Source organism: Paracoccus aminovorans (assembly GCF_900005615.1).
Classification (GTDB): Bacteria; Pseudomonadota; Alphaproteobacteria; order Rhodobacterales; family Rhodobacteraceae; genus Paracoccus; species Paracoccus aminovorans.
The window spans coordinates 2,552,672-2,607,320 of record NZ_LN832559.1 but is presented as its reverse complement, the minus strand read 5'-3'; the positions used below and the strand labels follow the sequence as shown (position 1 = coordinate 2,607,320).

At 67.7% G+C, this 54,649-nt stretch carries 57 protein-coding genes and 1 tRNA gene (1 of these 58 only partly in view); 37 read left to right on the top strand and 21 right to left on the bottom strand.

The window, feature by feature from the left end:
* On the bottom strand, positions 1–54 hold the 5' portion of the coding sequence (locus JCM7685_RS12985; protein ID WP_074969503.1) for a TrkH family potassium uptake protein. 1,395 nt of this gene lie to the left of the window's left edge; only the first 54 of its 1,449 coding nucleotides appear in the window; the start codon lies at positions 52–54; its stop codon lies off the left edge, out of view.
* 86 nt (positions 55–140) lie between these two features.
* Here JCM7685_RS12985 and JCM7685_RS12980 point away from each other — a divergent pair.
* The 9 genes from JCM7685_RS12980 (at position 141) to glmM (ending at position 9,864) form a co-directional block, all read left to right on the top strand.
* A tRNA-Gly gene (locus tag JCM7685_RS12980) sits at positions 141–214 on the top strand.
* A 152-nt stretch (positions 215–366) separates the two neighbouring features.
* Complete coding sequence (locus JCM7685_RS12975) at positions 367–1,425, top strand: IS110 family RNA-guided transposase (protein WP_074968591.1); 1,059 nt, start codon at positions 367–369, stop codon at positions 1,423–1,425.
* Between the two features lie 539 nt (positions 1,426–1,964).
* The gene (locus JCM7685_RS20805; RefSeq protein WP_170848940.1) at positions 1,965–2,354 is read left to right on the top strand and encodes a transposase; all 390 of its coding nucleotides are present in this window, start codon (positions 1,965–1,967) and stop codon (positions 2,352–2,354) included.
* A gap of 22 nt (positions 2,355–2,376) precedes the next feature.
* Positions 2,377–3,000 (top strand): DDE-type integrase/transposase/recombinase, encoded by a 624-nt coding sequence (locus tag JCM7685_RS12960; RefSeq protein ID WP_083412787.1) that lies wholly within the window; start codon positions 2,377–2,379, stop codon positions 2,998–3,000.
* A 325-nt stretch (positions 3,001–3,325) separates the two neighbouring features.
* On the top strand, positions 3,326–5,887 hold the full coding sequence (locus JCM7685_RS12955) for a putative PEP-binding protein (RefSeq protein WP_100526086.1): 2,562 nt from the start codon (positions 3,326–3,328) through the stop codon (positions 5,885–5,887).
* 252 nt (positions 5,888–6,139) lie between these two features.
* Positions 6,140–6,640 carry a cell wall hydrolase gene (locus JCM7685_RS12950; RefSeq protein WP_231964637.1) on the top strand — a complete coding sequence of 167 codons (501 nt, stop codon included), beginning with the start codon at positions 6,140–6,142 and terminating at the stop codon, positions 6,638–6,640.
* 84 nt (positions 6,641–6,724) lie between these two features.
* Positions 6,725–7,507 (top strand): dihydroneopterin aldolase, encoded by a 783-nt coding sequence (locus JCM7685_RS12945; protein ID WP_074968594.1) that lies wholly within the window; start codon positions 6,725–6,727, stop codon positions 7,505–7,507.
* Positions 7,508–7,552: 45 nt separating this feature from the next.
* Positions 7,553–8,521, top strand: coding sequence for a dihydropteroate synthase (gene folP, locus JCM7685_RS12940; protein WP_074968596.1), 969 nt, complete (start codon positions 7,553–7,555; stop codon positions 8,519–8,521).
* Positions 8,521–9,864 (top strand): phosphoglucosamine mutase, encoded by a 1,344-nt coding sequence (glmM, locus tag JCM7685_RS12935; RefSeq protein WP_074968598.1) that lies wholly within the window; start codon positions 8,521–8,523, stop codon positions 9,862–9,864. Before folP ends, glmM begins: the two co-directional genes overlap by 1 nt.
* A gap of 73 nt (positions 9,865–9,937) precedes the next feature.
* On the opposite strand, the gene JCM7685_RS12930 is transcribed toward glmM, so the two are convergent.
* Positions 9,938–11,059 (bottom strand): FAD-dependent oxidoreductase, encoded by a 1,122-nt coding sequence (locus JCM7685_RS12930; RefSeq protein WP_074968600.1) that lies wholly within the window; start codon positions 11,057–11,059, stop codon positions 9,938–9,940.
* Positions 11,060–11,102: 43 nt separating this feature from the next.
* Entirely contained in the window at positions 11,103–11,525 is a 423-nt protein-coding gene (gene dksA, locus JCM7685_RS12925; RefSeq protein ID WP_074968602.1) for an RNA polymerase-binding protein DksA, read from the bottom strand.
* Between the two features lie 162 nt (positions 11,526–11,687).
* Between dksA and JCM7685_RS12920 the strand changes: the two genes are divergently transcribed.
* Positions 11,688–12,527, top strand: coding sequence for an AAA family ATPase (locus JCM7685_RS12920; RefSeq protein ID WP_074968604.1), 840 nt, complete (start codon positions 11,688–11,690; stop codon positions 12,525–12,527).
* Positions 12,528–12,537: 10 nt separating this feature from the next.
* On the top strand, positions 12,538–12,981 hold the full coding sequence (locus tag JCM7685_RS12915) for a GNAT family N-acetyltransferase (protein WP_074968606.1): 444 nt from the start codon (positions 12,538–12,540) through the stop codon (positions 12,979–12,981).
* 16 nt (positions 12,982–12,997) lie between these two features.
* Here JCM7685_RS12915 and JCM7685_RS12910 read toward each other — a convergent pair whose 3' ends face one another.
* Entirely contained in the window at positions 12,998–13,993 is a 996-nt protein-coding gene (locus JCM7685_RS12910) for a LysR substrate-binding domain-containing protein (protein ID WP_231964636.1), read from the bottom strand.
* Here JCM7685_RS12910 and JCM7685_RS12905 point away from each other — a divergent pair.
* Positions 13,971–14,258: a DUF1127 domain-containing protein gene (locus tag JCM7685_RS12905; RefSeq protein WP_074968610.1), complete on the top strand. Its 288-nt coding sequence runs from the start codon at positions 13,971–13,973 to the stop codon at positions 14,256–14,258. The two genes, JCM7685_RS12910 and JCM7685_RS12905, sit on opposite strands and share 23 nt — an antisense overlap.
* Positions 14,259–14,379: 121 nt before the next feature.
* Here JCM7685_RS12905 and JCM7685_RS12900 read toward each other — a convergent pair whose 3' ends face one another.
* From JCM7685_RS12900 to mdh, 12 genes are all read right to left on the bottom strand, one after another.
* The gene (locus tag JCM7685_RS12900; protein WP_074968612.1) at positions 14,380–14,874 is read right to left on the bottom strand and encodes a lytic transglycosylase domain-containing protein; all 495 of its coding nucleotides are present in this window, start codon (positions 14,872–14,874) and stop codon (positions 14,380–14,382) included.
* 145 nt (positions 14,875–15,019) lie between these two features.
* On the bottom strand, positions 15,020–16,414 hold the full coding sequence (gene lpdA / locus JCM7685_RS12895; RefSeq protein WP_074968614.1) for a dihydrolipoyl dehydrogenase: 1,395 nt from the start codon (positions 16,412–16,414) through the stop codon (positions 15,020–15,022).
* A 42-nt stretch (positions 16,415–16,456) separates the two neighbouring features.
* Positions 16,457–16,849: an MAPEG family protein gene (locus tag JCM7685_RS12890; protein WP_062561928.1), complete on the bottom strand. Its 393-nt coding sequence runs from the start codon at positions 16,847–16,849 to the stop codon at positions 16,457–16,459.
* The gene (locus JCM7685_RS12885) at positions 16,849–17,106 is read right to left on the bottom strand and encodes a hypothetical protein (protein ID WP_074968615.1); all 258 of its coding nucleotides are present in this window, start codon (positions 17,104–17,106) and stop codon (positions 16,849–16,851) included. The genes JCM7685_RS12890 and JCM7685_RS12885 overlap by 1 nt, the downstream gene beginning before the upstream one ends.
* A 125-nt stretch (positions 17,107–17,231) precedes the next feature.
* Positions 17,232–17,687, bottom strand: coding sequence for a hypothetical protein (locus JCM7685_RS12880; protein WP_074968617.1), 456 nt, complete (start codon positions 17,685–17,687; stop codon positions 17,232–17,234).
* A gap of 79 nt (positions 17,688–17,766) precedes the next feature.
* On the bottom strand, positions 17,767–19,311 hold the full coding sequence (odhB, locus tag JCM7685_RS12875; RefSeq protein WP_074968619.1) for a 2-oxoglutarate dehydrogenase complex dihydrolipoyllysine-residue succinyltransferase: 1,545 nt from the start codon (positions 19,309–19,311) through the stop codon (positions 17,767–17,769).
* Position 19,312: 1 nt separating this feature from the next.
* The gene (locus tag JCM7685_RS12870) at positions 19,313–22,279 is read right to left on the bottom strand and encodes a 2-oxoglutarate dehydrogenase E1 component (protein WP_074968621.1); all 2,967 of its coding nucleotides are present in this window, start codon (positions 22,277–22,279) and stop codon (positions 19,313–19,315) included.
* Positions 22,280–22,299: 20 nt separating this feature from the next.
* Complete coding sequence (locus JCM7685_RS12865) at positions 22,300–23,490, bottom strand: glycosyltransferase family 2 protein (protein WP_083412788.1); 1,191 nt, start codon at positions 23,488–23,490, stop codon at positions 22,300–22,302.
* Between the two features lie 187 nt (positions 23,491–23,677).
* Positions 23,678–24,562, bottom strand: a complete 885-nt coding sequence (sucD, locus tag JCM7685_RS12860) for a succinate--CoA ligase subunit alpha (RefSeq protein WP_074968625.1) — start codon at positions 24,560–24,562, stop codon at positions 23,678–23,680.
* Complete coding sequence (locus JCM7685_RS19620; RefSeq protein WP_139218097.1) at positions 24,562–24,921, bottom strand: hypothetical protein; 360 nt, start codon at positions 24,919–24,921, stop codon at positions 24,562–24,564. Before JCM7685_RS19620 ends, sucD begins: the two co-directional genes overlap by 1 nt.
* Positions 24,922–24,926: 5 nt before the next feature.
* Entirely contained in the window at positions 24,927–26,120 is a 1,194-nt protein-coding gene (gene sucC, locus JCM7685_RS12855; protein WP_074968628.1) for an ADP-forming succinate--CoA ligase subunit beta, read from the bottom strand.
* A gap of 300 nt (positions 26,121–26,420) precedes the next feature.
* Entirely contained in the window at positions 26,421–27,383 is a 963-nt protein-coding gene (gene mdh, locus JCM7685_RS12850; RefSeq protein WP_074968630.1) for a malate dehydrogenase, read from the bottom strand.
* A gap of 384 nt (positions 27,384–27,767) precedes the next feature.
* Between mdh and JCM7685_RS12845 the strand changes: the two genes are divergently transcribed.
* Genes JCM7685_RS12845 through JCM7685_RS12830 form a run of 4 tightly spaced genes read left to right on the top strand, consistent with a single transcriptional unit; the run spans position 27,768 to position 30,445 of the window.
* The gene (locus tag JCM7685_RS12845; protein ID WP_074968632.1) at positions 27,768–28,619 is read left to right on the top strand and encodes an HpcH/HpaI aldolase/citrate lyase family protein; all 852 of its coding nucleotides are present in this window, start codon (positions 27,768–27,770) and stop codon (positions 28,617–28,619) included.
* Between the two features lie 41 nt (positions 28,620–28,660).
* Positions 28,661–29,203, top strand: a complete 543-nt coding sequence (locus JCM7685_RS12840) for an NnrU family protein (RefSeq protein WP_074968634.1) — start codon at positions 28,661–28,663, stop codon at positions 29,201–29,203.
* A 4-nt stretch (positions 29,204–29,207) separates the two neighbouring features.
* Positions 29,208–29,414 (top strand): DUF1737 domain-containing protein, encoded by a 207-nt coding sequence (locus JCM7685_RS12835; protein ID WP_074968636.1) that lies wholly within the window; start codon positions 29,208–29,210, stop codon positions 29,412–29,414.
* Entirely contained in the window at positions 29,411–30,445 is a 1,035-nt protein-coding gene (locus tag JCM7685_RS12830; RefSeq protein ID WP_074968638.1) for a MaoC family dehydratase, read from the top strand. Before JCM7685_RS12835 ends, JCM7685_RS12830 begins: the two co-directional genes overlap by 4 nt.
* Before the next feature lie 42 nt (positions 30,446–30,487).
* On the opposite strand, the gene JCM7685_RS12825 is transcribed toward JCM7685_RS12830, so the two are convergent.
* Positions 30,488–30,697, bottom strand: coding sequence for a DUF2798 domain-containing protein (locus JCM7685_RS12825; protein ID WP_231964635.1), 210 nt, complete (start codon positions 30,695–30,697; stop codon positions 30,488–30,490).
* Positions 30,698–31,130: 433 nt separating this feature from the next.
* On the opposite strand from JCM7685_RS12825, the gene sdhC reads away from it, so the two are divergent.
* The 8 genes from sdhC to JCM7685_RS12790 all read left to right on the top strand — a co-directional run bounded on the left by sdhC (position 31,131) and on the right by JCM7685_RS12790 (position 36,434).
* A complete protein-coding gene (gene sdhC, locus JCM7685_RS12820) occupies positions 31,131–31,523 on the top strand; it encodes a succinate dehydrogenase, cytochrome b556 subunit (RefSeq protein WP_074968642.1) in 393 nt (130 codons plus the stop codon).
* Positions 31,524–31,534: 11 nt separating this feature from the next.
* On the top strand, positions 31,535–31,924 hold the full coding sequence (sdhD, locus tag JCM7685_RS12815) for a succinate dehydrogenase, hydrophobic membrane anchor protein (protein ID WP_074968644.1): 390 nt from the start codon (positions 31,535–31,537) through the stop codon (positions 31,922–31,924).
* Positions 31,925–31,933: 9 nt separating this feature from the next.
* Positions 31,934–33,736, top strand: a complete 1,803-nt coding sequence (gene sdhA, locus JCM7685_RS12810) for a succinate dehydrogenase flavoprotein subunit (protein WP_074968646.1) — start codon at positions 31,934–31,936, stop codon at positions 33,734–33,736.
* Complete coding sequence (locus tag JCM7685_RS12805; RefSeq protein WP_074968648.1) at positions 33,736–34,089, top strand: hypothetical protein; 354 nt, start codon at positions 33,736–33,738, stop codon at positions 34,087–34,089. Before sdhA ends, JCM7685_RS12805 begins: the two co-directional genes overlap by 1 nt.
* Complete coding sequence (locus tag JCM7685_RS12800) at positions 34,089–34,397, top strand: hypothetical protein (protein ID WP_074968693.1); 309 nt, start codon at positions 34,089–34,091, stop codon at positions 34,395–34,397. The genes JCM7685_RS12805 and JCM7685_RS12800 overlap by 1 nt, the downstream gene beginning before the upstream one ends.
* Positions 34,398–34,469: 72 nt before the next feature.
* Positions 34,470–35,252 carry a succinate dehydrogenase iron-sulfur subunit gene (locus JCM7685_RS12795; protein WP_074968650.1) on the top strand — a complete coding sequence of 261 codons (783 nt, stop codon included), beginning with the start codon at positions 34,470–34,472 and terminating at the stop codon, positions 35,250–35,252.
* A 128-nt stretch (positions 35,253–35,380) separates the two neighbouring features.
* Entirely contained in the window at positions 35,381–35,539 is a 159-nt protein-coding gene (locus JCM7685_RS19905) for a hypothetical protein (protein ID WP_170848941.1), read from the top strand.
* Positions 35,540–35,672: 133 nt separating this feature from the next.
* Complete coding sequence (locus JCM7685_RS12790) at positions 35,673–36,434, top strand: urea carboxylase-associated family protein (RefSeq protein WP_074968652.1); 762 nt, start codon at positions 35,673–35,675, stop codon at positions 36,432–36,434.
* Positions 36,435–36,450: 16 nt separating this feature from the next.
* Here the strand turns inward: JCM7685_RS12790 and JCM7685_RS12785 are convergent, their stop codons facing one another.
* Positions 36,451–37,155 carry a metal-dependent hydrolase gene (locus JCM7685_RS12785; RefSeq protein ID WP_074968654.1) on the bottom strand — a complete coding sequence of 235 codons (705 nt, stop codon included), beginning with the start codon at positions 37,153–37,155 and terminating at the stop codon, positions 36,451–36,453.
* A gap of 130 nt (positions 37,156–37,285) precedes the next feature.
* Between JCM7685_RS12785 and gatC the strand changes: the two genes are divergently transcribed.
* From gatC to JCM7685_RS12765, 4 genes are read left to right on the top strand one after another with little or no spacing between them, the layout of a single operon-like run.
* Entirely contained in the window at positions 37,286–37,573 is a 288-nt protein-coding gene (gene gatC / locus JCM7685_RS12780) for an Asp-tRNA(Asn)/Glu-tRNA(Gln) amidotransferase subunit GatC (RefSeq protein ID WP_074968656.1), read from the top strand.
* Positions 37,570–39,051, top strand: a complete 1,482-nt coding sequence (gatA, locus tag JCM7685_RS12775) for an Asp-tRNA(Asn)/Glu-tRNA(Gln) amidotransferase subunit GatA (protein WP_074968658.1) — start codon at positions 37,570–37,572, stop codon at positions 39,049–39,051. Before gatC ends, gatA begins: the two co-directional genes overlap by 4 nt.
* Positions 39,052–39,074: 23 nt before the next feature.
* A complete protein-coding gene (locus JCM7685_RS12770; RefSeq protein ID WP_074968660.1) occupies positions 39,075–39,635 on the top strand; it encodes a hypothetical protein in 561 nt (186 codons plus the stop codon).
* Positions 39,632–40,345 carry an N-acetylmuramoyl-L-alanine amidase gene (locus JCM7685_RS12765; protein ID WP_083412791.1) on the top strand — a complete coding sequence of 238 codons (714 nt, stop codon included), beginning with the start codon at positions 39,632–39,634 and terminating at the stop codon, positions 40,343–40,345. The genes JCM7685_RS12770 and JCM7685_RS12765 overlap by 4 nt, the downstream gene beginning before the upstream one ends.
* Before the next feature lie 134 nt (positions 40,346–40,479).
* Here JCM7685_RS12765 and rlmJ read toward each other — a convergent pair whose 3' ends face one another.
* Both rlmJ and JCM7685_RS12755 read right to left on the bottom strand, forming a co-directional pair.
* Positions 40,480–41,247, bottom strand: coding sequence for a 23S rRNA (adenine(2030)-N(6))-methyltransferase RlmJ (gene rlmJ / locus JCM7685_RS12760; RefSeq protein WP_074968662.1), 768 nt, complete (start codon positions 41,245–41,247; stop codon positions 40,480–40,482).
* A gap of 540 nt (positions 41,248–41,787) precedes the next feature.
* Complete coding sequence (locus JCM7685_RS12755) at positions 41,788–42,015, bottom strand: DUF1127 domain-containing protein (RefSeq protein WP_074968664.1); 228 nt, start codon at positions 42,013–42,015, stop codon at positions 41,788–41,790.
* A 352-nt stretch (positions 42,016–42,367) separates the two neighbouring features.
* Between JCM7685_RS12755 and JCM7685_RS12750 the strand changes: the two genes are divergently transcribed.
* The 9 genes from JCM7685_RS12750 to murD all read left to right on the top strand — a co-directional run bounded on the left by JCM7685_RS12750 (position 42,368) and on the right by murD (position 53,227).
* Positions 42,368–43,477 (top strand): Mrp/NBP35 family ATP-binding protein, encoded by a 1,110-nt coding sequence (locus tag JCM7685_RS12750; RefSeq protein ID WP_074968666.1) that lies wholly within the window; start codon positions 42,368–42,370, stop codon positions 43,475–43,477.
* 642 nt (positions 43,478–44,119) lie between these two features.
* Entirely contained in the window at positions 44,120–44,638 is a 519-nt protein-coding gene (mraZ, locus tag JCM7685_RS12745; RefSeq protein WP_074968668.1) for a division/cell wall cluster transcriptional repressor MraZ, read from the top strand.
* Positions 44,639–45,607, top strand: a complete 969-nt coding sequence (rsmH, locus tag JCM7685_RS12740) for a 16S rRNA (cytosine(1402)-N(4))-methyltransferase RsmH (RefSeq protein WP_074968670.1) — start codon at positions 44,639–44,641, stop codon at positions 45,605–45,607.
* Complete coding sequence (gene ftsL, locus JCM7685_RS12735; protein WP_074968672.1) at positions 45,607–45,984, top strand: cell division protein FtsL; 378 nt, start codon at positions 45,607–45,609, stop codon at positions 45,982–45,984. Before rsmH ends, ftsL begins: the two co-directional genes overlap by 1 nt.
* Positions 45,981–47,786 carry a peptidoglycan D,D-transpeptidase FtsI family protein gene (locus tag JCM7685_RS12730; RefSeq protein WP_074968674.1) on the top strand — a complete coding sequence of 602 codons (1,806 nt, stop codon included), beginning with the start codon at positions 45,981–45,983 and terminating at the stop codon, positions 47,784–47,786. The genes ftsL and JCM7685_RS12730 overlap by 4 nt, the downstream gene beginning before the upstream one ends.
* The gene (locus JCM7685_RS12725) at positions 47,786–49,285 is read left to right on the top strand and encodes a UDP-N-acetylmuramoyl-L-alanyl-D-glutamate--2,6-diaminopimelate ligase (protein ID WP_408634312.1); all 1,500 of its coding nucleotides are present in this window, start codon (positions 47,786–47,788) and stop codon (positions 49,283–49,285) included. The genes JCM7685_RS12730 and JCM7685_RS12725 overlap by 1 nt, the downstream gene beginning before the upstream one ends.
* Positions 49,282–50,667, top strand: a complete 1,386-nt coding sequence (locus JCM7685_RS12720) for a UDP-N-acetylmuramoyl-tripeptide--D-alanyl-D-alanine ligase (protein WP_074968676.1) — start codon at positions 49,282–49,284, stop codon at positions 50,665–50,667. Before JCM7685_RS12725 ends, JCM7685_RS12720 begins: the two co-directional genes overlap by 4 nt.
* Positions 50,667–51,749, top strand: coding sequence for a phospho-N-acetylmuramoyl-pentapeptide-transferase (gene mraY / locus JCM7685_RS12715; protein WP_074968677.1), 1,083 nt, complete (start codon positions 50,667–50,669; stop codon positions 51,747–51,749). The genes JCM7685_RS12720 and mraY overlap by 1 nt, the downstream gene beginning before the upstream one ends.
* A gap of 77 nt (positions 51,750–51,826) precedes the next feature.
* On the top strand, positions 51,827–53,227 hold the full coding sequence (gene murD, locus JCM7685_RS12710; RefSeq protein WP_074968679.1) for a UDP-N-acetylmuramoyl-L-alanine--D-glutamate ligase: 1,401 nt from the start codon (positions 51,827–51,829) through the stop codon (positions 53,225–53,227).
* A gap of 131 nt (positions 53,228–53,358) precedes the next feature.
* On the opposite strand, the gene JCM7685_RS12705 is transcribed toward murD, so the two are convergent.
* Positions 53,359–54,504 (bottom strand): OmpP1/FadL family transporter, encoded by a 1,146-nt coding sequence (locus JCM7685_RS12705; RefSeq protein ID WP_074968681.1) that lies wholly within the window; start codon positions 54,502–54,504, stop codon positions 53,359–53,361.
* Positions 54,505–54,649 lie beyond the last annotated feature (145 nt).

Sequence of the window (54,649 nt, the reverse complement as noted above, 5' to 3'; positions counted from 1 at the left end):
CAGCGTGACGACGAGCTTGCCGACGATATTGGCCACGGGACGGACATCGATCATGCCGCCCTGCTTGCCGCGACGCATGGCAAGCGTCAAGCGCGCGCCGCTTGCGCGACCGCCCGTCCCCGCCTATAGAGATTGCCGACGCGGGTGTAGCTCAATGGTAGAGCAGCAGCCTTCCAAGCTGAATACGTGGGTTCGATTCCCATCACCCGCTCCATCCATTGCCGTTTCCCGCCTTGAGATCATAAAGTTATCTGGGGTAACTGTTTCTGTTCTCGTCGCGTGTGGAGAAAGCGCCTCTTGCCATACCGTGAACGGTGATCTGACCGGCTTTTGCCGGGCCACCACCAACCGGAATGGAGAGAGACGATGGACTATTTTGCAGGACTGGATGTTTCCCTTGAGATGACGAGCATCTGCATCGTGGATGCTGATGGGGCCGTGATGAAGGAGGCGAAGGTTGCTTCCGAACCGGGCGACCTCGTTGCGTTCTTCGAGCAGTGCGGCATGGTGATGAAGCGGATCGGCCTTGAAGCCGGCGCTCCGTCGCAATGGCTTTACGGCGGCATGGCCGAAGCCAGTCTGCCGGTCGTGTGCATCGAGACGCGGCACGCCAAGGCGGCGCTGTCGGCCATGCCGAACAAGACCGACCGCAACGATGCGCGCGGGATCGCCAACATCATGCGCACCGGCTGGTTCCGCGCCGTGCATGTGAAGACGCAGACCGCACAGGAGCTGCGCTTCCTGCTGGTTGCTAGACAGACGCTGGTGCGCAAGCTGATGGATATCGAGCTGGCGATCAGAGGCATGCTGCGAAGCTTCGGTATGAAGATGGGCGTGGTATCCAAGCGCAACTTCGAAGCGCGCGTTCTGGAACTCGCCGGGGGCCGTGCGATGCTGATGCGGGCGCTCAATCCGATGCTGACCGCGAGGCGCGCCCTGGCCATCGAATATGCCAACCTGCAAAAGGTGGCGATGGACTTCGCCCGTGACGACGACGTGTGCCGCCGGCTGATGACCGTTCCCGGCGTCGGCCCGATCGTGGCGCTGACCTATCGTGCGACCATCGACGTGCCGTCGCGGTTCCGACGCTCCAAATCGGTCGGGGCGCATCTGGGGCTGACGCCGCGCGCCTACCAGTCTGGCGAGGTCGACTGGAACGGGCGCGTCTCCAAGAGCGGCGACGCGATGGCGCGGGCCGCCCTCTACGAGGCCGCACACATCTTGCTGACCCGCGTGAAACGCTGGTCGTCGTTGAAGGCGTGGGGCATGCGGCTGGTGAAGAACCGCGGGCACAAGCGGGCTGTTACCGCGCTTGCGCGCCGGATGTCCGTGCTGATGCATCGTATCTGGGTCGAGGGAACTGTCTTCATCTGGAAGACGGGCGATAGCCAAGTCGTGGCCCCCGCCGCAGTTGGCGGAGCATGAGATTGCCAGTCGGTCATCCGCATCGTGGGAGGCTGACATAGGCTGAGAGATCCGCTGCGGCGGAGAGATGTCCCCCGAGGGGACGAGGGTTCGGGTGAGACCGTTCAGACTCTTGTCCGCATCGCGTTCTGCGATTGTGACGACGCGGGTTAGCTTGGCCGCCCGACCTTCCGATCCCTGCTTGTGGCGATCCTGATATCGACCACGGAAAGAAGCGTGAGCCGCTCGGGGTGATGTCGATGATCCGCTCATGGCGTGTCCTCCGGCTTGATGCCTGGAATCCACGGAAGACGGACAGATCGGGATGGCTCTTTCGCTGCTTGTTGCGAACGCGCACGATCATTGGCAAGATGATCGCGGATGGCACTGGGCGCGTGCTTCACACCCACAGAAACAGTTAAAGAAGCATCTATCGTGTCCCGCGAAATAAGCGACGATGGGACAATTTACCAATCCGTTTGACCCACTCCCTTGAAATCGGCGAGTGACGGAAGCTGCGATCTGACGTTTGCTGTTCTCCAGGAACGAGGCGATCAGGAGTGCGGAAACGCAGCAACCATGACGCGGTGTGCAAAGCCCGCTTGGCGCTGGAGGCCGTGAAGGGCGAGCGCACGGTGTCTGAGCTGGCGGCCGAATACGGCGTACCCCCGACGATGGTCCGCCAGTGGAAGAAATCGCTGCTGGACGGCGCTGCGGATATCTTCGGGCGAGGCATCAGAAAGCCGGCGGAGGTAGACGAGGAAACGATCTGGTCGCGGCATGCCAAGATCGGGGAACTGGCCGTCGCCGACGATCTTTTTGTCCGGAAAGCTCAAGCCGCGGATCGGCAAGTGAGGCGCGGGATAATCGAGCGAAATCATCCCGCGCCATCGATCAGGGCGCCGCCTCTCTGTCTCGCGCTCGTCGTTCTACCACGAGCCTGCGGGTGAGACGGAGCAGAACCTCGGGCTGATGCGGCGCAGCAGTTCCCGGACACCCTTTCATGGCGTTCAGCAGGGGACCTGGCATCCGCGGAACGAGCGGCATGGGTCGAACCAGAAGCGCATCCGGCGGCTGATGCGGCGCATGCGCTTGATGCCGATCTATCAGCCCAACATCAGCAAGCCGGGGCACAAGACCTATCCCTATCTGCTGGGTGGGCTGCGCGTGGATCGCCCCGGTCAGCTCTGCTGTGCCGACATCACCTGCCTGCCGATGCGGCGCGGCTTTCTTTATCTGGTGGCGATCATGCACCGGTTCACCTGCAAGGCACTGGCGTGGCGGATCTTGCTGGAGGCCGACGTCTGCGTCGAGGCGCTGAACGAGGCCGGGCACCGCTTCGGTGCGCCCGGGATCATGAACGCGGATCAGGGCGCGCAGTTCACGTCCTTCGTATGGACTGAGCGCCTGAAGCGGGTCGGCACCCGGATATCCGCCCGCGTCCAGGAGCACCAGGACGCTCTGCGTAAATGCAAAGCTCGGACCTGGAGCCCAAGCGATCCCCGGCAATCTTGTCTCGCGCGCTGTGCGGTCCTGCGGGGCGGCCACTCTGTTCTCGGATCTATGAGGCGCGCCCGGCGGTGTGACGGTCGGTAGCGATGCTCCCTTCTGGATTGGGTTTGTGGGTCGGATCACTGCGCCCGCATTCATCGCCGCCGGAAGGCGCTGAACGACTGATTCCCTAAAAACGTGATCAGCACCAATTCGCCCAGAAATAGCTGGACGAAACACCGATTCTCACCCGTTCCGGTCAGCACCCTGCGGCGGGCTTCCCCATGCCTGCCCGGGCCCGCGCATTCATCTTTATCCCGAATGCCCCGGGGGAACGCGACCCTGGCCGCACCGGGGCGCAGTCCCGACCCGCGCCGCGCGTTCTTCGCACTTGCAGCAAGGCCGGACGCGTGCCTAATGTGTCGCCACCATGACCGCGCTGACCGAACCGGATGCCATCGTCGAAATCACCCCCTCGGCGGGGATACAGACCGCGCGCCACGGCTGGCGCGCGAAATGCCTGCAACGCCTGGTCCGCATGGGGTTGCCGGTCCCGGACAGCTTTGCGATCTCGGCCGATGCGGTCCGCGCCATCGCCGCCGGCCAGACGCCCGACCGCACCCGGCTCGCCCAGATCATCGAGCGTGCCGACGGGCTGGTCAGCGTACGGCCCTCGGCGATCAACCCGGCCTGGGGCGGGCCGGGCACGGTTCTGAACGTCGGCATCAACGACGCCTGCCATGCCCGGCTGACCCGGACCCGCGGCAAGGCGGCGGCCGATGCGCTCTATCTGGGCTTCGTGCAATCCTATGCCGTGCATGTCGCCCGGCTGGACCCGGACATGTTCTCGGACGGGGACGAGGGGCTGGAAGCCGCCCTGCGCGCCTATCGCGACGAGACCGACGAGGAATTCCCCCAGGACCCGGCCCGGCAGCTGGCCGAGGTGCTGCGCAGCATGGCGCGGGCCTGGGACGGGCCGACGGCGCGGCTGCTGCGCCAGGCCAAGGGCGCGCCGCCGGTCGCGCCGCTGGGGCTGGTGGTGCAGGACATGGCACTGGCCATCGGCCCGGGCGTCACCGGCTCGGGCACCATCCAGTTCATCGACAGCGTGACCGGCATGCCGCGCATCACCGGCCGCTTCCGGGGCCAGAGCCAGGGCCGCTCGAAGGGCGAGGGGGCCGAGACGCTCTACCTGACCCGCGACCCGCGTGGCCCCTCGCTGGAAGAGGCCGCGCCCGAGGTCTTTGCCGACCTGGTCCGCTTCGGCGTCGCCGCCCGCGAACGGCTGCGCGAAGAGATGCAGATCGAATTCGTGGTCTCGGACAGCCGGCTGTCGATCATCGACGCGGTGCGGACGCCGCGCAATTCCCGCGCCAGCGTGCGCATCGCCGTGGCGCTGGCCCGCGACGGCATCGTCCCGCCCGAAGAGGCGGTGATGCGGGTCGAGCCGCGGGCGCTTTCGGATCTCTTGCACCATCAGGTCGATCCGCGCGCGCCGCGCGACATCATCGCCCGCGGCATCAACGCCAGCCCCGGCGCCGCCACCGGCCGCATCGTCTTCACCGCCGCCGCCGCCCAGGCGGCCGAAGCGCGGGGCGAGCCGGCGGTGCTGGTCCGGCGCGAGACCGTGCCCGAGGACATCCGCGGCATGCATGCCTCGGTCGCCGTGGTGACCGAGCGCGGCGGCATGACCAGCCACGCCGCCGTCATCGCCCGCGGCATCGGCCTGCCCTGCATCGTCGGCGCCAACGGCATCTCGATCGACGCGCGGGCGCGGACCATGCAGGTCGGTTCCCGCATCTTCCGCGAGGGCGAGGAGGTGACCGTGGACGGCACCTCGGGCGAGGTGCTGGCCGGCGCCGCGGAAATGCTGGAGCCGGCGCTGGACGACAGCTTCAGCCAGCTTCTGGAATGGGCCGACCAGCATTGCCGCATCAAGATCCGCGCCAATGCCGACACGCCCGAGGACGCCCGCACCGCCCGCATGTTCAATGCGCAGGGCATCGGCCTGTGCCGCACCGAGCACATGTTCTTCGACGACGAGCGCCTGCCGGCCATGCGCGAGATGATCTTCGCCGGCCAGCCCGAGGATCGCCGCCTGTCGCTGGAACGCCTGCTGCCGATGCAGCGCAGCGATTTCGCGGCGCTGTTCGAGATCATGGCCGGCCTGCCCGTCACCATCCGCCTGTTCGACCCGCCGCTGCACGAATTCCTGCCCCACGACCGCGAGGGCATGCGCGAACTGGCCGAATCGCTGGACCTGCCGCTGTCGGACGTGACCCGGCGCGTCGAGGCGCTGTCCGAGTTCAACCCGATGCTGGGCATGCGCGGCGTGCGGCTGGGCATCACCGTGCCCGAGATTTATGACATGCAGGCCCGGGCCATCTTCGAGGCCACCATCCTGGCCAGCCGCAACGGCGCCCCGGTGGTGCCCGAGATCATGATCCCGCTGGTCAGCGCCCGGCGCGAGGTCGAGTTGGTCAAGACCCGCATCGACGCCGTCGCCGCCGCCGTCAGGAACGAGACCCGCAAGGATTTCGCCTATCGCCTGGGCGTGATGGTCGAAACCCCGCGCGCCGCGCTGCGGGCCGGAGACATCGCCGAACATGCCGCCTTCCTGTCCTTCGGCACCAACGACCTGACGCAGATGACCTATGGCCTGTCGCGCGACGACGCCGGCCGCTTCATGGGCATCTATGTCAGCCAGGGCGTCTATGCCGAGGACCCGTTCCACATCCTCGACCAGGACGGCGTGGGCGAGCTGGTGGCCATCGGCGCCGAGCGCGCGCGCAGCCACAAGCCGGGCATCACCATCTCGGTTTGCGGCGAACATGGCGGCAATCCCGAATCGATCGCCTTCTGCTTGCGCGCCGGGGTGAATTACGTGTCGTGCTCGCCCTTCCGGGTGCCGGTGGCGCGTCTCGCTGCGGCGCAGGAATCGATTCTGATGGCGCGCGAAGAGGCGGAATCCGCGGCCGCCGACGGGTCCTAAGACCGGCCGCTTTTGGCCGGAATTCGCCCGTTAACCTTTTTGGCGTCGGCGGGTTTCCGCCAAAATCATGTAAAATCAATCGAATCCCGGTCCTCACGCGCAAGTGGGCTTTCCCGGCCCCGGCGGTTTCGGGCCTTTACCGGTCAGCCAAGGGCCCCGGCGGGTCCGACCCCATCCAGCTGACCGGGCCCGGCCCGGACCGAAAACAGGACCAACATGTCGTTCAAAATGTCATGGCTGGCGCGCGTTTCCGTGTGTGTTGCCGTTGCCCTTTCGTCCCTGACCGCCGTTCCGGCGCTGGCCGATGCCCAGCATCAGGCCGCTTATGAGACCAAGACCGTCCGCACCGCGACCGGCACCCATCAGATCAGCACCCGCGACCTGCAATGCCTGTCCGAGGCCCTGTATTTCGAGGCCCGCGGCGAGGGTTCGGCCGGCCAGCAGGCCGTCGCCGAGGTGATCCTGAACCGCGTCGATCATCCGCGTTTCCCCAAGACCGTCTGCGGCGTGGTGAACCAGCGCGGCCAGTTCACCTATAACAAGGGCGCCCGCATCCGCGAAAAGGGCACCTATGCCCGGGTGCAGAAGATCGCCATGGCGGCGCTGGCCGGTGCGCCCCGCACCCTGACCAACGGCGCGACCTATTTCCACGCCCGCGGCGTGCGGCCCTCGTGGACCAAGCGCTTCGAGCGCACGATCCGAATCGGCAGCCATACCTTCTATCGCTCCGACCGGCGGATGGCCTCGAACTGAGCCGGCGCGGCTGACGCAAAGCTTCCGCGAATTCTGCGGCCCCGTCCCTTGCGGCGAGGCCGTTTTGCCTGCATGAACGGCGCCATGGACCAGCCAGACCGCATCCACCTGCGCGATTATATCGTCTCGGCCGAGATCGGCGCCTTCCAGACCGAGCGCGGCCAGCGCCAGCGGCTGCGCTTCAACGTGGACGTGGACCTTGCCACCCATGTCGTCGGCGTGAACGACGAGGTGGACCGCATCCTGTCCTATGACATCCTGACCGGCGCGGTGGCGGCGGGGCTGGCGGATCGCCGCTACGACCTGCTGGAGACGCTGGCGGAAAAGATCGCGGCGCAGATCCTGGCGCATCCGCGCGCGGCCCAGGTCCGCGTCGCGGTGGAAAAGCTGGACCGGATCCCGGGCGCATTGGGCGTGACGCTGGTGCGCCGCCAGGCCCGCGTCGCGGCCGAGACGATCCAGGCGCCGATCCGCGTCGTCTTTCACGGCGCCGAACTGTCGCTGCCCGAGGGCGGCGTGGCGCTGGTGCCCGACGATCCCGGCCTGCCGCTGCCGCAGGGCGGCAATGCGCGCGAAATCGCGCTGCTGGCGCTGGACCAGGCCGCCTGGGCGCTGGCCGGACGGCTGGGATTGACCGTGGCCGACAGCCGCACCGAGCTCGACTGGGCCGCGACCGAGGGCCGGGCCGTGGTCTGGGCGCCGGCGCGGATGCTGCGCGACGTGGCCGGCCTTGCCGCCGAGCCGCAGGCGGCGGCGATCTGGCTGGCCGAGCGGCTGGGCGCCAGCCACCTGGACTGGGCGCTGCCCGAGGGTGTCGAGCCGCCGGCGCTGCCGGCGAATTTCCGCATCCCCTCGGCGCGTCTGTGACGTCCTCCGCTTGATCTTGCCGCCCGCCGGTTTAGGAATTCGGGCATGAGCGACTATTTCCGACCGATCCCCTGCGAAACCGGGCGCTGGCAACTGGCCGGCGGCTGGCTGCGCTTTTCCCAATGCGAACTGCTGCGCCGCGGCGAGGCGCCGCGCGTGCTGGACAGCGCCCCGCCCGAGGTGCTGGCGGCGCTGACCGCGCCGCGGGCCGATCTGCTGGGCCTGTCCATGAACCGCCCGCGGCTGATGGGCATCGTCAATGCCACGCCCGACAGTTTCTCGGACGGCGGCCGCTACGACGGGGCCGAGCAGGCGCGGCTGCTGGCCGGGCAGGGGGCCGAGATCCTGGACATCGGCGGCGAATCGACCCGGCCCGGCGCGCGCGAGATCCCGGTTGCCGAAGAGATCGCCCGCGTGGTGCCGGCGATCCGCGCGGCGCAAGGGCTGGCCGCGGTCTCGGTCGATACGCGCAAGGCGGCGGTGGCGCGGGCGGCCCTCGCGGCCGGCGCCGGCCTGGTCAACGACGTCTCGGGCTTCGACTTCGATCCGGGCATGGCGGCGCTGGTGGCGGAAAGCGGGGTGCCGGTCTGCCTGATGCATGCGCAGGGCATTCCCGAAACCATGCAGGACAATCCGAGCTATGGCGACGTGCTGCTGGACGTCTACGATGCCCTGGCCCTGCGCATCGCCCGGGCCGAGGCCGCGGGCATTCCCCGCGACAGGATCGTGATCGACCCGGGCATTGGTTTCGGCAAGACCCAGGTGCATAATCTGGCCATCCTGCGGCGGATTTCCGTCTATCACGGGCTGGGCTGCGCCATCCTGCTGGGCATCTCGCGCAAGCGCTTCATCGGCACCATCGGCGGGGCCGAGGCGGCGGCGGACCGCGGACCCGGCACGCTGGCGGTGACTTTGGCCGGGATCGCGCAGGGCATACAAATCCACCGCGTCCATGACGTGGCACAAACAAGGCAGGGCCTCGCCCTATGGCGGGCCGTGACCGAGGGGGAATGATGAGCAGGAAACTTTTCGGCACCGACGGAGTGCGGGGCCGCGCCAATACCCATCCGATGACGGCCGAGATGGCGCTGCGCCTGGGCGCCGCCGCCGGCCGCTATTTCCGCCGCCAGGGCGAGGATCACCACCGCGTCGTCATCGGCAAGGACACCCGGCTGTCGGGCTATATGCTGGAGAACGCGCTGACCGCCGGGCTGACCTCGACCGGCATGAACGTGCTGCTGCTGGGTCCGGTGCCGACGCCGGCGGTGGGGTTCCTCACGCGCTCGATGCGGGCGGATGTGGGCATCATGATCTCGGCCAGCCATAACCCGGCGCATGACAACGGCATCAAGTTCTTCGGCCCCGACGGCTTCAAGCTTTCCGACGAGGCCGAGGCCGAGATCGAGAGCATCGTCGCCGGAGAGATCCAGCCCGCGCAGCCGCAGAACATCGGCCGCGCCAAGCGCATCGACGACGGGCGCGGGCGCTATGTTGAATATGCCAAGACCACCTTCCCGGCCGGCCAGCGGCTGGAGGGGCTGAAGGTCGTGGTCGATTGCGCGAACGGCGCCGCCTATCGTGCCGCGCCGGACGTGCTGTGGGAACTGGGCGCCGAGGTGATCCCGCTGGGGGTCAGCCCCAACGGCCACAACATCAACGACGGCGTCGGCTCGACCCATCCCGACACCTGCGCCCGGGCGGTGCTGGAGCATGGCGCCGACATCGGCATCAGCCTGGACGGCGACGCCGACCGGGTGATGATCATCGACGAAAAGGGCCAGGTGGCGGACGGCGACCAGATCATGGCGCTGCTGGCCGGCCGCTGGGCCGAGCAGGGCCGCCTGCGCGGCGGCGCCCTGGTCGCGACGGTGATGTCGAACCTGGGGCTGGAGCGCTTCCTGCAAGGGCGCGGCTTGCGGCTGGAGCGCACCGCCGTCGGCGACCGCTACGTGGTCGAGCGCATGCGCGGCCAGGGGTTCAACCTGGGCGGCGAGCAGTCGGGCCATATCGTGATGACCGACTACGCCACCACCGGCGACGGGCTGATCGCCGGCTTGCAGTTCCTGGCGGCGATGGCGGACAGCGGCCGGCAGGCGTCGGACCTGGTGGCGCAGTTCGAGCCGGTGCCGCAGATGCTGAAGAACGTGCGTTATGCGCAGGGTGCCGATCCGCTGTCGGTCGATGCGGTCAAGGCCGAGATCGCCCGCGCCGAGGCCCGGCTGGACGGGCAGGGCCGGGTTCTGATCCGCAAGTCGGGCACCGAACCGCTGATCCGGGTCATGGCCGAGGCCGAGGACGAGGCGGTGCTGCGCGAGGTGGTGGACGGCATCGTCGCGGCGGTGGAGCGGGCGGCCTGAGCCGCCGCGCCCTTGTCGGGGCCGTCGCCAGAGCGGCGGCCTTGGCGTTGGGTATTTGGAAAACGGAAAGTCGTCAGAGCGCTGTGGGGTCGTGGTCGTAGAGCCAGGCGAAACGCTCGATCAGCCGGGTCGGCGCCAGCCTGTTGACCGCGCGCAGTCCGGCATGGGCCACCGCCCGGGTCGGGCCGCGCAGGTGGTAGTTGCGGGCATTGGCATTGGCCGCCTCGATGATGCGCTGGCAGCGGGGCTTGCGCAGGGCCTCGAAGCGGGCCAGGGCCGCGGCCTGGTCCGGATCGGCGGCGAGGCAGGCGGCAAGGGTCCAGGCATCCTCGATCGCCATGACCGCGCCTTGCGCGAGGAAGGGCAGGGTCGGATGCGCGGCGTCGCCGATCAGCGCCCGCGTGCCGTCCTGCCAATGCGCGGCGACCGGGTGGCGGAAGAGGCCCCATTGACCGACCTCATCGACCTGCGCCAGCCATCCGGGCACCGGGCCGCCGAAGCGGGCGAAGGCGGCGCGGAGTTCCGCAGGATCGCCGGGGATCGACCAGCCTTCGTCGTGCCAGTCGGGACGTTCCAGGACCGCGACGATATTGCGCTGGCCGTTGCCCAGGGGGTAGCTGACCAGATGCCGGCCCGGGCCCATGAACACCTGGGCGGCGGGCGTCGGGTCGGGCTCGGCCGGGATCAGCGCGCGCCATGCGGTCTGGCCGGTGAAGAAGGGCGTCTCGATCCCGTTCAGCAGCGGGCGCAGCCGGCTTTTGACCCCGTCGGCGCCGATCAGCAGCGGCACCTCGGGCAGGTCGGTCACCTCATGGCCCAGTTCGATGCGGACGCCGGCCTCGCGCGCGGCCTGTTCCAGCAGCGCCACCAGCCGCGCGCGGTGCACCAGCCGGAAACGGTCCTTGGGCCGATAGCGCGCGAGATCCAGCCGGGCCACCGGGCGGCCCATGGAATCGGCGAGCTCGACCCGTTCAGAGGCGACCGAGATCGCCCGGAAGCGCGGCCAGAGCCCCAGCGCCTCCAGCACCCGCACCGCGTTGGGCGAGATCTGCAGGCCGGCGCCGACCTCGCGCAGCTGGCCCGCGCGTTCCAGCACGGTGACGGCAAAGCCGCGCTGCGCCAGCGCGCAGGCGGCAGTCAGGCCGGCGATGCCGGCGCCGACGATGGTGATGGGGGCCTGGCTGGGAACGGACATGGCGACCCGCTTTGCGAAGGCGGCCCCCGTCGGGGGCCGTGGATCAGTCGTCGCGATGCACGCGCTCGCGCCGCTCGTGCCGTTCCTGCGCTTCCAGCGTCATGGTGGCGATCGGGCGGGCGTCGAGGCGCTTGAGGCTGATCGGTTCCCCGGTCATCTCGCAATAGCCGTATTCGCCGGTCTCGATGCGGCGCAGCGCGCTGTCGATCTTGCTGACCAGCTTGCGCTGGCGGTCGCGGGTGCGCAGTTCCAGCGAACGGTCAGTTTCCTCGGAGGCGCGGTCGGCCAGGTCCGGGACGTTGCGGGCGCTGTCCTGCAGGCCCTCCAGCGTCTCGGCGGATTGGTCCAAAAGCTCCTGCTTCCAGGCGATCAGCTTGCGGCGGAAATATTCGAGCTGCCGCTCATTCATGAATGGTTCGTCTTCGGCGGGCCGATAATCTTCGGGCAGAAAGGTCTGGGCTTTCATCGTTCCTCCGGGAGCCGGGCGACTGGATGCCCGATCCTTGGCGCCCGCATAAAGTATGGCAGAGCGATTGTCACTAGCCCTTTCGGTCAGGTTGTGCCGCGGCTTGCGAAGGGGCGGGGCGCTGGCTAGTTTCGCCGGGACCCAAGGCCAAAGGACAGGCGGATGCAGTTTTCCTCGACCGAGACCTATGTGGCGCCGCCGGACCTGGCGATGGCGGTGAACGCGGCGATCACGCTGGAGCGGCCGCTGCTGGTCAAGGGCGAGCCGGGCACAGGCAAGACCGAACTGGCCCGGCAGGTCGCCGCCAGCCTGGGCCTGCCGATGCTGGAATGGAACGTGAAATCCACCACGCGGGCGCAGCAGGGGCTTTACGAATACGACGCCGTCTCGCGCCTGCGCGACAGCCAGCTGGGCGAGGCGCGCGTCCACGACATCGCCAATTACATCCGCAAGGGCAAGCTGTGGCAGGCCTTCGAGGCGACCGGCAAGGTCGTTCTGCTGATCGACGAGATCGACAAGGCCGACATCGAGTTCCCGAACGACCTGCTGCAGGAACTCGACCGCATGGAGTTCCATGTCTACGAGACCGGCGAGACGGTGGTGGCCCGGCATCGGCCGGTGGTCATCATCACCTCGAACAATGAAAAGGAGCTGCCGGACGCGTTCCTGCGGCGCTGCTTCTTCCACTACATCCGCTTTCCCGACGCCGAGACGCTGAAGAAGATCGTCGCGGTGCATCATCCGGGGCTGAAGCCGCGGCTGCTGGACGAGGCCTTGCGCCAGTTCTTCGACCTGCGCGAGGTTCAGGGGCTGAAGAAGAAGCCCTCGACCAGCGAGCTTCTGGATTGGCTGAAGCTGATCCTGGCCGAGGACCTGTCGCCCGAGGATCTGGCCCGCCCGGCGGGCGAGATGCTGCCCAGGCTGCATGGCGCGCTCTTGAAGAACGAACAGGACGTGGCGTTGTTCGAGCGGCTGGCCTTCATGGCCCGTCGCCAGCGCTGAAGGGGCGGCGATGATCCGCGAGCTGCGCCCCGAGGACCGGCTGGAATGGCAGCGGCTCTACCAGGGCTACCAGGCGTTCTACGGCTTTCACGACCGTCCGGCCGGGTTCTATGACAAGGCTTTTGCGCGGTTGTTGTCGGGCCAGGCAGGGGATTTCCACGGGCTTGTCCATGCCGATGGCGCGCGGCTGCTGGGGCTGGTGCATTACGTCTTTCACCCGAACCTGTGGCGGGACGAGGGCGTGTGCTATCTGCAGGATCTGTTCACCGACCCGCAGGCGCGCGGCCGGGGCGTGGCGCGGGCGCTGATCGAGGCGGTCTATGCGGCGGCGGATGCCCGGGGCGTGCCCTTCGTCTATTGGCTGACGGCCGAGGACAATTATCCGGGGCGGATGCTTTACGACCGGGTTGCGCAACGCTCGCCCTTCATCCGGTATCAGCGGCGGCTGGGATAGGGGGCTTTGCGCCCGGTCATTCGTGCCGGCCAAAGCTCTCGCGCACATGATCCGCGAAAGCCTGCGCCGCCGAGCCGATATCGGGGTTTTTCTGAAGCCTCAGCTGATAGGAACCGATCGCGCCGAAGCCGTCCTTTTCCGTCAGCCGCCGATGCTGTTCGTCCACCAGGCTGACCGGCAAAGGCGCGATCGCCAGATCGGCCATGACCGCCGCCAGCTGGCCGGCGGCGGCCTCCGACGTATAGGCGATCCTGTAGCGGCGACCGGCCTTGTCGAGCGCGGCCAGGGCCGCCGCCCGCCAGGGGCATCCATGCGAGGACAGGGCGAGCGGCACGGGGGTCCTGCAGAACGCCATGCCGTCGCGGGCACCGACCCAGACGAGTGGCTCCGAATGAATGACCTCTCCCGGCGCCGGCGCGGATTGGGCCGAGACGGTCAGGATCATGTCGATCTCTGCCGCCTCGAACCGCCGGGCCAGGTTCACGCTGGTCGACAGAAAGACCTCGACCTCGACAAGGGGATGGGTCGCGGCGAAGCGTGACAGGATCGCGGGAAGATAGCGCACGCCGAAATCGTCGGGGGCGCCGAACCGGACCCGGCCTTCAAGCTGCGGCACCCGAAAGCGGGACAGAGCCTCGTCATTGATGCGCAGGATGTCCTTGGCATGCACGAGAAATGCCTCGCCGTCCGCGGTCAGCGTCACATGGCGCGGATGCCGGACGAACAGGGCGCGGCCCAGCTGATCCTCAAGCCGCCTGATCTGCATGCTGACCGCCGAGGGGGTTCGGAACACCCGTTTCGCCGCGACCGTGAAGTTCCCGGTCTCGGAGATGGTCACGAATGTCTTCAGAAGGTCGGTCTCAAGAAGGTTGTTCTGCTGTGGTTGCATGGGCGCATCGCGATCAATTTTCCTGAATGATACACTAAGAACTATGCGCTGTATTGAAGAATATCGCCATGCCAGCCTGACCTGAACAAAGGAGGTTAGGATGGCCAAGGAAATCTGCACCATGAACCCGCCCTTGCGCAGTCCGTGGATCGGGACTGCCTTGCGCGCCGCGATGGCACGGCTGCGGGGTCGGTTTGAAACCAATCGTCGGGACAGGGAGAGGCGCGATGCGTTCCTGAACCTGCTCCGCCTGGACGACCAGATTCTGGACGATATCGGCGTGACCCGGGCAGAGGTGGCACGCGCTGCCCGCCTGCCGCTTCGATTGAACGCGTCAGATGCGCTGGCAGCCAAGGCCCATGCACGACGCAGGGGAGGGATCGGCTAGCGCAGGCCGGACTCGGGCCTTGGCAGGTTGCAGGGGTCGATTGCGTTCCGAAGCGCGGATCGCAACCCGCAACGAAAAAGCCCGCCTTGCGGCGGGCCCAGTCGGTCGGGTCGGGCTGCCTTCAGCGCAGGCCGGTTTCTTCCAGCAGGCCCTTCTTCTTGGCCTCGTAGTAATAGCCGCGCGAATACCATTTCACGGCATTGTCGTAATTGCCGCCGGCGACCATATAGGCGCCGCGCAGGTATTTGACGCCGTATTTCAGGTTGGTCTCGGCATCCAGCAGGCCCGAGGCGCCGCCCTGGTAGCCCATGCCGCGCGCGGTGGCCGGCAGCATCTGCATCAGCCCGTAATAGGGGCCGTTACGGGCGCCGGGGCGGTGGCGCGATTCGCGGATGATGACGCGATGCACCAGATCGACGGGAACCTGATACTCGGCGGCGTATTTGTTGATCAGGCGGCGCAGTTCCGGCGTTTCGTTGGCGTGCAGGCCGACGGTCTCGGCGGCGGTGGCGCGCGGCTCGACCAGATAGCGGCGGTCGGGATCGACCCGGTTGTCGCCGCAGGCACTGACGGCCAGAACGCCGCTCAGGGCCAAAAGCCCGATCAAGGATTTCATCACTGCCCTCGTCTTGTGGTTGACCAAAGGATTAGCCACAGGCACGAGAGTCGGGGAATTCAAAAGAGCGGGCCGCCCGGCTTGGGGCGGCCCATCGGCGGATTCTCGCCGCAGTGCGGCGGCGGTTTCGGTGGCGATCCGCCGATCAGGCGTGAATCGCGCCGTCGCCGCAGGCCAGCGCCGCTTCGCGCACCGCTTCCGAGCAGGTCGGATGCGCGTGGCAGGTCAGGGCGATGTCCTGGGCCGAGGCGCCGAATTCCATCGCCACGCAGACCTCGTGGATCATCTCGCCGGCGTTCGGGCCGATGATGTGGCAGCCCAGCACCCGGTCGGTATCGGCATCGGCGATCAGCTTGACGAAGCCGTCGGCCTGGAACAGCGCCTTGGCGCGGGCATTGCCCATGAAGGGGAACTTGCCGACCTTGATCTTGCGGCCGGTTTCCCTGGCGGCTTCCTCGGTCAGGCCGACGCTGGCGACCTCGGGCGTGGTGTAGATCACGCCAGGGATCACGTCGTAGTTCACATGGCCGTGCTTGCCGGCGATGACCTCGGCGACCGCCATGCCCTCGTCCTCGGCCTTGTGGGCCAGCATCGGGCCGGGCACCGCGTCGCCGATGGCGTAGATGCCGGGGACATTGGTCTGCCAGTTCTTGTCCACCTGGACGAAGCCGCGATCGGTCAGCGCCACGCCCACCGCGTCGAGGCCGAGGCCCGCGACATAGGGCCGGCGGCCGGTGGCGACCAGAACGCATTCGGCCTTGATCTCGTGCTTGCTGTCGTCCTTGCGCAGCGTGTATTCGACCTCGGCCAGGCCGTTTTCGACCTCGACCTCGGATACGGCGGCACCAAGGACGAATTTCAGCCCCTGCTTGGCCAGGATCTTCTGGAACTGCTTCTGCACCTCGCCGTCCATGCCGGGGGTGATGACGTCCAGGAATTCGACCACCGTCACCTCGGCGCCAAGCCGCGCATAGACCGAGCCGAGCTCCAGCCCGATCACGCCGGCGCCGATCACCACCATCGACTTCGGGATCTTCGGCAGCGCCAGCGCGCCGGTGGAATCGACCACCACGCCGGCGGCATTGTCGACCTCGACCTCCTTCAGGCTGGCGGGTTCCGAGCCGGTGGCGATGACGATGTTCTTCGTCTCATGCGTGGTGTCGCCGACCTTGACCTTGCCGGGCGCCTCGATGCTGGCCCAGCCCTTCAGCCAGTCGATCTTGTTCTTCTTGAACAGGAACTCGATGCCCTTGGTGTTGCCGCCGACCGTCTCGGCCTTGTAGCCCTGCATCTTGTCCCAATCGACCTCGACATGGGCGTTCACCAGGCCCATCCTGGCGAAGTTCTCATGCGTCTCGTGCAGCATGTGGCTGGCGTGCAGCAGCGCCTTGGACGGGATGCAGCCGACGTTCAGGCAGGTTCCGCCCAGCGTCTCGCGCCCCTCGACGCAGGCGACCTTCAGGCCCAGCTGGGCGGCGCGGATCGCGCAGACATAGCCGCCGGGGCCGGCGCCGATCACGATCAGGTCATAGGTGGACATTCGGGTCTCCTTGTTCCCGGCGCCGCTTCGCGCCGGTGCGGTTCATGTGAACAGGCTGGTGACGATCATCACCATGGTGGCGATAAATCCGACCGCCCAGATCAGCGAGCGCCAGGGCGACCAGCCGAAGGCATAGGCGGGGACGTAAAACATGCGCGCCAGCAGATAGAGCCAGGCGCAAAGCGTGGTCAGGGCATTGCCGGCGTCCGAGAGCATCACCAGCAGCACGGCGATGGTGAAGAGGATCAGCCCCTGGAAATGGTTGTCGACCGCGCGGCGCAGCCGCCCGGTCAGGACCGAGAATTCGGGCTGCGTGTCGCGGGGGCTGGCGTTCCAGCGCGCGCCCACATCGCGGTTCATCGAGGCGGCGGCCACCCCGATCTGCGCCGCCTGCAGCAGCGCAGCCAGGGCCAGCGCGGTGGTCTCGGCCGCCATCAGGCGGTCTCGACATAGTGGAATTCGGTGCTCGTGACGCCGGCCTGGCTGTTGAATACGCCCGCGGCGCCCTCCAGATAGGCCTTGGCCGCCTTGGCATCGCCGACATTGTACAATGCCCAGGCGCTGGTGTCGCTTTCGCGCCAGAGCTGCAGCAGCGACAGGCCGTTATTGCCGCGATCTTCGGCGTCGTTGTCGAAGGCGGTCTTGAAGGCGGCGTAATGGGCGACGGTGTAATGGGCAATCATCTGGGACATTCGAACTCTCCTGCGGCGGGGTGGTCTGGCTGGGATTGGGCCGCCCGATGCCGTGCATGGTTTGTCTTTCCAGCCTTCGGATCAACCTGTGAAGTTCGTTTCGGTTGCGGTGCCGCTGTTCGGCTTCAGCGCCCCATCATTTCCTGGACCGCGTTCAGACGCAGCGCGGCGGCGGCGAAGGCCGCCTGACCGCTGGCGACCGGGGTGGCGGTCATGTCGCGGACCTCGCAGCGGGTCTGCGGCACGGCGACGGTGTTCAGCTTGCGCAGCTCGAACGAGCGCAGGTAGCCGAAGCCGATCGGCACATAGACCTGACCCGCGGCGCGGGGTGCGGCGGCGATCAGCCGGTCGGCGCGCTGATCCGGAGTGCCGCCCTGATCGTCCGCCACGCAGGCGATCTTGTAGGTGAAGCGATAGACGGCGGGCGGCACGTTCTCGGTGGTGGAGCGCGTGCCTTTCATCAGGACGTCGCGGCTGCGCTCCAGCATAACCAGATTCGTCGCCTCCAGCTGCGGGGCCGGTTCGGGTCCGCAGGCGGCAAGCGGCAGGATCAGGGCAAGGGCGGCAAGAGCTTTGGTCATCGCTGGTCTTTCGTCACGTCCGGGGCCGGCAATCGTGCCGGGAGGCGGGCGCGCGGCGCAAAACCGCGCGCCCCTTGGATCACAGGTCCATCAGCAGGCGGCGCGGATCCTCCAGCGCCTCCTTGACGCGGACCAGGAAGGTCACGGCGCCCTTGCCGTCGACGATGCGGTGGTCGTAGCTCAGCGCCAGATACATCATCGGGCGGATGACGATCTGGCCGTCCACGACCACCGGGCGATCCTGGATCTTGTGCATGCCCAGGATGCCGGACTGCGGTGGGTTCAGGATCGGCGAGGACATCAGCGAGCCATAGACGCCGCCGTTCGAGATGGTGAAGGTGCCGCCCTGCATCTCGGCCATGGTCAGCTTGCCGTCGCGGCCCTTGGCGCCCAGCTCGGCGATTTCCTTCTCGATCTGGGCGAAGCTCTTGCGGTCGGCGTCGCGCAGCACCGGCACCACCAGCCCGTTCGGCGTGCCGACGGCGACGCCCATGTGGACGAAATGCTTGTAGACCACGTCGCCGCCGTCGATCTCGGCATTGACCTCGGGCACCTCCTTCAGCGCGTGGCAGCAGGCCTTCACGAAGAAGGACATGAAGCCCAGCTTGACCTTGTGCTTCTTCTCGAAGGCGTCCTTGTAGGTGTTGCGCAGGTCCATGATGCCCTTCATGTCCACCTCGTTATAGGTGGTCAGCATCGCGGCGGTGTTCTGCGCATCCTTCAGCCGGCGGGCGATGGTGGCGCGCAGGCGGGTCATCTTGACCCGCTCCTCGCGCGCCGCATCCTCGGCCGAGCTGGGCGCGCGGGGCGCCTGGGCCGGGGCGGGGGCGGCACTCGCGACCGGCGCGGCGCCGGCCTTGGCCACGTCCTCTTTCATCACCCGGCCGTCGCGGCCGCTGCCGGCGACCGCATCGCGCGAGATGCCGGCCTCGGCCATGGCCTTCTTGGCCGAGGGCGCGTCCTCGATGTCGCGGGGCTTCGGCGTCTCGGGGCCGGCGCCGGGCGATTCCACGGCTGCCGCCTTCTTCGCCTCGGGCTCGGCCTTGGCGGGGGCGGCGGCGCCGGACGCGCCCTCGGCGATCACCGCCAGGCGGGCGCTGGCCTCGACCGTCGCACCCTCGGGCGCCAGGATTTCGGCCAGCACGCCCGCGGCCGGGGCCGGGACCTCGACCGAGACCTTGTCGGTTTCCAGCTCGCACAGCATCTCGTCCTGCTTGACGCTGTCGCCGACCTTCTTGAACCAGGTCGCCACCGTGGCTTCGGTCACGCTTTCGCCCAGGGTGGGCACCATCACGTCGACGGATTTTCCGCTCATCTTCTTCTGTCCTTCCTGAGCTTTCGTGCCCGCATCGGTCTTGGGCAACATTTCCTCGGGGCCCGCATCGCCCTTTTCCATGATCTGCGCCAGCAAGGCGTTGGGCGCCACCACCGCGCCTTCGGGCGCGACGATTTCGGCCAGCTTGCCGGCCACGGGCGAGGGCACCTCGACCGTCACCTTGTCGGTTTCCAGCTCGCACAGCATTTCATCGACGGCGACGCGGTCGCCCGGTTTCTTGAACCAGGTCGCCACCGTCGCCTCGGATACCGATTCCCCCAAGGTGGGGACGCGAAGTTCCACAGCCATCTCAGCCACCGACCGTGATGGCTTCGTTCACCAGCGCTTCCTGCTCGGCCTTGTGGCGCGAGGCGAGGCCGGTGGCCGGCGAGGCCGAGGCGGCGCGGCCGACGTAGCGCGCGCGCCCGTGCCTGGCGCCGATGCGCGACAGCACCCATTCGATGTTCGGCTCGACGAAGGTCCAGCCGCCCATGTTCTTGGGCTCTTCCTGGCACCAAACCACCTCGGCGTCCTTGAACCGCTCCAGTTCCTTCGACATCGCCTGGGCCGGGAAGGGATAGAACTGTTCCAGCCGCAGGATATAGACATCGTCGGCACCGGCGGCATCGCGGGCCTGCAAGAGGTCGTAATAGACCTTGCCCGAGCAGACCACGACGCGGCGGATCTCGTTGTCGGGCTTCAGCGCCAGCTGGGCGTCGCCGCTTTGGGCATCATCCCACAGCACCCGGTGGAAGCTGGATCCGGTGGTGAAATCCGCGGCCTTCGACACCGCCAGCGGGTGGCGCAGCAGCGATTTCGGCGTCATCAGGATCAGCGGCTTGCGGAACGGACGCTTCAGCTGCCGACGCAGGATGTGGAAATAGTTCGCCGGCGTGGTGCAGTTCGCCACGATCCAGTTGTCCTCGGCGCACATCTGCAGCCAGCGCTCCAGCCGGGCCGAGCTGTGTTCCGGCCCCTGGCCTTCGTAACCGTGCGGCATCAGCACCACCAAGCCCGACATGCGCAGCCATTTCTTTTCGCCCGAGTTGATGAACTGGTCGAACATGATCTGCGCGCCGTTGGCGAAATCGCCGAACTGCGCCTCCCACAGGGTCAGCGTGTTCGGCTCGGCCAGCGAATAGCCGTATTCGAAGCCCAGCACCGCATATTCCGACAGCATCGAGTCGGTGACCTCATAGCGTGCCTGTCCGCCGCGGATGTGGTTCAGCGGATAGTAACGCTCTTCCGTGGCCTGGTCGATGAAGGCCGAGTGGCGCTGCGAGAAGGTGCCGCGCGTCGAATCCTGACCCGACAGCCGCACCGGATGGCCTTCGATCAGCAGCGAGCCATAGGCCAGCGCCTCGCCCGTCGCCCAGTCGAAGCCCTTGCCGGTCTCGAACATCTGCTTCTTGGCGTCCAGAAGCCGGCCCACCGTCTTGTGCAGGTCGAACCCGTCCGGCACCCGGGTCAGCGCGTTGCCGATCTCGGCCAGGGTCTCGGGCGCGATGCCGGTCTGGCCGGGGGCGTATTCCTCGGCCTCGGCGGCCAGGCCCGACCACTTGCCGTCCAGCCAGTCGGCCTTGTTCGGCTTGAAGTTCTTGCCGATCTCGAACTCTTCGTTCAGATGCGCCTGGAAGGCGGCCTTCATCTCCTCGATCTCGCCCTCGGGAACCAGGCCGTCGGCGACCAGCCGGTCGGTATAAAGCTGCAAGGTGGTCTTGTGGCCCTTGATCGACTTGTACATCGCCGGGTTGGTGAACATCGGCTCGTCGCCTTCGTTGTGACCGAAGCGGCGATAGCAGAAGATGTCGATGACCACGTCCTTGTGGAACTTCTGCCGGAACTCGGTCGCCACACGGGCGGCATGGACCACCGCCTCGGGGTCGTCGCCGTTGACGTGGAAGATCGGCGCCTCGACCATCAGCGCGATGTCGGTCGGATAGGGCGAGGTGCGGCTGAAATGCGGCGCCGTGGTAAAGCCGATCTGGTTGTTCACCACGATATGGATGGTGCCGCCGGTGCGGTGGCCGCGGATGCCGGAAAGTTGGAAGCATTCCGCGACAATGCCCTGGCCGGCGAAGGCCGCGTCGCCATGCAGCAGGATCGGCAGCACGGCGGTGCGATGCGCCTGGTCGGACAACTGGTCCTGCTTGGCGCGGACCTTGCCCAGCACCACCGGGTTCACGGCTTCCAGGTGGCTGGGGTTTGCGGTCAGCGACAGGTGCACGGTATTGTCGTCGAAGGTGCGGTCCGAGCTGGCGCCGAGGTGGTATTTCACGTCGCCCGAGCCGTCCACGTCCTCGGGCTTGTAGCTGCCGCCCTGGAATTCATGGAAGATGGCGCGATAGGGCTTGTTCAGCACGTTGGCCAGCACCGACAGCCGGCCGCGGTGCGGCATGCCGAAGACCACGTCCTTGACGCCCAGTGCGCCGCCGCGCTTGATGATCTGCTCCATGGCCGGGATCAGCGCCTCGCCGCCGTCAAGGCCGAAGCGCTTGGTGCCCATGTATTTGACATGCAGGAACTTCTCGAAGCCCTCGGCCTCGACCAGCTTGTTCAGGATGGCGCGACGGCCTTCGCGGGTGAAGGCGATCTCCTTGCCATAGCCCTCGATCCGCTCTTTCAGCCAGGCGGCTTCCTCGGGGTTCGAGATATGCATGAACTGGATGGCGAAGGTGCCGCAATAGGTCCGCCGCATCAGGTCGGTGATCTGGCGGACCGTGGCGATCTGCAGGCCCAGCACGTTGTCGATGAAGATCGGCCGGTCCAGGTCGGCCTCGGTGAAGCCGTAGGTCTTGGGGTCCAGTTCGCCGTCGGCCGGCACCTCGCGCATCCCCAGCGGGTCCAGGTCGGCATGCAGGTGGCCGCGGATCCGGAAGGCGCGGATCAGCATGATGGCGCGGATGCTGTCCAGCACGGCGCGCTTCAGTTGGTCGTCGGTCAGGCTGACGGCCTTTTCCCCCGCCTTGGCGGCGATCTTGTCCAGTGCCGCCTTGGCCTCGGTCTTGGGCAGCATCGGCCATTCGCCGGTCAGCGCCGCGGTGGTGTCGTCGGACGGCATCGGCGGCCAGTCGGCGCGGCGCCAGCTGGCGCCCTTGGCCTCGCGCGTGACCACGGCCTCCTCGTCGCCGAGGCTGCGGAAAAACGCATCCCAGGCCTGGTCCACCGCCGAGGGGTCCTGCGCCCACTGGCCGTAGAGCTGCTCGACATAGGCGGCGTTATGGCCTTGCAGGAAGCTTGAATCGTGGAAGGCCGCGTTGGGGGATTGGTCGTTCATTGGATTGCCTCCGGGAAATTCTATCCGTTCGCGCCTGGATCAGGGGCGGTCGTGTGGTTCTGGCCGCGGCCGGGCTGCGCGCCGGTCATCAGCCTTGTCTGTCGGTCCTGATACCATTCCGGCAGCCCGGCCCGCGGCTGGCGCAGCAGGGCGGGCAGGTTGCGCCCGGCCAGCAGGGCGCCGCGCACCTGCGGCAGGCTCCAGCGGCCGCCGGCCAGGTCCTTGGGCAGTTCGGCCAGCAGCATGCGCAGATACCACAGGCCGTAGCGGGCGAAATCGCGGCTCTGCCGGTCCGAGTTGCGGCGGACGAAATAGGCGATGTTCAGCAGCGCCAGCGCCGTGTTCACCCGGCGCCGGTCGCGGCCTGCCGCCGCCTCGAGGTGATGAATGGGCGCATCGGGGGCGAAGGCAAGGACGCCGTGGCGGCCATAGCGATAGCTCGCATCCAGGTCCTCGGCGATGGAACTGCCGACCAGACCGTCGTCGAAGGGTTCGCTCAGCGCCACCCGGCGCCGCACGGTCATGGCGAAGCCGACGATGAAATCGACGCGGCCCAAGCCCTCGGGCAGCGCGGTGTCGCCCTGCCAGCGCCTGCCGGGGCTGTCGTAGCGGACGAAACGCTGGTCGGCCGGGATCATCAGGGCATGCCGCAGCAAGCCGTCGATCAGGCGCTGCACGGCAGGTGGCCGGCCCGAAATCAGCGCCCCGGCCCGGTTCGTCTGCTTGAGATCGCCGACCGCTTCGGTCGTTGCCTGCAGGGGGGTGTTGCAGCAGGAAATCGCCACGATCCGCTGCTGCGAATCGGCGCGGTAATAGTCCATGATCCGCCCGGCCGTCTGGGGATGCAGCATGGCGTCGTCGTCGATCAGGAACAGGATGTCGGCCGAGGCCAGCGCGATGGCCTGATTGCGCTGCGCGCTGGCGGATTTGCGCCGCGCCGGCTCGTAATGCAGCGAACAGGCGCGCGTTTCCGCGATCACCGCCTCGATCCCGCTCCGGGTCTGTTGCCAGTCGTCGCTGGCATCAACGATGACGATCTCCGTTGGCGGCAGGGTCGATTGCAATGCATGGCGCACGCAAGCGGCCAGCATGTCGCCACGGTTATAGGTCGCAACGCAAAGTGCCCAGCTTTCGGCCCGGATCGGAGCGGGCGAGTCCGGCGGCAGGGGCGCCACAGCCTGTCCATCGGGCGGGGCAGGGGGGCGGGTCATTCCCGCCTCCGGCCGCCGGGGCGGGAAAGGCGCTGTCCGGCGCGCTGGCGGCAGGGCCGGGCCTGGGTGGGCGGAAAAGCGGTCTGGCGACGGGGGCGGTCCACTGTGGCACCTGGCTTGGGGGTTTCGGCGCGGCCCCCCGAAGGTAGGCAGGGACCACGCCTAAGTCAAAAGTCTTACAATGATGTTACCGGCCGAGAGCCTTCAGCACGGCTTCGCCCAGGCCTGCCGGGCTGTCGGCGACCACGATCCCGGCCGATTTCATGGCCTCGATCTTGGATTCCGCGTCGCCCTTGCCGCCCGAGACGATGGCGCCGGCATGACCCATGCGGCGGCCCTTCGGCGCGGTGCGGCCGGCGATGAAGCCGGCGGTCGGCTTCCACTTGCCCTTGCGCTTCTGCTCGGCCAGGAACTCGGCGGCCTCTTCCTCGGCCGAGCCGCCGATCTCGCCGATCATGATGATCGACTCGGTCTCGGGGTCGTCCAGGAACATGCGCAGCACGTCGATATGCTCCATGCCCTTGATCGGGTCGCCGCCGATGCCGACGGCCGAGGACTGGCCGAGGCCCACGTCCGAGGTCTGCTTCACCGCCTCATAGGTCAGCGTGCCCGAGCGCGACACGACGCCGACCGAGCCGCGCTTGAAGATGCTGCCGGGCATGATGCCGATCTTGCATTCGTCGGGCGTCATGATGCCGGGGCAGTTCGGCCCGATCAGCAGCGATTTCGAACCTTGCAGCGCGCGCTTGACCTTCATCATGTCGAGGACCGGGATGCCCTCGGTGATGGCGACGATCAGCGGGATCTCGGCGTCGATGGCTTCCAGGATCGAGTCGGCCGCGAAGGGCGGCGGCACATAGATCGCGGTCGCGTTGGCGCCGGTTTTCGCGACGGCCTCGTGGACCGAGTTGAAGACCGGCAGGCCCAGGTGTTCGCTGCCGCCCTTGCCGGGCGTCACGCCGCCGACCATCTTGGTGCCGTAGGCGATCGCCTGTTCGGTGTGGAAGGTGCCTTGCGAGCCGGTGATGCCCTGGCAGATGACTTTGGTGTCTTTGTTGACGAGAACGGCCATTAAAGCCTCCAGTTGAGTTCTGCGACAGGCTTGTATTCGACCGCGTAATCCCCGTGATTTGTGGGGCGTCCGAATCCGCGTGAGCCAAGCCTGTTGAGAGGTGAAACGCTTCGCCACCAGTCAAAGTCGTTGGTGTCGAAGACCATATGGTCAACTTTCAGGTTGTCTTTGTTGTCCGCAAAAACACCAATTTCTAAAAGATAAGCAAAGACATTGGGGTCCTTCTTTGCTGCATGGAAAGCTGCGCTAGCCTCTTCCAGCGTCGCATAATCGACGTCCGAAGCAGGCTCCTCCTGAGATGAAGCCTTGAGGTAGGTTGTCACAGCAAATGGTGTACGCAGAAAACACTTGTCAACCATTGCGGTCAGCCCTTCACCGCTTTCACGATCTTCTGCGCCGCATCCGACAGATCGTCCGCCGCGATGACGTTCAGGCCCGACTCGCTGATGATCTCTTTGCCCAGCTCGACGTTGGTGCCTTCCAGACGCACGACCAGCGGGACTTGCAGGCCGACCTCTTTCACGGCGGCGATGATGCCTTCCGCGATGATGTCGCAGCGCATGATGCCGCCGAAGATATTGACCAGGATGCCCTTCACGTTCGGGTCCGAGGTGATGATCTTGAACGCCTCGGTGACCTTTTCCTTGGTCGCGCCGCCGCCGACGTCCAGGAAGTTCGCCGGCTCGGCGCCGAACAGCTTGATGATGTCCATGGTCGCCATGGCCAGGCCCGCGCCGTTCACCATGCAGCCGATCTCGCCGTCCAGCGCGATGTAGTTCAGGTCGAACTTCGACGCGGCCAGTTCCTTCGGGTCTTCCTCGGTCTCGTCGCGCAGCGCCATGATGTCGGGCTGGCGATAAAGCGCGTTGTTGTCGAAGCCCATCTTGGCGTCCAGCGCCTTGAGGTTGCCGTCCTTCATCACGATCAGCGGGTTGATCTCCAGCATCTCCATGTCCTTCTCGATGAACATGCGATACAGGTTCCGGACCAGCTGGACGCATTGCTTGACCTGGCCGCCGGTCAGACCCAGCGCAAAGGCCACGCGGCGGCCGTGGAAGTCCGACAGGCCCGAGGCGGGATCGACGCTGAAGGTCTCGATCTTTTCGGGCGTCGAGGCCGCGACCTCTTCGATGTCCATGCCGCCTTCGGTCGAGGCGACGAAGCTGACGCGCGAGGTGCCGCGGTCGACCAGCAGGGCCAGATACAGCTCGCGCTCGATGTCGCTGCCGTCCTCGATATAGATGCGGTTCACCTGCTTGCCGGTCTCGCCGGTCTGGTGTGTGACCAGGGTGCGGCCCAGCATCTGGCGGGTCAGTTCCTCGGCCTCGCTGACCGATTTCGCCAGGCGGACGCCGCCCTTCTCACCGGCGGCGGCTTCCTTGAAATGGCCCTTGCCGCGGCCGCCGGCGTGGATCTGCGCCTTGACGACCCAAAGCGGCCCGTCCAGCTCGCCCGCGGCTGTCTTGGCCTCGTCGGCCTTCGTCACCACCCGGCCGTCCGAGACCGGCGCGCCGTATTGGCGCAGCAGCGCCTTGGCCTGGTATTCATGGATATTCATCTGGGTTCCCCCGCAGTGGTCGGTTGGCGGGCTTGTGGCACATCCGCCGGGGCGGCCAAAGCATTATGCGTCGCGATTTGCGTAAAATCGGCCGCTTTTGCGGATTTGTGATCACACCTCTTGAGGCTGTGATCGCAAATGCCTCGGCTGTTACCGCAAGCAGAGTCGGCGTGCCGCACACCCATCTTGCGCACGCAGGACGCGGTCGCTGAACCGCGATCAGCCGGTCGCGCCGGGCGCGACATGAAAAAACCCCGCGGATCGCTCCGCGGGGCTTTCGAACTCCGATCCGGCGCGGGATCAGGCCAGCGAGGCGTCGATGCCCTTGCAGGCCGCGACCAGGCCGCGGACCGCGTCGACCGATTTGTCGAACATCGCCTGCTCGTCGTGGTCCAGCTTGATGTCGATCACCTTCTCGATGCCGCCGGCGCCGATCACGGTCGGCACGCCGACATAGAGCCCGTCCAGCCCATAGGCGCCGTCCACATAGGCGGCGCAGGGCAGCACGCGCTTCTGGTCCTTCAGATAGGCCTCGGCCATCTCGATGGCCGAGGTGGCGGGCGCGTAGAAGGCCGAGCCGGTCTTCAGCAGGCCGACGATCTCGGCGCCGCCGTCGCGGGTGCGCTGCACGATGGCGTCCAGCTTGTCCTGCGTGGTCCAGCCCATCTTGACCAGGTCGGGCAGCGGGATGCCGGCGACGGTCGAATAGCGGGCCAGCGGCACCATGGTGTCGCCGTGGCCGCCCAGCACGAAGGCGGTGACGTCGCGCATCGAGACGCCGAATTCCAGCGACAGGAAGTGCCGGAAGCGGGCCGAATCGAGCACGCCGGCCATGCCGACGACCTTCTCATGCGGCAGGCCGCTGAACTGGCGCAGCGCCCAGACCATGGCGTCCAGCGGGTTGGTGATGCAGATCACGAAGGCGTTCGGAGCGTGCTGCTTGATGCCTTCGCCGACCGATTTCATCACCTTCAGGTTGATGCCCAGCAGGTCGTCGCGGCTCATGCCGGGCTTTCTCGGCACGCCGGCGGTCACGATGCAGACGTCGGCGCCAGCGATGTCGGCATAGTCGTTGGCGCCCTTCATCACGGCATCGAAACCCTCGGACGGGCCGGATTGCGCGATGTCCAGCGCCTTGCCCTGGGGCGTGCCTTCGGCAATGTCGAACAGGACGACATCGCCCAGTTCCTTCATCGCGGCCAGATGGGCCAGCGTGCCGCCGATCTGCCCCGCACCGATGAGTGCGATCTTGGGTCGGGCCATGAGTCAACCTCCGATTTCCATGACGGTTCGCGGGTTGGCCTAGTCCTTTGGTGGGGGAATCGCAAGATGTGGCGGCATCCGCGAAACAAGATTGCGCATTGTCAACCGCTAACAGTGCAAAACTGTCGCGTGCCCGTGGGCGCGGCCGGATGGTGCAACCGGTCGGAGCAGACGGCAAGAACCATGGCCCAGCGCTGGCGGCGGTCCCGATGCCCCCGGCCGGGCGGCTGGGGTATGCGGTTCCAGGCCGTCGCTGCCGTGACGCCGACTACCGTTTTGAGGAAACCTGTCGGGACACAGCCCACGCCGCAGCGCGGCAAAACAAGACTTGCCATTCGCGTCTTTTCCGGGCAGCTTCGCGCAAGATTATTACGCGAGATCACGATGACCCGACCCTATCGCTCAGTCCTCTACATTCCGGCGTCCAACGAGCGGGCGCTGGAAAAGGCCCGTGCGCTTGCCGCGGATGCGATCATCTTCGACCTCGAAGACGCGGTGGTCCCCTCGGAAAAGGAAGAGGCCCGCGACCTGCTGGGCCGGGCGCTGCGCGAGGATTACGGCCCCCGCACCCGGATCGTGCGCATCAACAGCCTGGACAGCGAATGGGGCGAGGACGACGCCCGCGCCTTCGCCCGCACCTTTTCCCGGCACGCCCATGCGCTGCTGGTGCCCAAGGTCGAGGGTCCCGAGGACCTGGACCGCGTCGCGGCGCTGGTCCCCGACGCGCCGCTGTGGGCGATGATGGAAACGCCCAAGGGCATGCTGAACGCCTCGGCCATCGCCGGCCATCCCCGGCTGCAGGGCATGGTCGTCGGCACCAACGACCTCGCCAAGGAGCTGAACAGCCGCTATCGCCCCGACCGTCTGCCGATGATGGCCGGGATCGGCCTGTGCCTTCTGGCCGCGCGCGCGCATGGCAAGGTGATCGTGGACGGGGTGTTCAACGCCTTCAAGGACGACGAGGGGCTGCGCGCCGAATGCGAGCAGGGCCGCGACATGGGCTTCGACGGCAAGACCCTGATCCACCCGGCGCAGCTGGCCATCGCCAACCGGGCCTTCGCCCCCACCGAGGACGAGATCAAGCTGGCCCACCGCCAGATCGAGGCCTTCGACGCCGCGCAGCGGCAGGGGCAGGGCGTGGCCGTGGTCGACGGCCGCATCGTCGAGAACCTGCATGTCGCCACCGCCCGCCAGACCCTGGCCCGCGCGCTGGCGATCGCCCGGCTCGAAGGGTGATGCGTCCGTGAGAACCGTTCACATCCAGCGGAGGAAGCCAGATGTTGATCCTGATCCTTGGCGTGGCGTTGTGGTGGGCCGCGCATCTGCTCAAAAGGCTGGCCCCCGGCCTGCGCACCCGGCTGGGGCGCGGCGGCGTGGCCGGGCTGCTGGGCCTGTCGGTGCTGCTGATGATCTTCGGCTATCGCCTGGCCGACGGGCCGTATTGGTGGGGCGCCACCGCGCCGCTGAAGGGCATCAACAACCTGTTGGTGCTGGTCGCCTTCTATCTGTTCGCGGCGGACGGGATGAAGACCCGCGTCACCGCGCGGCTGCGGCATCCGCAGCTGACCGGCTTCGCGCTTTGGGCCTTCGCGCATCTGCTGCCGAACGGCGACCTGCCCAGCTTCGTCCTGTTCGGCGGGCTGCTGCTGTGGGCGCTGGTCGAGATGGCGGTCATCAACCGCGCCGAGCCGCGCTGGACTCCGCCCGCCGGCCCGTTCCCGGCCCGCAAGGAGGTCATGGCGGTGGTCGGCGCCCTGGTCGTCCTGCTGGTGGTGGGGCTGATCCATCGCTGGCTGGGCTACAACCCGTTCGGAGGCTGACGCCATGCCGGTGATCTATCGCCTGCTGACCGAGGATGACACCTCGGCCTTCTGCCACAAGGTCAGCGCGGCGCTGTCCAAAGGGTGGGAACTGCACGGCGCCCCCGCCTATGCCTTCGACGCCGCGCGCGGCGTGATGCGCTGCGCCCAGGCGGTCACCAAACGGATCGACGCCGAATACCACCCCGAGATGAAACTGGGACAACAATGAGCAAGACCAATCCGGGCCGCTTCTTCGAGGATTACCGCATCGGCCAGGTGATCCGCCACGCCGTGCCGCGCACGGTGGCCGAGGGCGAGCGCGCGCTTTACCACGCGCTCTATCCGGCGCGGCACGCGCTGTATTCCTCGGACGATTTCGCGGCGAATTGCGGGCTGGAGGGCAGCCCCATGGACGACCTGATCGCCTTTCACACCGTCTTCGGCAAGACCGTCCCCGACATCAGCCTGAACGCCATCGCCAATCTGGGCTATGCCGAGGGCCGCTGGCTGCTGCCGGTCTGGCCGGGCGATACGCTGCGTTCGGAATCCGAGGTGATCGGCCTCAAGGAGAACTCGAACGGCAAGTCCGGCGTGCTCTATGTCCGCACCCGTGGCATCAACCAGGTGGGCGAGGTGGTGCTGGAATTCGTCCGCTGGGTCATGGTCCGCAAGCGCGACGCCGCCAGCCCGGCGCCCGAAGCGGTGGTGCCCGACCTGGCCCGGGTCGTGGCCCCGGCCGATCTGGTGATCCCCGAGGGGCTGGATTTCAGCGATTACGACTTCGATCTGGCGGGCGAGCCGCATCGCTGGGGCGACTACGCGGTGGGCGAGATCATCGACCATGTCGACGGCGTCACCGTCGAGGAGGCCGAGCATATGCTGGCCACGCGCCTGTGGCAGAACACCGCCAAGGTGCATTTCGACGTGACCGCGCGCGAGGACGGCCGCCGGCTGATCTATGGCGGCCACGTGATTTCGATGGCGCGGGCGCTGTCCTTCAACGGGCTGGCCAATGCGCAGATGATCGTGGCGTTGAACGGCGGCGCCCATGCCAATCCCTGCTTTGCCGGCGACACCGTCCGCGCCTGGTCCGAGGTGCTGGACAAGGCCGAAACCGCGGTGCCGGGGGTCGGTGCTCTGCGGCTGCGGCTGGTGGCGCACAAGGGCGGTGCGGGCGATCACAGGCTGAAGAACGCCGAGGGGAAATACGCCCCCGAGGTTCTGCTGGATCTGGACTATTGGGCGCTGATCCCGGTCTGAGTCGGCGGGCGGGGCCGCAGCGCGCGGCCCCTGGGCCCCGGCCTAGGCTGCCGGCCGCGGTGGCTGCACCAGCGCCGAGGTCAGCCGCCGCACCATCGGCAGCACCGCCAGCAGGGTCGGGAAGGCGATGGCCCAGGACATGGCCCAGTTGAAGGGCCAGGCCCGCAGGAAGGCCATCCCGGGTCCGAGGATGCGCAGGGTGGAAATGCCCGAGACGACAAAGGTCATCAGCACCGACAGAAGCAGCGGCATGATGATCCCGGCGTAGCGGGAAGGAAGTTTGCGAAGAGGGAGAGTGCCCATGGTGGACATGATGAATCCTCACGATCGACAACAGGCGTTGCCTGACGTGAGACGCTTACGGCCCGATGGGCAGCGGAAAACTGTCACCGGAAGGGCGCGGCGTCAAGCGGATTTCCATAACCCAGGAAAACAGACGGAATTACAGGAGATTCTGCATGGCGCCGCCGGCCGCCGCACCCGTTAGCGCTAGCGAGCGCAAGGCTGTGATCACATGACCCAAGTGCGTGATCACAAAGCCCGGAAATTTGTGATATTCAGCGTTTCATCTGGTTTCGACCCGTGACAGATGCGACAAGACGACTAGAAACAGACCCAAATTCTCGGCCAGCCCTCGCCGCCAGCCGCCGCGCACCGAGGGCCCCTGAACGCAGGAGAGCGCATCATGGCTGACGTCAACCGGGGCAACAGACCGCTGTCGCCGCATCTGCAGGTCTATCGCCTGCCCATCGCCGCCATCACCTCGATCCTGACCCGCATCACCGGCCACGCGCTGGTGGCCGGCATCCTGCTGATCGTCTGGTGGCTGGTCGCCGCCGTCACCTCGCCCGGCGCCTTCGCCTGTGCCGACTGGGTGGTGCGGTCCTGGCTGGGCTTCATCGTGCTGACCGGCGCGATGTGGGCGCTGTGGTATCACCTGCTCGCCGGGCTGCGGCACCTGTTCTACGACGCCGGCTACGGGCTCGAGATCGACGAGGCCCGCAAGTCCAGCCAGGCGATCATCGCCGGCTCGGTGGTGCTGGCGGTGCTGACCCTGATCATCTTCTTCGCTTTCTGAGGGCCGGGACCATGCGCTATATCACTCCGCTGAAAGCCGCCGAGGGGCTGGGTTCCGCCCATGAGGGCACCCAGCACCACTGGGCCATGACCGTTTCCGCCGTCGCGCTGACCGTGCTGACGCCGCTGTTCATGATCGTCGTCGCCCGCGCCATCGGCCTGCCGCATCCCGAACTGGTCGCCTATTTCGGCCGGCCGCTGCCGGCGCTGATCACCGCGCTGTTCGTCATCGTGGGCATGGTGCATTTCATCAAGGGCACCCGCATCATGATCGACGACTATTTCCACGGTGCCGTGCGCAAGGGCGCGATCATCTTCTCCGTCATCTTCGGCTGGGCGGTCGTCGCCTGCGCCGTCTACGCGCTGGCCCGCATGGGTCTGGGCGCGATCGTCGTGCTTTGAGGTTCCGCCATGGCTGATTACAAGATCCATACGCATGATTACGATGTCGTGGTGGTCGGCGCCGGCGGCGCGGGCCTGCGCGCGACGCTGGGCATGGCCGAGCAGGGGCTGCGCACCGCCTGCGTGACCAAGGTGTTCCCGACCCGCTCGCATACCGTCGCGGCCCAGGGCGGCATCGCCGCCAGCCTGTCGAACATGGGCCCCGACAACTGGCAGTGGCACATGTATGACACCGTCAAGGGCTCGGACTGGCTGGGCGACACCGACGCCATGGAATACCTGGCGCGCGAGGCCCCGAAGGCGGTCTATGAACTGGAGCATTACGGCGTCCCGTTCAGCCGCACCGAAGAGGGCAAGATCTACCAGCGCCCCTTCGGCGGCCACACCACCGAATTCGGCGAGGGCCCGCCGGTGCAGCGCACCTGCGCCGCCGCCGACCGCACCGGCCACGCCATCCTGCACACGCTTTACGGCCAGTCGCTGAAGGAAAAGGCCGAGTTCTTCATCGAATATTTCGCGCTGGATCTGGTGATCACCGACGGCGCCTGCACCGGCGTGGTCTGCTGGAAGCTGGACGACGGCACCATGCATGTCTTCAACGCCAAGATGGTGGTGCTGGCGACCGGCGGCTATGGCCGCGCCTATTTCAGCGCGACCTCGGCCCATACCTGCACCGGCGACGGCGGCGGCATGGTGGCGCGCGCGGGCCTGCCCTTGCAGGACATGGAATTCGTGCAGTTCCACCCGACCGGCATCTACGGCTCGGGCTGCCTGATCACCGAGGGCGCGCGCGGCGAGGGCGGCTACCTGACCAACTCGGAAGGCGAGCGGTTCATGGAACGCTATGCCCCGACCTACAAGGACCTGGCCTCGCGCGATGTGGTGTCGCGCTGCATCACGCTGGAGATCCGCGAGGGCCGCGGCGTGGGCGAGCACAAGGACCACATGTTCCTGAACCTGCAGCACTTGCCGCCGGAAAGCCTGGCCGAGCGCCTGCCGGGGATCAGCGAATCCGCCCGCATCTTCGCCGGCGTGGATGTGACGCGCGAGCCGATCCCGATCCTGCCGACCGTGCATTACAACATGGGCGGCATCCCGACCAACTATTGGGGCGAGGTGCTGAACCCGACCGAGGAAAACCCGGACGCGGTCTTCCCCGGCCTGATGGCGGTGGGCGAGGCCGGCTGCGCCTCGGTCCATGGCGCGAACCGTCTGGGCTCGAACTCGCTGATCGACCTCGTGGTCTTCGGCCGGGCCGCGGCGATCCGCGCGGCCGAGGTGGTCGACCGCGCCGCGCCGATCCCGCTGGTGAACAAGCCGGCGGTGGACGCGATCCTCGACCGCTTCGACCGCATCCGCAACGCCAACGGCTCGGTGCCGACGGCGGAACTGCGGCTGGAAATGCAGCGCACCATGCAGGCCGACGCGGCGGTGTTCCGCACCGACAAGACCTTGGCCGAGGGCGCCCAGAAGATGGAGGCGATCGCCGCCAAGCTGAACGACGTCAAGGTCACCGACCGCAGCCTGATCTGGAACAGCGACCTGATGGAGACGCTGGAGCTGACCAACCTGATGCCGAACGCCCTGGCCACCATCGTCGCGGCCGAGGCGCGCAAGGAAAGCCGCGGCGCCCATGCGCATGAGGACTGGCCCGAGCGGGATGATGCCAACTGGCGCAAGCACTCGCTTGCCTGGGTCGAAGGCAACCATGTTAGACTGGCCTATCGGCCCGTTCATCTTGACCCCCTGACCACCCAGGACGAGGGCGGGATCGACCTGAAAAAGATCGCACCCAAAGCGAGGGTTTATTGATGCGTCTTCCCCTGATCCTTACCGCCGCCGCGCTGGCCCTGTCCGGCTGCGTGGTCCAGAACCCGGGCATGGCGCCGGGGCCGGCTCCGCTGCCGCCGGTTGCCGGGCCGTCGCCGGATGCGGCCGTCCGCTCCTCGGCCCGCGTGGTCGTGAACCGCGAGATGGCCCGGCGCCTGCCCGGCGCCAATGTCGCGCCCTATACCGATTGCGTGATGTCGAACGCGACCACGGCCGAACTGGCCAGCATCGCCGACAGCGCCAATGCCAGCGGCGCCGTCGCGGCCATCGTCGGCCGTCCGGCGACCTCGCAATGCATCGCCGGCGCCGCGGCCGCGGCCAAGCGGACCGCCTGATGCGCGGCGGCGCGCAGATGCTTCTGGTCCCGGCCTTGCTGGGACTGGCGGCTTGCGCGCCGATCCCCGTCGAGCAGGCCGAGCGCGCCTGCATGAGCGATGCCCGCGACGCGCGCGGGCCGCGCACCGAGATGGGCGTGGGCGTCGGCTCGCACGGCGCCCGCGGCGGCTTCGTTCAGGTCGGCCTGTCCTCGGACTATATCATGGGCCGCGATCCGTCGCAGGTCTTTCAGGAATGCGTGCAGCGCCGCTCGGGCCAGATGCCCCGGCGGCCGCTCTACGACCAGCCGGGCTGGAGGGCGACGTGACGCCCTTTGCCCAAGCCAACCGCATGACGGCCCGTCGCAAGATGCCGGACTGACCACCAGGAGAGTCACCCAATGGTCCAACTTACCCTTCCCAAGAACAGCCGCATGCGGGTCGGCAAGACCTGGCCCAAGCCCGAGGGCGCCAAGAACGTCCGCCGCTTCAACATCTATCGCTGGGATCCGGACACCGGGGAAAACCCGCGGGTCGACACCTATTTCATCGACCTGGACAAATGCGGGCCGATGATCCTGGACGCGCTGATAAAGATCAAGAACGAGATCGACCCGACCCTGACTTTCCGCCGCTCGTGCCGCGAGGGCATCTGCGGTTCCTGCGCGATGAACATCGACGGCGGCAACCATCTCGCCTGCATCTTCGGCATCGACGAGGTGACCTCCAAGGACGTGAACATCTATCCGCTGCCGCATATGCCGGTGGTCAAGGACCTGATCCCCGACCTGACGCATTTCTATGCCCAGCACGCCTCGGTGCAGCCCTATCTGATCACCGAGACACCGACCCCCGACAAGGAATGGCGCCAGTCGATCGAGGACCGCAAGAAGCTGGACGGGCTTTATGAATGCGTGATGTGCGCGTCGTGCTCGACCGCCTGTCCCAGCTACTGGTGGAACGGCGACCGCTACCTGGGGCCGGCCGCGCTGCTGCACGCCTATCGCTGGATCATCGATTCGCGCGACGAGGCGACGGGCGAGCGGCTGGATTCGCTTGAGGACCCGTTCAAGCTGTATCGCTGCCACACCATCATGAACTGCACCAACACCTGCCCGAAGGGGCTGAACCCGGCCAAAGCCATCGCCTCGATCAAGCACATGATGGTGGACCGCATCGTCTGACCTGCATGCAGGTCATGGCCGGTATGCCATCGCATACGAATGACGCCGCGTCGCAGAACTGGATTTTTCTGCGGTGCGGCGTTATCTTTTCTGCGGGGAGCAACTGATGTCTACTCTGGAGACAAAAGATGACAACCAACGCTGACAGCAAGAACCGCCCCGCCGCGCTGCGTTCTGCCGGGGTCGCGGCCAAACAGCAGGCGCTGGCCGTTCTGGAACAGATGTACGGCTATTTCAGCTTCGATCCGATGCCGTTGGAAAAAGCCGACAGCCGCCTGGCCGCGTGACATTCGCGGTCCCTCGCCCGTCCAGGGTCACTCGGCGCGGCTTGCGGGCCGCGCCTCGCATTTCCGGGGCGGCCGCGGTGCTGCGGCGATCCGGCGCGTTGCCAAGCGGCGGCGAACGGGTAGGATCGGGACGATGAGCCGCAAGATCGCCCTCGACGCCGTCCAAGACCGAACCCCGTCGCCGGAGGTCGGCCCTCCGCAGGACAACGCTGCCGCCCCCGAACCCGACCTTGCCGCGCTGGCGGCTGCCCGGGGAATGGTGCGCAAGACCGGCGAATGCCTGGTGCCGGCAGGGGACGAGCGTCGCTTTCACATTCCGGCACAGCATTTTTTCCGCGTCACCAGCCTGCACGGCGCGCAGGTGGGCGACCTGAACCTGTGGTCGGCCGAGGATCCGCGGAAACGGCTGTGCGCCGACCGGACCCGGGCGCGTCACGGGATGCACCTGACCCGCGGCCATCGCCTGTGGTCGGGTTGCCCGATTCCGCGCCCGCTGGCCACCGTCACCGGCGATACGCTGGACTGGTATGGGATCGATCCGCAGGGCGGCTCGGTCCATGACGTGACCGGGCCCTGCTGCGGCGCCCAGCCCCTGCCGGGACGCGGGCGCAAAGCCCCAGCGGCGCAGGAGCCGGCGACGGTCGCGCTGCCGGCGCAGGATGTGCTGCACCTGTTCCGATGCAGCGGCTTCACCCGCGATACCGGCCGCTATTTCACCAAACCCAGCCCGGTGCAGCCCGGCGACCATGTCGAATTCCTGGCCGAGATCGAGCTGATCTGTGCGCTTTCTGCCTGTCCGGGCGGCGATTGCGGCGCCGGTCCCTCGGGGCGCGGCGCCCGCTGCCATCCGCTGCTGGTCGAGATCTTCGCCCCGCGCGAGCCGACAGGCCTGTGACCGCCCCCCGACGCGGCTAGCCCCGGGCCGGGATCGGGATCGGCTGCATCACCTCGGGTTCGATCACCTCGACGCCGGGCAGGGCGGCCTTCAACTCTTCCGCGTTCTGCGCCAGCAGCGGGAAGGTGCGGTAATGGCAGGGGATCACGGTCCTGAAGTCGAAATACTTGCGCGCCGCCCAGGCCGCGCGCTGCATGTCCATGGTGAAATGCCCGCCGGCGCAGAGGATGCCGATGTCCGGGCGGTGATATTCGCCCATCCAGGCCATGTCGGCCATGATGTCGGTGTCGCCCGAGACATAGATCACATGGCCTTCGCCCGCGATCATGTAGCCCGATTCGTGGCCGGCATAGATCGGGCCCTCGTTGCCCTCCATGGACGAGGAATGGCTGGCGTTCACCATCGTCACCTTGGCCCCGCCCAGATCGACGGTGCCGCCCTTGTTGTAGCCGATCCCCTCGATCCCCTGATGCATCTGCCAGGTCGAGATCAGGTCGTAGATGCCCACCACCGGGATCTTCAGCTCGCGCGCGATGGCCAGGGTGTCGCCGGTATGGTCGCCGTGGCCATGGGTGATCAGGACATGGGTGGCGCCGGCGATGGCCTCGGCGCGGCGGTCCTGCGGGAACATCGGGTTGCCCGACAGCCAGGGGTCGATCAGGATCACCGCCTGCTCGATTTCAAGCCGAAAGCCGGAATGGCCAAGCCAGGTCAGTTTCATGCGAAGGCTCCTTCTGCTGGGTGCGCGCATCCTGCCAAGCCGGGCCGCGCGGGTAAAGTTCCGCCTGCGCTGGTGCTTGCCCCCTTCGGGCGGCGGCGGTAAACCCTCGGCCAAGCGAAAGGAGCCTCTCATGGCGATCACCGAGGACGAAGCCCGCAAGGTCGCGCATCTGGCGCGGATTGCGGTCAAGGACGCCGACCTGCCCGCATTGGCGCAGGAATTGAACGGCATCCTGCATTTCATGGAACAGCTGAACGAGGTCGATGTCGATGGCGTCGAGCCGATGACCGGCGTCGAGCCCATGCGTCTCAAGCGCCGCCAGGATATCGTCACCGACGGCGAGATGCAGGACCTGATCCTGAAGAACGCGCCCGACGCGCGCGAGGGCTTCTTTGCCGTACCGAAGGTGGTGGAATGAGCGCGCTGAACGAACTGACCATCTCGGCCGCCCGCGACGGGCTGCGCAAGGGCGATTTCACCGCGGCCGAGCTGACCGGGGCCTGCCTGGACGCCATCGAGGCCGCCGGCGCGTTGAACGCCTATAGCCATGGCACGCCCGACCAGGCGCGCGCGATGGCCGCCGATGCCGACAAGCGGCTGGCGGCCGGCGACGCGCCCGCCATGTGCGGGATTCCTCTGGGCATCAAGGACCTGTTCTGCACCAAGGGCGTGCCCTCGCAGGCGGCCAGCCGCATCCTCGACGGCTTTCTGCCGCAATATGAATCGACGGTGACGCAGAATCTGTGGGACGCGGGCGCGGTCATGCTGGGCAAGCTCAGCATGGACGAATTCGCCATGGGTTCCTCGAACGAAAGCGCCTGCTACGGCCCGGTCGTCAACCCGTGGAAGGTGGACGACCGTCAGCTGACGCCCGGCGGCTCGTCCGGCGGGTCGGCGGCGGCGGTGGCGGCGGATCTGTGCCTGGCTGCGACCGGAACCGACACCGGCGGCTCGATCCGCCAGCCCGCGGCCTTTACCGGCATCGTCGGGCTGAAGCCGACCTATGGCCGGGTCAGCCGCTGGGGCGTGATCGCTTTCGCCAGCTCGCTGGACCAAGCCGGGCCGATGACGAAATCGGTGCGCGATGCGGCGATCATGCTGGGCGCCATGGCCTCGGTCGATCCCAAGGATTCGACCAGTGCCGAGCGTGAGGTGCCCGATTACGAGGCCGCGCTGACCGGCGACATCCGCGGCCGCAGGATCGGCATCCCACGCGAATACCGCATGGAGGGCCTGTCGGACCAGATCGACGCGCTTTGGCGTCAAGCGGCCGAGATGCTGCGCGATGCCGGCGCGGAAATTGTAGACATCAGCCTGCCGCATACAAGATATGCGCTGCCGGCCTATTACGTCATCGCCCCGGCCGAGGCCTCCTCGAACCTGGCGCGCTATGACGGGGTGCGCTACGGCCGCCGCGCCAAGCTGGGCGCCGGCGACGGCATTGTCGAGATGTATGAAAAGACCCGCGCCGAGGGGTTCGGCCCCGAGGTGCAGCGCCGCATCATGGTCGGCACCTATGTGCTGTCGGCGGGTTTCTACGACGCCTATTACAACCGCGCTCGCAAGGTCCGCGCGCTGATCAAGCGCGACTTCGACCAAGCCTTCGCCGAGGGCATCGACGCCATCCTGACCCCCGCCACCCCCAGCGCCGCCTTCGGCCTGGGCGAGATGGCGGGCAAGGACCCGGTCGAGATGTATCTCAACGACGTCTTCACCGTGACGGTGAACCTGGCCGGGCTGCCCGGGATCTCGGTGCCGGTCGGGCTGGACGGGCAGGGCCTGCCGCTTGGGATGCAGCTGATCGGGCGGCCCTGGGACGAGGGCAATCTGTTGAACCTTGCGCAGAGCCTCGAATCTGCGGCAGGCTTCGCGGCGAAACCCTCGCGCTGGTGGTGACCGGCTTCAAACGGGAGAGACCGATGCGGAACCTGGCGATCCTGGGCCTTGCCCCGCTGCTGGCGCTGGCTGCCTGCGGCGAGAACACGGGCTGGAACCCGAATTACAGCGCCATGCACAACGGCTCGCGCTATGCGGAATATCTGCAGCAGCGCGAGCAGGCGCTGCACGGCCGCGGCCCGGTTCCGGACGCGATTCCGGTGCAACTGCCGGTGCGGGCGCCGACTGCCGCCGAGATTGCCGGGGTGCCCGCGAAAAAGCCCGGTCAGATGACCGTGACGACCCGGCCAGTGACGGCCCGGCCAGCGACGGCGGCGCCGGTTGCGGCCAGCGGCGCGACGCCGGTGCTGGTGCGCTATGCGCATCAGGAAAGCCAGAACCCGGGCCAGACGAAATACCCGCGCTCGGGTGTTTCGGCCAATGCGGCGGCGCGGGCCTGCCTGGCGTTTCCCAGCGTGAACGCGGCGCAGACCGCCTTCATCGCCGCCGGCGGGCCGGTGATCGACCCGCGCGGGCTGGACCCGGACGGCGACGGCTTCGTCTGCGGCTGGGACCCGCGCCCCTATCGTCAATCCCGGCTTTGAGCCTGTCGCCCAATCACGGCGACCGGCGCGGGCAGACCCCCGCGCTGGTGGTGATCCATTACACCGGCATGGCGGACGCGCCCGCGGCCCGCGCCCGGCTTTGCGACCCCGCGACCGAGGTCAGCGCGCACTGGCTGATCGACGAGGCCGGCGCCACCGAGGCGCTGGTTCCCGAAGACCGCCGCGCCTGGCATGCCGGCGCGGGGTCCTGGCAGGGGTGCGACGACGTGAATTCCCGCAGCATCGGCATCGAGCTGGCCAACCCCGGCGACAGGCCCTTTCCCGAGCCGCAGATGGCGGCGCTGGAGCGGCTGCTGCGCGGCATCCTGGCGCGCTGGTCGATCGGCCCCGAGGGCGTGATCGCCCATTCCGACCTGGCGCCCGGGCGCAAGATCGACCCCGGTCCCCGCTTCGACTGGCGGCGCCTGGCCCTGCAAGGCCTGGCGATCTGGCCCGGCCCGGCGGGCGAGGACCGGCCGCTGGCCGAAAGCCTGACCCGCATCGGCTATCCGGACCACCCGGCGCGGCTCGCCGCCTTTCGCCTGCGCTTCCGGCCGGGGGGGCGGGGTCCCGAGGACGCCCTGGACCGTCGCCTTGCCGCGGCCTTGGCCGCTGGCCGGCTTCTTTCCGGCGCGGTTAGCCCGGGGGAACAGGCGGACAGGGCGGGTCCTCCCCCGCAGCCCCAGAACGCTGCTGAAAAAATGTTCTGAGCGCTTGCCGGGACGGAAAATCGCTCTTGGCCTGACAAGGGCCCGCCGGGACCAGAACATTTTCAGACGATTCGAGACGAAGTTTCTGTTTATGGCCGAGCGTGCACCGCTCGCGGTGATTTTTCGGCGGCCTGCTAGAACAGTGCCGCGATTCGCCGGGCTTCCTCGTCCAGCCCGTAGGGCGGGTTCAGCACGACCATGCCCGAGCCGACCATGCCGTGTCCCGGTCGGGCCGGCGGGAACCGCACCTCCGAAACCAGCGCTTCGGGATGATCGCGCCGCAGGGTCTCGACCATCGCCGCGTGGCGCAGGTCGGTCAGCACCGGATACCATAGCGCGATCACGCCCACGTTCCACTTGCGCGCCAGCTTGGCGATCTGGGGCGGAATGGCGTCATAGTCCGCCTTGACCTCATAGCTGGGATCGATCAGCAGTAGCCCCCGCCGCGGCGTGGGCGGACATATCGCCTGCGCCATCTGGAAGCCGTCCTGCCGGTGCAGATGCGCGAAACCGGCGACCCGGGCCAGAGCCTGGTGCTCGGCCGGGTGCAGTTCCGCCAGATGCGCCTCGTCGCCCGGACGCAGGAAATGCCGCGCGATCAGCGGCGAGCCGGGATAGGCGTTGGCGCCGTGGCGGGCGCGCACCGCGTCCAGCGCCTGCCGCAAGGGGTGATCCGCCGGCAGCCAGTTTTCGGACAGCGCGCGGGTGATGCCGGCCGCCGCCTCGCCCGTCTTTTCCGATTCCGCGCCGGCCAGGTCGTAAAGCCCGCGCCCGGCATGGGTTTCCAGATAGGACAGCTGCTTCGGCTTGGCGGTCAGATAGGCCAGCATCGACGCCAGCAGCGCATGCTTGTGCAGGTCCGCCAGGTTCCCGGCGTGATAGGCGTGCTGATAGGACAACATGATTTCCCCCTATACCCCGACCCCGGAAATGAAAAGCGGCGGTGCCCAGGGAGGAGGAGGGGGCACCGCCGCGCAACGCTGGCCCAGGGAGGAGGAGGGGCCGCGTATGGGGTGCGGCAATGGCAGGGAGGAGGACGCCATTACCGCGATCCGACGGTCCCAGGGAGGAGGAGAGGACCATCGTATTCCGTGCCGCCTTGCGGCGGCATTTTGGCGGCACCCCCAGGGAGGAGGAGAGGGGTGCCGCCGGAACCGGGAAGCCCAGGGAGGAGGAGGGGCTTCGCCGTATCGGTTTGGCGGCGCCTCCGGGAGGAGGAGAGAGGCGGCCGCCGGAACCGCGGGACCCAGGGAGGAGGAGGGGACCCGCCGTATGGGGTGGCGGCATCCCCAGGGAGGAGGAGAGGGAGCCGCCGGAACGCGAAGCCCAGGGAGGAGGGGGCTTCATCGTATCTGATCGGCGGCATCCTCAGGGAGGAGGAGGGAGGATGCCGCCTGAACCCGGACCCAAGGGAGGAGGAGTGGGTCGGGTGTTCTATGCCTTTATCTGGTCCCGTAGGCGGCCTGGCGGGCCACGCTGGGGATGTTGGCGCGGTGCAGGCCGAGGTCGGCCAGATCGCGGTTGGACAGTTGGTTCAGCTCGCGCAGGGTCTGGCGATACACCGAACGGCGGGCCAGGGTCTCACGGATAGCGGCCACGAATTTCGCGATCGAGCCGTTGCCGGCCGTATTGCGGTGGACACCGCCATGAATCAGATCGAGAACAGCCATTTCATACACTCTTTCGTCTTGCGGATGGCGCGTCGGGGTTCGCTTGCTTTCGCTTTGCGGTCTTGCCCGGTGCGCTGTTAGAGCCAACATGGCGCGTTTGCTGCAACTGCACAATGCACGATGGCGCTATGCTGCTATGCAGAAACGGCATGGCTGATCAGGGAACCCTGTCGCAAATCGTTAATATTTCTTAAAATTTTCAGCCATTTTTACAAGGTTGGCGGCGATGCGCGAGCGGAATGGTCGTATTTTACGCGGGGTCACAGCCACTTAGGTCTGAATGTGCGTTTGTCCCTGCTTGCCGAGCCCGGCCCGAATTGCCATTCTGCCGCGGCTGCAAAAGGGGGTTGCCATGACGATTTCACGGGAACGTGTGCTCGACGAGCTGGCGCGGATCGCGCTCCCCGGGGGTGGAACCCTGGTTTCGCGCGATATGGTGCGGGCTCTGAACGTGGAATCGGGCGTGGTCCGATTCGTCATCGAGGCGGCCGACGCCGCCGGCGCGCGCGAATTGGCGCCCGTCGAGGCCGAGGCGCAGCGCCTGCTGTCGGCCCTGCCGGGGGTCGAGAAGGTGCAGATCGTCACCACCGCCCCCGCCGGGCCGCGCGGGGCGCAGCCGCAGGTCACGGCCCGCTCGGGTGCCGCCGCGGCGCCGCCGCCGAATCTGACCATCGGCCGCCATCCGACGCCCCAGGCCGGGCCGGCGCCGGTCAGCGGCGTGGCCCGGATCGTCGCCATCGGCTCGGGCAAGGGCGGGGTGGGGAAATCGACCCTGACCTCGAACCTCGCCGTGGCGCTGGCGCGCAAGGGGCGCCGGGTCGGGTTGCTGGACGCCGATATATACGGTCCCTCGCAGCCGCGGATGCTGGGCTTGGGCGGGCAGCGCCTGACCAACGACGGCGAGATGATCCAGCCGCTGCACGCCCATGGCGTCACCGTCATGTCGCTGGGGCTGATGATGAAGGAAGGCGAGGCCGTGGTCTGGCGCGGCCCGATGCTGATGGGCGCGTTGCAGCAGATGCTGAACCAGGTGAAATGGGGCGAGTTGGACGTGCTGCTTGTGGATCTGCCGCCCGGAACCGGGGACGTGCAGCTGTCGCTGTGCCAGAAGGCGCAGGTGACGGGGGCGATCATCGTCTCGACGCCGCAGGACGTGGCGCTGATCGACGCCCGCCGCGCCATCGACATGTTCGACAAGCTCAAGACCCCGGTGCTGGGGCTGGTCGAGAACATGTCCACCTATATCTGCCCGAATTGCGGACACGAGGCGCATCTCTTCGGCCATGGCGGCGTCGCGGCCGAGGCCGCCAAGCTGAACCTGCCCTTCCTGGGCGAGATTCCCCTGAACCTCGAGGTGCGGCTGGCCGGGGATGCCGGCACGCCCGTCGCGGCCGGCGAGGGGCCGGTGGCCGATGCCTTCGCCAGACTGGCCGATCGGATGATCGGCGGCGGCATGGCCTGATTCTGCGGCCGGCGTCCCGCGTCTGGGAAAGCGCGGGAACGTGGACCGGGAATTCACGGGAAAACGGGCTCGGCTACGAATCACCGCGCCGTGAGGCCCCGTGATATAGGCAGAACTACGCAGAGACAGAGAGCCGCTTGCGGCGGAATCGGCGCCCCTTGCGGGCGCCGATGTCGATTCTGGGAATTCCTGGGATTTATTTGCCACAGTTGTAGAAATACCAGATGTAGTGGTCGCGGCAGTCTCTACCCCCGATACCTTCCCGACGAATCGCGGCGGTGTGAATTTGTTCGCGCCGCGTTCACACGCGGAGCGCCGCCGATCCCATCGCGTCCGGCCAGAAATCCATTGCCTCCCATAAATTCCCATGGCATCCCTTCCTCACGGAGACGGGCATGAGGGGCAGCAAGACCCCAAGGCGACAAGCAGGCTTCATACAGGCAACCCGCTTCCGAAAACGGCCTCTGCGGCGCGCGAGCAGCACCTCCCCCAGGTGGCGCGGAACGCAGGGCGCGATCCCCGAAACTACGGGGCCCAGAGATGGGAACGAGGGCGGCGGATCGGGCAGTGGCAGCAGCCCGATCCGCCCTTTCCTTTTCGGGCAAACCGAAAAGGCCGGGACAGTGAAAGGAGGGCGCGCCGTTGGCACGCCGGTTCAGAGGGTCGGAAGAGGTCAAGGTGGACGCGAAGGGCCGCGTTTCCATCCCGGCCAAGTTCCGCCGCGTCTTTGAAGCCTCCGATCCCGACTGGCAGGCCGGCAAGCGTGCGCAACTGGTCATCGTCTACGGCACCCGCAACTGGAACTGGCTGCAACTCTTCACCATCGACGCCATGGAAGAGATCGAGGACGGCATCGCCAGGATGCCGCGCGGCTCGGCCGAGCGCAACCTGCTGGAAAACATCTATCAGGGCCATGCCGACGAGGCCGAGATCGACGGCGACGGCCGCCTGGTCCTGCCGCAGAAGCTGCGCGAGAAGATCGGCCTGACCGACAGCGCCTTCTTCATCTCGGCCGGCGACAGCCTGAAGGTCTGGACCCCCGAAGCCTATGCCGAGGAAGAGCGCGCGCTGGAAGCCCGCGTCCCCGATCTGGAGCCCGGCGCCGATCCGCTGTCGCTGCTGGCCCCGGCGGCCAGGGAAGGCGCGAGGGAGGAGGGATAGATGGTGCCCGATCCGCATATCCCCGTCCTGCTTGGCCCGCTGTTGCGGGCCGTTGCGCCTGTCGGGGGCACCTGGGTCGACGGCACCTTCGGCGCGGGCGGCTATGCCCGCGGCCTGCTGGAGCAGGGCGCCACGCAGGTCATCGGCATCGACCGCGATCCCAGCGTCTTCCGCATGGCCGCGGTCTGGGCCGGCGAATACGGCGACCGGCTGCGGCTGGTTCAGGGCACCTTCTCGGACCTCGACACGCTGGCCGGCGGGCCGGTCGACGGCGTGGTGCTGGACCTGGGCGTCAGCTCGATGCAGCTCGACCAGCCCGAGCGCGGGTTCTCGTTCCTGCGCGACGGCCCCTTGGACATGCGCATGGGCGGCGACGGGCCGACGGCGGCCGATCTGCTGAACACCGCGCCCGAGCAGGTCATCGCCGACGTGCTTTACCTTTACGGCGAGGAGCGCGCCTCGCGCCGCATCGCCAAGGCCATCGTGGCGGCGCGGCCGCTGAGCCGCACCGGGCAACTGTCCGACATCGTCGCCGGCTGCCTGCCGCGCGCCAAGCCGGGGCAAAGCCACCCCTCGACCCGCGCCTTCCAGGCGATCCGCATCTGGGTCAACGACGAATTCGGCCAGCTGGTCGCCGGGCTGGCGGCGGCAGAGCGCGCGCTGCGGCCGGGCGGCAAGCTGGCCGTTGTCAGCTTCCATTCGCTTGAGGACCGCATCGTCAAGCGCTTCATGCAGGCGCGCTCGAACAGCGCCGGCGGCGGCAGCCGCTATGCGCCCGAAACCCAACGGACCGAGGCCGCCTTTACGCTGCCCTTCCGCCGCGCCATCGGCCCGGACGAGCAGGAGCTGGCGGTGAACCCGCGTTCGCGCTCGGCCCTGTTGCGGGTCGGCATCCGCACCGAATCGCCGGCCGGCCGCGTCGATCCCGAGGCGCTGGGCCTGCCCCGCCTCGACGAAAGGGGGGCGTGATGCGCTCGGTGCTGTATCTGCTGACCACGCTGGTCGTCATGGGCCTGGCCTTCTGGGCCTATCGCGAGAATTACCGCACCCAATCCGCGATCAGCGAGATGTCCGACATCCAGCGCCAGATCGGCCGACTGCGCGAGGACCTGGGCGTCCTGCGCGCCGAATGGGCCTATCTGAACCGGCCCGGGCGCCTGCGCCAGCTGGTGGACCTGAATTTCGACAAGCTGAAGCTGGTGCCCTTCGGCTCGGACCAGTTCGTGGACGTGGGGCAGGTGGCTTTCCCCACGCCGAAAGCCCCCGAGCCGCCGCCCGGCGCCGATATTCCGACCGAACGACCCGCCGGCTATCCGCCGCGCCGACCACAGGAGAGCACGCCATGATCCGCACCCCGCTGCGCCCGCTGGCCCGCATCCTTCGCGCCCGCGAAAAAGGCGAGAATCCGGATGCCATCGAGGCCGAGAACCGCGCCCAGAGGCATGCCGCGATCCAGGAAAAGGCGCGCGGCGGCGCCCGGACCCGGCTGTTCTTCATGTCCTGCGCCTTCGCGGTCGCCTTTGGCGCGGTGGGTCTCAAGATGGGCGTGCTGGCCTCGTCCCATCCGGCCGAGCCGCGGGTGCAGGCCGCGGGCGCGCAGATCATCTCGCAGCGCGCCGACATCATCGATCGCCACGGCCGGGTGCTGGCGACGAACCTGCTGACGCATTCGCTTTACGCCCATCCCCATCAGATGGTCGATCCCGAGAGCGCGGCCAAGGCGCTGGTCAAGATCTTTCCCGATCTCGACCGCGAAAGGCTGCGCAAGGATTTCACCGGCAAGCGCACCTTCGTCTGGATCAAGAAGAAGATCAGCCCCGAGCAGATGCAGGCCGTCCACGACATCGGCGAGCCGGGGCTGCTGTTCGGCCCGCGCGAGATGCGGCTTTATCCGAACGGCCGCATCGCCAGCCACATCCTGGGCGGCGCCACCTTCGGCAAGGAGGATGTGGCCAGCGCCGAGGTGGTGGGCGTCGCCGGCGTCGAGAAGGCATTCGACCACTGGCTGCGCGACCCGGCCAACGACGGCGCGCCGCTGACGCTGTCGCTGGACCTGACCGTGCAGGCGGCGATGGAGGAGGTGCTGTCGAACGGCATGCGGGTGATGAACGCCAAGGGCGCCACCGGCATCCTGATGGAGGTCGGCACCGGCGAGATCGTCGCCATGGCCAGCCTGCCCGATTTCGACCCCAACGACCGGCCGCGGCCGTTGCTGAAGGGCGATCCCTCGGACAGCCCGCTGTTCAACCGCGCGGTGCAGGGCCAGTACGAGCTGGGTTCGACCTTCAAGATCTTCCCGGTGGCGCAGGCCGTGGACCTGAAGCTGGTCAGCCCGACCACGATGATCAACGCCAAGGCGCCGATGCGGATCGGCAAATACCTGATCAACGAGTTCCGGGGCCACAACTACGGCACGCTTTCGGTCACCGACATCATCGTGAAGTCCTCGAACGTCGGCACCGTCCGCGTGGCCCAGCTGCTGGGCGCCGAGCGGCAGAAGGATTTCCTGCAGAAGCTGGGCTTTTTCGAGCCGACGCTGATCGAGATGAGCGAGGCGCCCACCGGCAAGCCGCTGGTGCCCAAGCGCTGGCCGGCGGTGACCTCGGCCACCGTGGCCTTCGGCCATGGCCTGGCGGCCAGTCCGCTGCACCTGGCCACCGCCTATGCCACCGTCGCCAATGGCGGCAAGCGGGTGACGCCGACGCTGATCTACGACCGCAGCCGGCGCGCGGGCGAGCAGGTGCTGTCGCCCGAGGCCGCGCGCATCGCCGTGCAGATGCTGCGCCAGGTGGTGGTCCGCGGCAGCGGCCGCAGCGCCAATGTCGAGGGCTACGAGGTCGCGGGCAAGACCGGCACCGCCGACAAGCCGCGCCCGACCGGCGGCTATTACGGCAACAAGGTGGTCTCGACCTTCGCCTCGGTCTTCCCGGCCAGCAATCCGCGCTATGTGCTGGTGCTGTCGCTGGACGAGCCCTCGGCCATGGGCGCGGGCGGCGAAAGCCGCACGGCGGGGGCGACCTCGGCCCCGGTCGCGGCCGAGGTGATCCGCCGCGTCGCGCCGCTGCTGGGTCTGCGCCCGGCCACCGAATCGGAATTGCCGACGGTTGAACGGCCTTTGCCCGATGGGCTAAAGCTCGTCTCGAACTGATGAGCGGAGGTTCCGTGACCGAACGGGTGATGCGGCTGTCCCTTCTGGGGCTTCGGGGGGACAAGGGGCGCGACCCCCAGGTGACGGGACTGTCCGTCGATTCGCGGCAGGTTCGGCCCGGCCATCTGTTCGCCGCGCTGCCGGGCTCGGCCACGCATGGCGGCGAGTTCATCCGATACGCCTTGCGCCAGGGCGCGGGCGCGATCCTGACCGACCGCAAGGGCGCCGAGATCGCGGCGGCCGAACTGGCCGGCGCGGATGCGGCGCTGGTCGTGGCCGAGGATCCGCGCGCCGCGCTGGCCGGCGCCGCCGCGCTGTGGTTCGCCGCCCAACCCGAGACCATGGTCGCCGTCACCGGCACCTCGGGCAAGACCTCGGTCGCCACCTTCACCCGGCAGATCTGGCAGGCGCTGGGGCACAAGGCGATCAGCCTGGGCACCATGGGCGTGCAGGGCGATTACCAGGCGAAGCTGGCCCATACCACGCCCGAGCCCATCACCCTGCACCGCGTGCTGGCCGAGGCCGCCGCCGAGGGCGTCACCCATGCCGCGATGGAGGCATCGAGCCACGGGCTCGACCAGCGCCGGCTGGACGGGGTGCGGCTCAAGGCCGGTGCCTTTACCAATTTCAGCCAGGACCACCTGGACTATCACAAGAACTTCGACGAGTATTTCGCCGCCAAGGCCCTGCTTTTCAACCATATCCTGGACGAAGGCTCTGCTGCGGTGGTCAATGTCGACGACCCGCGCGGCCGACAGATGGCGCAGATCGCGCGCGAACGTGGCCTGGACCTGACCACCATCGGCAAGGCCGAGGGCGCCGACCTGCGCATCCTGGGCCAGCGCTATGATGCGACCGGGCAGGACCTGCGCTTTTCCTGGCACGGCCAGGCGCATCTGGTCCGGCTGGCGCTGATCGGCGGCTTCCAAGCCGAGAACGTGCTGGCCGCCGCCGGCCTCGCCATCGCCGCCGGCGATGAGCCCGCCCGGGTGATCGAGACCCTGCCGGGCCTGACCACCGTGCGCGGCCGCATGGAACTGGCCGCGGTGCGCGACAATGGCGCGGCGGTCTTCGTCGATTACAGCCACAAGCCCGGGGCGCTGGCCTCGGCCCTGCAATCGCTGCGCCCGCATGTCATGGGGCGCATCGTCGTGGTCTTCGGCGCCGGCGGCGACCGTGACCGACTCAAGCGCCCGCTGATGGGCGAGGCGGCGCGCGCCTTTGCCGACGTGGTCTATGTCACCGACGACAATCCCCGCTCCGAGGATCCGGCCGCGATCCGGGCCGAGGTCATGGCCGGCGCCGGCCCCGATGCGGTCGAGATCGGCGACCGCGCCGAGGCGATCCTGCGCGGCGTCGATGCCCTGCAACCCGGCGACGCGCTGCTGATCGCCGGCAAGGGCCACGAGACCGGCCAGATCATCGGAAGCGACGTCTATCCCTTCGATGATGCGGAACAAGCCTCGGTCGCCGTCGCTGCGCTGGATGGCAAGATATGACGCTCTGGACCTCTGACGCCGCTGCGCGGGCCACTGGCGGCCGCGCCACCCGCGATTTTGTGATCACGGGCGTGTCCATCGACACCCGCACCCTGCAGCCGGGCGACCTGTTCGTGGCGCTGAAGGATGTGCGCGACGGCCATGACTTCGTCGCCCGGGCGCTGGACAAGGGCGCCGCCGCGGCGCTGGTCAGCCGCATCCCCGAGGGCGTGGCCGATAACGCGCCGCTGCTGGTCGTCCCCGATGTGCTGGCCGCGCTGGGGGATCTTGGCCGCGCCGGCCGCGCCCGGATGCAGGGCAGGGTCATCGCCATCACCGGCTCGGTCGGCAAGACCTCGACCAAGGAAATGGCCCGCATCGCGCTGGCGGAGCAGGGCAATATCCACGCCGCCGAGGCCAGCTACAACAACCACTGGGGCGTTCCGCTGACGCTGGCGCGGATGCCGGAAGACACCGATTTCGCCATCATCGAGATCGGCATGAACCACCCCGGCGAGATCGCGCCGCTGGCGCGCCTTGCCCGCCCGCATGTCGCGATGATCACCACGGTCGCAGCGGCGCATCTGGAAGCCTTCGGCGCCATCGAGGGCATCGCCCGCGAAAAGGGCGCGATCTTTGCCGGCCTGGAACCCGCCGGCCATGCCATCATCCCCGAGGACCTGGCGGTGACGCAGATCCTGCGCGACTGCGCCGATGCGGCGGGGGCGCTGGTGATCGGTTTCGGCCAGCATGGCATGGCGAAGCCCGTCAAGGCCGAGACAGTGGACGGCGCCACCCGGGTCCGCGCCCGCATCCTGGGCGAGACGGTGGATCTAACCCTCGCCACCGCCGGCACGCATTTCGTGATGAATGCGGTCGGCGTGCTGGCCGCGCTGTCGGCCGCCGGAGCCGATCTGGCCGCGGCGGCGAAGCATCTTGCGGACTGGAACCCGCCGCTGGGCCGGGGCGCGGTCGAGGATCTGGCCGGCGTCCGGCTGATCGACGACGCCTATAACTCGAACCCGACCTCTCTCTCGGCCGGCCTTGCGACGCTGGCGCGGCTGACCGGCGGGCGGCGGGTGGCGATCCTGGGCGACATGCTGGAACTGGGCCCGGAGGAGATCGCCATGCATGCCGGCATGGCGCAGGATCCCGCGATTGCGGCGGTCGACCTAGTCCATACCGCCGGCCCGCGCATGCGCGCGCTGCACGAGGCGCTGCCGGAAAACCGCCGCGGGGTGCATGCCGAGACCGCCGCCGAACTGGCCGAGCGTATCGGCGAGCTGGTCGCGACCGGCGATATCGTGCTTGTGAAGGGCTCCAAATCCTCGCGGGTCTCGACTGTGGTTGACGCGCTGCGGCGGACGCGCCAAAGCACGGCGCCTGGCGAAAGGACAGCGTAATGCTCTATTGGCTCACGAACCTCTCTGACGGCGGGGATTTTTTCAACCTTTTCAGATACATCACCTTCCGGGCCGGCGGCGCCTTCTTCACCGCGCTGGTCTTCGGCTTCCTCTTCGGCCGGCCGCTGATCGACCTTCTGCGCCGCAAGCAGAAGAAGGGCCAGCCGATCCGGGACGACGGGCCCCAGAACCATTTCTCCAAGGCCGGCACCCCGACCATGGGCGGCCTGCTGATCCTCGCCGCGCTGGTGGTCGGCACGCTGCTCTGGGCGCGGCTCGACAACGGCTATGTCTGGATCGTGCTGCTGGTCACCCTGGGCTTCGCCGCCATCGGCTTCGCCGACGATTACGCCAAGGTCACCAAGCAACACCACGCCGGGCTCTCGGGCAAGGTCCGGCTGCTGATCGGCCTCTGCATCGCCGCCGCCGCCGGAGCCGCCGCCGCCTGGCTGCACCCGGCCGCCCTCAGCGGCGAATTGGCGCTGCCCTTCTTCAAGGATGCGCTGATCAACCTCGGGCTGCTCTACGTTCCCTTCGCGGTGCTGGTGATCCTGGGCGCCGCCAATGCGGTGAATCTGACCGACGGGCTCGACGGGCTCGCCATCATGCCGGTGATGATCGCCGCCGGCAGCTTCGCGGTGATCGCCTATATGGTCGGCAACGCCAATTTCGCCAATTACCTCGGCGTGCATTTCGTGCCCGGCACCGGCGAGCTTGCGGTCTTCGTCGCCGCGCTGATCGGCGGCGGCCTCGGGTTCCTCTGGTACAACGCCCCGCCCGCCGCGGTGTTCATGGGCGACACCGGCAGCCTTGCCCTGGGCGGCGCGCTCGGCGCCATCGCCGTCGCCACCAAGCACGAGATCGTGCTGGCCATCGTCGGCGGCCTCTTCGTGGTCGAGGCGCTGTCGGTCATCATCCAGGTGCTCTACTTCAAGCGCACCGGCAAGCGGGTGTTCCTGATGGCCCCGATCCACCATCATTTCGAGAAGAAGGGCTGGGGCGAGGCGCAGATCGTCATCCGCTTCTGGATCATCGCCCTGATCCTCGCGCTGATCGGCCTCGCCACGCTCAAGCTGCGCTGATCCTTTCCGTTTGACAAATACCCTCGGGGGGTCCGGGGGGCGAAGCGCCCCCGGCCTTCCATAGCGAAGGCAGAACCATGATCCCCGTCCAAGGCGTCGAAAACCAGACCATCGCCGTGCTCGGCCTCGGCCGCTCCGGCCGCGCCACCGCCGCCGCCCTGACCGAGGGCGGCGCCCATGTCGTCACCTGGGACGACGGCGCCGACACCCGCGAACAGGCCGCCGCCGACGGCATGACCGTGCTCGACCTGACGCGCGAGGCGAATTGGGACGGCGTCAGCGCGCTCATCACCAGCCCCGGCATCCCGCATCTCTATCCCAGGCCGCACCCGGTCATCGCCAAGGCCTATGAACTCGGCGTGCCGGTCGACAACGACATCGGCCTGTTCTTCCGCAGCTTCGCCACCCGCGACTGGGAAAGCTACGACATCACGCCGCGCGTCATCGCCATCACCGGCTCGAACGGCAAATCCACCACCACGGCGCTGATCCACCATATCCTGCGCGAGGCCGGCCGCCCGACCCAGATCGGCGGCAATATCGGCACCGGAGTCCTCTCGCTCGACCCCGCCCATGACGGCGAGGTGGTGGTGCTGGAGCTCTCCAGCTACCAGACCGACCTGGCCCGGGCGCTGACGCCCGACATCGCGGTCTTCACCAATCTCTCGCCCGACCATCTCGACCGCCACGGCGGCCCCGGCGGCTATTTCGCCGCCAAGCGCCGGCTCTTCGCCGAGGGCGGCCCCGACCGTGCCGTGATCGGCGTCGACGAGATCGAGGGCCGCTATCTGGCCGACCATCTTGCCATGGCGCCCTCGGACGACCGAGTGATCCGCATCTCCTCGGGGCAAAAGCTGGAACGCTTCGGCTGGTCGGTCTTTTCCCGCAAGGGCTTCCTTTCGGAATACCGCAAGGGCCGCCAGGTCGCCTCGATCGACCTGCGCGAGGTCAAGGGCCTGCCGGGCGAACACAACCACCAGAACGCCTGCGCTGCCTATGCCGCGACCCGCGCCCTGGGGCTCGCCCCGCGCGAGATCGAGCGCGCCTTCCACAGCTTCGAAGGCCTGCCGCACCGCAGCCAGCGCGTGGCCGAGATCGACGGCGTGGCCTGGGTCAACGACAGCAAGGCCACCAATGTCGATGCCGCCGCCAAGGCGCTGACGGCGTTCCGCAACATCCGCTGGATCGCCGGCGGCATGGGCAAGGACGGCGGCATCGAGGCGCTGCAACCCTTCCTCGACCATGTGGTCAAGGCCTATCTGATCGGCCATTCCGCGCGCGACTTCGCCCTGCAACTGGGCGCCGTCCCCTATGAGATCGCCGAGACCATGGACCAGGCCGTGGCCCGCGCCGCCGCCGAGGCCCAACCCGGAGAGACCGTGCTGCTGGCCCCCGCCGCCGCCAGTTTCGACCAATATCCGAATTTCGAGAAACGCGGCGAGCATTTCACGGCGCTGGTCCAGGCATTGCGGCCCTGATCTTCGCCGGTTTCCGAATACCCGGCCGGCGCTTCCTCGGCGCCCGCCTTTCCCGGAGCTGCGCGGTCCGGGTGCGGCCGCAAAGGAAAAGGCCCCGGACCAGCCGGGGCCTTCGTCATGTTCCGCAAGCCTCAGAAGGAATAGCCGATCCGCACGCCGACGCCCCAGGCTTCGCTGTCGTCCATCTTGGCGACCTCGGTCGTGTTGCCGCTGGGGCCGATGCCCAGCGTGGCGTCGCCCAGCTTGGTGTAATTGATGCCGGTGGTGATCTTGATGTTGTCCATCGTATAGATCGCGGCCAGCGTCACCGCCTTGCGGCCGTTGACCGGCGCCAGCGGCGAGACCGTCTTGCCCTCTTTCGGCTCATAGAGGAACGACACCGAGCCCGACCAGTTCTCGGTGAACTTGCGGCCGATGCCGATGGTATAGGTGGTGGTGTCCTCGACCTCGACCAGCGGGATCTCTCCGGCGGCGGTGGCGATGGGGAACAGGAAGTTGTCCACCTTGAACTCGGACCATTTCACCCAGCGGATCGAGCCGAACAGCAGCGTGTCCTCGGCGATGCCGGTCTGGCCCTCCAGCGTCCAGCTGCGCGGGGTCTTGACGGTATATTTGTCCTTGAAGGCCACCGGCAACGGGCCGCCGGTCTCGGTCATGTCGAAGTCGTGCTCGATGGGCGAGTTGTAGGTCAGCGAGACCCGCGCCGCGATCTCGGGCATCTCGTAGGCGACGCCGGCGACCCAGCCGACGCCCCAGGCGCCGTCGATGTCGAGATTGTAGCCCGCTGTCGTCAGATAGCCCGCGCCGTTCAGCCCCACCCGGCCGTCGGCATGCGATCCGCGGATGCCGCCGTGCACCGAGAAATTGTTGTCGAACTTGTAGCGCAGCAGCGCGGTATAGGTGGTCGAATTTACCTCGACCAGCGTGCCGCCCAGCAGCAGCGAACCGTCCGGCGGCGCCTGATAGCGGATGTCGGCGCCGAAGGGCTGCTCGACGATGATCGCGCCCGACAGGTTCGGCGTGAACTGGTGCTTGTAGGCCAGGCCGAAGAAGCCATAGCCCTGGGCCACGTCGCCGGTGGCATAGGGGCCGCCGACGGCCCCGGGGGCATAATCGTGGCCGCGCACGCTGGGATTGACCCCGCCGAAGCTCAGCTCGGCATAGTTGCCGTTCTCGAACAGCGGCGCCAGCGATTGCGGCGCGCGCTCGATCCCCCCGGCCAGCACGGGCGCGGCGCTTGCCAGCAGCGCACCGATGCCGGTGACGATCCTTTTCATGATTTCCCTCCCCTTCGACCAGTTCCTTGCGAACTACTGGGTTCAGCCTGCGGCACGCGCCCCGGTTGCGTCAATCGGCAGCATCCGGTGACGCCGCGTCCGGGCGCGGACGGATAGGGGGGCGTGGCCCGGCGGCCACGATATG

Bases quoted from the DNA above. Each gene is read 5' to 3' on its own strand.
- JCM7685_RS12975 (WP_074968591.1), top strand. From the start codon at position 367: ATGGACTATTTTGCAGGACTGGATGTTTCCCTTGAGATGACGAGCATC.
- JCM7685_RS12960 (WP_083412787.1), top strand. From the start codon at position 2,377: ATGCGGCGCAGCAGTTCCCGGACACCCTTTCATGGCGTTCAGCAGGGG.
- JCM7685_RS12955 (WP_100526086.1), top strand. From the start codon at position 3,326: ATGACCGCGCTGACCGAACCGGATGCCATCGTCGAAATCACCCCCTCG.
- JCM7685_RS12945 (WP_074968594.1), top strand. From the start codon at position 6,725: ATGGACCAGCCAGACCGCATCCACCTGCGCGATTATATCGTCTCGGCC.
- folP (WP_074968596.1), top strand. From the start codon at position 7,553: ATGAGCGACTATTTCCGACCGATCCCCTGCGAAACCGGGCGCTGGCAA.
- glmM (WP_074968598.1), top strand. From the start codon at position 8,521: ATGAGCAGGAAACTTTTCGGCACCGACGGAGTGCGGGGCCGCGCCAAT.
- JCM7685_RS12930 (WP_074968600.1), bottom strand. From the start codon at position 11,059: ATGTCCGTTCCCAGCCAGGCCCCCATCACCATCGTCGGCGCCGGCATC.
- dksA (WP_074968602.1), bottom strand. From the start codon at position 11,525: ATGAAAGCCCAGACCTTTCTGCCCGAAGATTATCGGCCCGCCGAAGAC.
- JCM7685_RS12920 (WP_074968604.1), top strand. From the start codon at position 11,688: ATGCAGTTTTCCTCGACCGAGACCTATGTGGCGCCGCCGGACCTGGCG.
- JCM7685_RS12915 (WP_074968606.1), top strand. From the start codon at position 12,538: ATGATCCGCGAGCTGCGCCCCGAGGACCGGCTGGAATGGCAGCGGCTC.
- JCM7685_RS12905 (WP_074968610.1), top strand. From the start codon at position 13,971: ATGGCCAAGGAAATCTGCACCATGAACCCGCCCTTGCGCAGTCCGTGG.
- JCM7685_RS12910 (WP_231964636.1), bottom strand. From the start codon at position 13,993: ATGGTGCAGATTTCCTTGGCCATCCTAACCTCCTTTGTTCAGGTCAGG.
- JCM7685_RS12900 (WP_074968612.1), bottom strand. From the start codon at position 14,874: ATGAAATCCTTGATCGGGCTTTTGGCCCTGAGCGGCGTTCTGGCCGTC.
- lpdA (WP_074968614.1), bottom strand. From the start codon at position 16,414: ATGTCCACCTATGACCTGATCGTGATCGGCGCCGGCCCCGGCGGCTAT.
- JCM7685_RS12890 (WP_062561928.1), bottom strand. From the start codon at position 16,849: ATGGCGGCCGAGACCACCGCGCTGGCCCTGGCTGCGCTGCTGCAGGCG.
- JCM7685_RS12885 (WP_074968615.1), bottom strand. From the start codon at position 17,106: ATGTCCCAGATGATTGCCCATTACACCGTCGCCCATTACGCCGCCTTC.
- JCM7685_RS12880 (WP_074968617.1), bottom strand. From the start codon at position 17,687: ATGACCAAAGCTCTTGCCGCCCTTGCCCTGATCCTGCCGCTTGCCGCC.
- odhB (WP_074968619.1), bottom strand. From the start codon at position 19,311: ATGGCTGTGGAACTTCGCGTCCCCACCTTGGGGGAATCGGTATCCGAG.
- JCM7685_RS12870 (WP_074968621.1), bottom strand. From the start codon at position 22,279: ATGAACGACCAATCCCCCAACGCGGCCTTCCACGATTCAAGCTTCCTG.
- JCM7685_RS12865 (WP_083412788.1), bottom strand. From the start codon at position 23,490: ATGACCCGCCCCCCTGCCCCGCCCGATGGACAGGCTGTGGCGCCCCTG.
- sucD (WP_074968625.1), bottom strand. From the start codon at position 24,562: ATGGCCGTTCTCGTCAACAAAGACACCAAAGTCATCTGCCAGGGCATC.
- JCM7685_RS19620 (WP_139218097.1), bottom strand. From the start codon at position 24,921: ATGGTTGACAAGTGTTTTCTGCGTACACCATTTGCTGTGACAACCTAC.
- sucC (WP_074968628.1), bottom strand. From the start codon at position 26,120: ATGAATATCCATGAATACCAGGCCAAGGCGCTGCTGCGCCAATACGGC.
- mdh (WP_074968630.1), bottom strand. From the start codon at position 27,383: ATGGCCCGACCCAAGATCGCACTCATCGGTGCGGGGCAGATCGGCGGC.
- JCM7685_RS12845 (WP_074968632.1), top strand. From the start codon at position 27,768: ATGACCCGACCCTATCGCTCAGTCCTCTACATTCCGGCGTCCAACGAG.
- JCM7685_RS12840 (WP_074968634.1), top strand. From the start codon at position 28,661: ATGTTGATCCTGATCCTTGGCGTGGCGTTGTGGTGGGCCGCGCATCTG.
- JCM7685_RS12835 (WP_074968636.1), top strand. From the start codon at position 29,208: ATGCCGGTGATCTATCGCCTGCTGACCGAGGATGACACCTCGGCCTTC.
- JCM7685_RS12830 (WP_074968638.1), top strand. From the start codon at position 29,411: ATGAGCAAGACCAATCCGGGCCGCTTCTTCGAGGATTACCGCATCGGC.
- JCM7685_RS12825 (WP_231964635.1), bottom strand. From the start codon at position 30,697: ATGCCGCTGCTTCTGTCGGTGCTGATGACCTTTGTCGTCTCGGGCATT.
- sdhC (WP_074968642.1), top strand. From the start codon at position 31,131: ATGGCTGACGTCAACCGGGGCAACAGACCGCTGTCGCCGCATCTGCAG.
- sdhD (WP_074968644.1), top strand. From the start codon at position 31,535: ATGCGCTATATCACTCCGCTGAAAGCCGCCGAGGGGCTGGGTTCCGCC.
- sdhA (WP_074968646.1), top strand. From the start codon at position 31,934: ATGGCTGATTACAAGATCCATACGCATGATTACGATGTCGTGGTGGTC.
- JCM7685_RS12805 (WP_074968648.1), top strand. From the start codon at position 33,736: ATGCGTCTTCCCCTGATCCTTACCGCCGCCGCGCTGGCCCTGTCCGGC.
- JCM7685_RS12800 (WP_074968693.1), top strand. From the start codon at position 34,089: ATGCGCGGCGGCGCGCAGATGCTTCTGGTCCCGGCCTTGCTGGGACTG.
- JCM7685_RS12795 (WP_074968650.1), top strand. From the start codon at position 34,470: ATGGTCCAACTTACCCTTCCCAAGAACAGCCGCATGCGGGTCGGCAAG.
- JCM7685_RS19905 (WP_170848941.1), top strand. From the start codon at position 35,381: ATGACAACCAACGCTGACAGCAAGAACCGCCCCGCCGCGCTGCGTTCT.
- JCM7685_RS12790 (WP_074968652.1), top strand. From the start codon at position 35,673: ATGAGCCGCAAGATCGCCCTCGACGCCGTCCAAGACCGAACCCCGTCG.
- JCM7685_RS12785 (WP_074968654.1), bottom strand. From the start codon at position 37,155: ATGAAACTGACCTGGCTTGGCCATTCCGGCTTTCGGCTTGAAATCGAG.
- gatC (WP_074968656.1), top strand. From the start codon at position 37,286: ATGGCGATCACCGAGGACGAAGCCCGCAAGGTCGCGCATCTGGCGCGG.
- gatA (WP_074968658.1), top strand. From the start codon at position 37,570: ATGAGCGCGCTGAACGAACTGACCATCTCGGCCGCCCGCGACGGGCTG.
- JCM7685_RS12770 (WP_074968660.1), top strand. From the start codon at position 39,075: ATGCGGAACCTGGCGATCCTGGGCCTTGCCCCGCTGCTGGCGCTGGCT.
- rlmJ (WP_074968662.1), bottom strand. From the start codon at position 41,247: ATGTTGTCCTATCAGCACGCCTATCACGCCGGGAACCTGGCGGACCTG.
- JCM7685_RS12755 (WP_074968664.1), bottom strand. From the start codon at position 42,015: ATGGCTGTTCTCGATCTGATTCATGGCGGTGTCCACCGCAATACGGCC.
- JCM7685_RS12750 (WP_074968666.1), top strand. From the start codon at position 42,368: ATGACGATTTCACGGGAACGTGTGCTCGACGAGCTGGCGCGGATCGCG.
- rsmH (WP_074968670.1), top strand. From the start codon at position 44,639: ATGGTGCCCGATCCGCATATCCCCGTCCTGCTTGGCCCGCTGTTGCGG.
- ftsL (WP_074968672.1), top strand. From the start codon at position 45,607: ATGCGCTCGGTGCTGTATCTGCTGACCACGCTGGTCGTCATGGGCCTG.
- JCM7685_RS12730 (WP_074968674.1), top strand. From the start codon at position 45,981: ATGATCCGCACCCCGCTGCGCCCGCTGGCCCGCATCCTTCGCGCCCGC.
- JCM7685_RS12725 (WP_408634312.1), top strand. From the start codon at position 47,786: ATGAGCGGAGGTTCCGTGACCGAACGGGTGATGCGGCTGTCCCTTCTG.
- JCM7685_RS12720 (WP_074968676.1), top strand. From the start codon at position 49,282: ATGACGCTCTGGACCTCTGACGCCGCTGCGCGGGCCACTGGCGGCCGC.
- mraY (WP_074968677.1), top strand. From the start codon at position 50,667: ATGCTCTATTGGCTCACGAACCTCTCTGACGGCGGGGATTTTTTCAAC.
- murD (WP_074968679.1), top strand. From the start codon at position 51,827: ATGATCCCCGTCCAAGGCGTCGAAAACCAGACCATCGCCGTGCTCGGC.
- JCM7685_RS12705 (WP_074968681.1), bottom strand. From the start codon at position 54,504: ATGAAAAGGATCGTCACCGGCATCGGTGCGCTGCTGGCAAGCGCCGCG.